Genomic DNA, 57,671 nt, shown 5'->3' on the forward strand with positions numbered 1-57,671 from the left:
CTCACTTGAAGACAACTCCAAGTGAGTAGTAAAAATACTTGACACAGTTCAGTTTACACTCCCATAGATTATTATCTATTGTTATTGGATTATTATTCCTTGTTAGTGGTTTTTCCAAAATTATTGACTCCAATGGATTTATAAAATTATTATTCCGGTATGGTTTGGGAAGCTTTAGCTATATTGGACCTCTTCTTTCGCCAATTGAAGTTTTACTTGGATTATGTTTGATAATAAACACCTATGTCAAAAAAACTGCATTTTTTGTATTTTTTTTAACTATTATCTCTAAGTACATGACAAAAGATTTACATATTTACAAACCGCTTTTAAATCAAACATTAAAGCTCTGTTAAGTTCGTCTAATCCATAGCGAAAAATACTAAAAGCCCTTCTTTTGTGTTTTAAGATAGGGATTGGTTTCACCTGATTTTGATATTGACCTACTCGATAAACCCATAGAAAAGCAATACAAACTATGGCAAATAGTTTTTCTAAACGTTTCTGGTCAGTTAATTGTGTACTTTCAATATTGAATCCAGCAGACTTGATAGCCTTAAAGAAACATTCAATCGTCCACCTTTGAGCGTACATTTGCATAGCTTGATGGTCAATTTGATAAGTTGCTACAATAACATATTCAATAACGTTCTTTGAATCTAATACTTTCATACCGGTTAGGTAAATCCATTGCCCATTGATTTGCAAGGGTTTGTCTAAGACACAGATTTGATTAAGAGGTAAATTGTTGAACAGCCAAAAGACCTTTAACGCTCGTCCACGTTGATTGACAGTAAGATTACTTTTAATTCTTAGATAGAATTTAATGGAGTGGCTGGATAGAAACTCAATCCAATCTTTTCCTATAAATTCACGGTCAGCTATTAAAGATTCAATAGAATCTAAACCAAACAAACGAATATATCTTATTATCAATATTTTACGCTCGTTGTGGTTAGAGTTTCCACGTTTATCAAGCATTGTCCAAAGTATTGTTAAGCTAACACCATCAGCCACAATTGTTAAACACAAAATATTGTAGTTTATACCCGAAAACTGCCAATTAGTTCGGTCTAAACTCAATTTATAAGGCCCTTTTATAGGATTTAGTGCCATTAAAACCTTGGCTATCAAGTCAAAATCAATCATGAAACTGTTCATAAAACGCTGGATGCGTCTTAGATTGCTACTGATTGCACGGTCGTTCAAACTAACAGCGTTTAAGCTATAAACTACTGACCGTGTTCGTATCAATGAAATGATGAGAAATTCTAAAAAATTTATTCGTGCTTTGTGCCAAGTAAAGTGGGATTGTAAATTTAAGTTTATCTCTGTACTTTTATCCTCCATGAGCCAATTTGGTTTGTTTGATGAGTCTTGGTAAACCCATTTTACAAATCTTTTGGCTCTTTTCAAAGTTTTGTCATATACTTAGAGTTTTTATACTAAAGAATAGTGAAATATCTAAAAGTATTGGGATAAGAGTGCCTAAATTACTAATTATTAAACATGATACTATTGTCAAAAATATTTGAAAATGATGAAATTCCATGTCCACAGCTAATTGAAAATTTTAAGCTATAATAATATATATTTTGTGAGGCTGTAATATGATTAGGGGAAATTATTTATAGCTATCAAGTGTCTTCAAGCAGACAATTATATCAACCGATTTTTAAATCATCCAAAAATGTTAAAAATGGTATCAAGGGTTCGATTGCAAGCCCATTTAGCCCGCTGAGCGGGGGAATTTTTCAATTTCCCCGTTTTTTTTGATAATCCAGCAAGCCTTTCTCCCTCATTATCAAGCAGTTATGCGATAGTAAATCAATCATTGTCGGGGTTCGATACATACCCTCCTGATAGTAGAGTTTTTGATCGAACACCATATTTATCAGCTCCTGTTTTTCCAACGCATTGGTCTTGTTAAAAACAAATTCCAGGTCAGTTAGCTTCTCTAAATTGTTTTCTAAAATTCTGTACGTCTTGCTTTGGTCACTGCTTAAGTGTTCAATGGATGCTTTTAAGGAGAGTCTATTGTTATTAAATGTGAATCAAGGGTTAATAATAAATAAAATCAAAGCCGATGCAACTCGACCCAAGCAGTGTGTCCAAAAAGCCTTTTCAGAACGAACTTTAGCAGCATTTTGAATATCAGTTTTATATATCAACCATTTATAGAAGGATTCGGTAGGCTGCCTGATTGCACTAATATATCTAGAAAACATATAATCTTGGGCTGATTTTGTTTTTTGACCCTTTTTCAATTTTACTTGTGTAAAAACCGATGAATTAATTGGTTTAATGACTCAGAAGCGTAAGCTCTATTGATTAGCTAGCTGAGTAATGATAGGTTTAGCTGCTGTTAAGTCATGTACGTTGGCTGGTGTAATACGAATCATACTTAATTTAGGGATTTTTTTAAACCGGTCTTTACCCAAACAATGTAACTTCACACCATGATAGTATTGCGATTTAGCATCACAATAACCCTTGCTTACTAGCATTGGCGCTACTTTAGCTCTATCAGGATATTTAGCTAACATAATTGGTAAGGAGTCTATTAAATATACATTCGTATAACAATCTGAATAGTCTATTAGACTTATTAAATCATTAATTATAACCTCAAAGTGCCAATACAGTTCATTTATTCGAAAATTGTAAGCTTGATAGAGGGTAAATCTGGAAACCAATCTAACCAATGATTAACAATATAATCATAGGATGAGCGATTAGTAAATTTGCCTTCTAAGATGCCAAAAAGATAAATCGTTATTGCCTCAGCATCTGTAAATCGAGGGTGATAATTATTACTTTGCCGTTGGTAGTGCAAACAAATTTTTGTAGTATAGCACTCACAAACAAGGCAGTATATTTGAATTAATTGTAATTGCGGCCGCCGCTGCGGTAGCATTTTGCAATTTAACAAAATGCGCCTTGTTTGCATTTTTATCTATTTAACTCTTGATTCACATTATATAACTGTCTATAAAGTTATTCCTGAATAATTACCCTTTTTACTAACCAGTCGGTTAGTAAATAAATTCCTGAATCTTTAAGCAGGTTTTGCCTGAACCTATTATATTGTTGAATGTGTGAAGTGGTTTTTCTCTCATAGCCGTTTTGGAAGGCTATGAGAGAAATTCAGATGATTATAGCGAAGCCAGAATTTTCATAGAGCTTCTTATTCTTTTTTACTTAAAGCCTTAAGTCGGCAATACTTGGTAGATTTAGCCTGGTTCAAACATCATTTGGAAAATAAACCAGAAATAGCTGGATGGTTTTATCTTTCTATAATCCCCGTCTTAATGATGGCACTTCTCCATCACTTCATGAAAACGATCATGTAAGGCGTAAATAGCTTTTTTTAATTCTTCGTCAGTTTTTTTCTTCTTGACCATTTTTGCCAGAGCAACTGATTCTTTTTCCAACATTTCTATGGATTCTTTTACACCCGGTTTTTGATATTTTGCCGGAATTACAGACTTCCTTAACACAGTAGCTTTAAGCGCTAACTCAAAAGCATTGGCATACAAAGGTTTTAGATTGCCTTCCTCGGCAGGGTGAAAGGTCTGCGACATTGTTGTGTGATAATCATCCAACTCAGGCCATTTCCCTTCATTTACCTGTTTTTCTCTTAAAGCTGCCTCTCTTTTTTGCTTTTCCTCCTTAAATAAAGATTGCATGCCCATGTCATACATTTCTAACATCATATCGGCTACAATTTTATCAGTTTTACTCACCGAGCCGGCATCATAGGGTGGCTTTGGGTCATATTCCAGATCAAGCATTACTCCTTTGGTATATTTTTCTCCCATCAGTTCATTCATCATACCTAAAGCCATGTCAATTCCGGCAGAGACTCCTGCTGAGGTCCAGTACTTGCCATCGCGCACATAGCGTTCAGGGCGGTAGGTGGCACCATACATTTTCATGATTTCATCAGCACGATACCAGTTACAGGAAACGATTTTACCTTCCAGCAGTCCGGTGGCTCCTAAAATCCATCCACCTGTGCAAACGCTTGCCGTATATACAGAGTTTTTATCGATTTTTCTTATCCAGTCTAAGACTTCGGTGTCCTGTGTCTGCAGAAAAGTTTCTTTAGCACCGCCCGGAATCACGAGTATATCTAATTGCTGTACATCGTTAATTGATTTTGTAACGTTTACTTCTAACCCTCGCTGATTTTTGACAAGTCCTTTGTTTTTAGCAACAAAAAAAATATCGACCTTCATAAGTTGAGATAATACCTGATAAGGGCCTACGGCATCTAAGGTGTTAAAGCCATCATATACATATACGCCAATTGTTTTGATGTTCTCCTTAGGCTTGGTCATCAGGATTTTCATCATTTCTATTTTCTGCTTCAATCTGGAAGCTTCTTTTTCTGTTTCAGGTTGTTCCTGAGCAAATGCGCTGATTGCTGCAATGAAACAAAAAAATAATATTGTTTTTAATCGGTTCTTTATCATAACAGCTTTTGTTTAATGAAAGAAAATAAGTAGTTTTTGAAAAATGCTGTAATATCTGCATTCATTTTATTGCTGAGATACATTGCGGGGGAAAGTTAAACCCGCCACCTTTTTGTTGCAATTAGCTCCATGCGCACCCTCCTTGTTTTCAGAGCCCTGATAGGCCGCAAATAATTTCATTCTACAAGTAGGGCAAGTGCCTGGTTCTGAAAAATGAACCGTATCACACTCGATATTACAGGGAGGATACTGGAAATAAATTTTCTTACTGCTGAATTCAGGCGTCTGCGCCTGCAAATTCTTTAATTGCAGCAATGAAAACAAAGCAATAAAATAGAGCATATACCTTTTCATGATTCCGGTTTATTCAGGGCAGAAAGGCCTTTTACCCCTTCTGCCCGGTTGAAATACTAGAACTTCCCGGTCAATGTAATTCCTGACATTCTCGGTGTGCCCATCATATAAGAGCCATAGCCATAAGCCATATAACGTACATCGTTTAGGTTACGAACCCAAAGAGCAATATCTATATGTTTGCTCGTAACACCTGCTCTGGCATTGAGCATTCCATAAGCATTCTGTTGAAACGCATTTACAAAATCTAATTGATATTCGCCAATGTATCGGTATTCGCCTCTGATGAATGCCTTTAAATTCTGAGCAGATTTTGAAAGCGGTATGCCATATTGAACCGCGAGCATCGACTGTAAAGCAGGATTATTAATTGCCTTATTGCCTTTATAATCTTTTACTGAGTTGGTTGCTGCATCAAATAATTCTAATCTTTTGTATTCGCTGTGCGAGGTGCTGGCTGTCCAGTCTATTTGCAGATTTTTGATTGGTAGTGCCGATGCCTCCAACTCCAATCCATAATTGTCCATATCACCCACATTCAGCGAGGCATAGTTTATACCGTCTTGAGAGGTTGAGACCTGTTGGTCTTTTTGTTGAAAATAGAAAGCCGTCAGATTTAATTTCAGACCGTTATTGAATAAACTATTTTTTAATCCAACCTCATAGTTATCCGATTTTTCGGGGTTGTAAGTTGGATTTTGTGTATTGCCGAAATTAAACCCTCCAACTCTAAAGCCTTTCGCATAAGAGGCATAAATCATAGCGTTATCGGTCAGTTTATAGCTCAAAATAACTTTTGGTGTAAATGCGTTGAAGGTTTTTTTCGCTGTGCTGTCAGCAGTTAATGGTGTGATTACACCACTTTTTTCAAATGCTGAATTTTGTGTTAGCTCACGGTGTTCAATATCATATCTTGCTCCAGCTACTACATCTAATTTTGAAGTAATGGCATAGGTAGCTTGCCCATAAAAAGCTACACCATAAGCATTTCTTCTTCCATTGCCAACCGAGCCATAGGGTGCGTTGGGGTCGAATAGTGCATAATCCTGGTCGAAATAGGTAGTACTACTGTTCTTTGATTTTTCACCAAATAAAAATGTACCAGCCGTCCATTTAAACTTATTGGCATTGGCAGGAGATGAAAAGCGTAATTCCTGTGTCCACTGTTTTTGTTTTGACCAGGTAGTAAAACTAATGAGTTGAGCAGGGCCAAAGTCAAAATCGAATCTTCCGGGAAGCCAGATATGATAATCGACCAATGAAGTGATAGAGGTAAAATTAAAGTGTCTGTTGTAATATTTTACCGCCAGCGAAGTATTGAAATTGGTTCTGCGTTCGGTATTATCCCAATTTCCGAAAACTGTAAATGGAGTAGCTCGGGCGGCACTGTCTGTGCCTGCCCATGGATAAGCACCCTGGTCTTTATTATTTTCGTACCTTGTGTTCCAGTCGATAGTAAGTTTTTCTGAAGCAATGTATTTTAGATTTATATTTCCGTTGTATGTATTGTGCTTGTCAATATATTTGGTTTCAGGTGTTGGGTTCGAGTAAATAGATCCACGGTTATTCGACTGAAAACCTGCATTCATAAACAACTTATCTTTAACAAGAGGTGTATTAAAACCTATACTATAACGTTGTTGTCCATAATTTCCTAAATCTACCTCAGCAAAGCCACTGGTTTTGTTTGTGGGTCTTTTGGTAATAATGTTAAGTACACCGCCAAAGGCATTTCTACCGTAGAGTGTGCCTTGTGGTCCACGCAAAATTTCAATTCTTTCGATATTATTGAAGTTGAGCGGTGCCGAAAAATAATCAAACTGGTAAACGCCATCTACGTAAGTTGCTACGGCTTGGTCGTTTGAAAAACCCATAGCACCACGAATATTCAAAAAATTTGACCCTACACTATTGCCATGTTCAACAGTAAATGTGCTTGGCGCTAATGCTGTGAGGTCTGTAATGTTCCAAATTCGGTATTCTTCTATTTTCTTGGCGTTTATAGAAGTGATTGCTAACGGCGTTTTTTGCAGATTAGTTTCGATTTTATCAGCTGTTACCACTACTTCACCCAAATCCTGCGAACTTTCTTTCAAAGTAATATCCAAAGTAATTATACCGCTCACTTCTACTGTTTGGATTCTGGATGCATATCCGATAGCACTGATAGATACACTATAAGTGCCTGTAGCCAAGCTGATTTCAAAAGATCCGGTTTTATCTGTAATAGACCCTTTTGGCGTATTTAGTACCGAAACTGTGGCACCAATAATGCCTTCACCAGCTTGGTTTCTGATTGTTCCTTTGATAGATTGAGCATATAGGCTGCCTACTATCAGTAAATTAAATATGAATGCTATTATTTTTTTCATTGGTTTTTGTTTTAGCAAAACAATCAGGTATGATACACTGAGTGCGTTTTTTCTATTTGAATTATAATAAGTAAATGATGATAGCAACGATTATAGGCACTAAACAAATAAGTGTAACTTGAATTGTTCGGATTGTATAAAATAGAATGCTTTTCAATTTATTTTGCTGTTCGGGTGGCAAATGTTCAAAGTGTTTCATAGGAATAGAATTAAAGAGATTTTAAACAATAGTTAAAGAATTAACAGTTTAAACCAAATGTGCATCTATGGGATTATACCTATGCAAATCGAGATTTTTGTTGCTCTTTTCTAAGCCACACCTTGTTTAGATCTAAATTTATCAATTATGAATATGAGTAATACGCTAAGGCCAAACAATGGTAATATTACGCCCAAGGCAACAATGGCTATTACTAATGCCATACTTGGGCTTAGATTTTTTGGAATTTTCGGTACACTTAATGAACCTGTTTTTTTTCTAAAGAAGTAAGTAGCAATTGCCGTAATGCTTAATAGCAAAAGACCTGTGGCAATAAATATCATTAACAACCAATTCCATAATCCAAACTCTCCCTGATGAAATGCCATCACCCACTGCCTGCTTTTCATCATTAAACCTATATCTGCCCAAGTATTTTTTTTCAAAACCTCTCCAGAATATTGATCAAGGTGAATTTTTTCCATGGCACTCAGATTGGTAGTTTCATTATATACACTATACACACTTGTTGGGCCTTCTGGTAATTCTATAATGGTAGTACCATCTAAGTTCATGGCTTTGGCTTTCATTACTATTTCATCTAATGTCAAAGGTTCGCCAACAGGAGTAGATTTTATCGCTTTACCTTCCCATGCTTTAGGATAACCACTATTTGTTACTTTCTGTACCCATTGATAACTTTTGCCAAAAACATCTGTCCAAGGCAATCCTCCTGCTAAAACAATCAGGAGTAAAAGCGAAAACCAAAAACCCAAAAGAGCGTGTAAGTCTCTGAATAATATGCGTTTTGATTGATTGATACGAACCCTAAAAAAAGCCTTTATACCACCGCTTCTTGGCCAAAAAAGATAAAGACCTGTGATGATTAACACTACCATCCAACTGGCTACTAACTCAACTACCTTGGTGCCATAACTACCCAGCAAAAGTTCTCCATGAAGTTTACGAACTTTGAACATATCAGTTTCATTGATATTTATAATGCCTTTAACTTTTTGAGAAAAAGGATCAATATACAAATGAGATTTATGAGAAAATTTACCTGATATAAATTCTGTTGCCTCGTTAGCCGATTGTGGAACAATCATGCCTGAAGGTACTTTTTTCCACTCTTTTTTTGCCAGTTGCCATTGTTGTTGAAAACTCATTTTGTTTTCGGTTTTTTGTTCTATATGAGCAAGAGCAGCCTTTTGAGGTGCTTCATACTTGTCTTTAAATAAGTATATCAAGCCAGTGAGCGCAAGCAGAATAACAATGGGAGCTGAAATTATACCACCGATAAAGTGCCATTTTACAATCCAAGGATAAATGTTTTTACTAGTTTTATTTTTCATATTAATTCTGTTTTCAATAACACGCCAGCCTTTCTTCCAAATCTAGCGTGTCTTTGTGGTGGCGATTATTTTTTACCTACAAAATTGTACTGTAAACCAACTACAAATGTACGCGGAGCTGCAGGCGTGAAAGTTGTACGGTCAGTTGCAGCATTACCACGAGTGGCATTGGTTGCATATAATGCATCAGTTAGGTTCATGATGTTTGTATAAACTTCAATACTTTTCCACTGATACCCGGCACGGAAGTTTATTAAGTCATACCCATCATAAGAAATGGTATTGATTTGGTTTTGATACCATTTACTTAGGTGCTGCCATTCAATCGATGTACGGAAACCTTTCAGCCAGGTTGGATAATAACTTAATTCAGCGTTCCACAGCCAACGTGGGGCAGAAGGCATATCTTTACCATTCACATCTTTTAAGGCGTCAGAGGCCCTTTGACTTAAAATGAATTCAACAAAACGATGTATTGAATATGCACCTCCTGCTCGGAACATTACTTGCTTGCTTGGTTTGAATGTTAGACCCAATTCAATTCCTTTATGAATTGTTTTACCGGCAGCTTGATAATCGGTTGAATTGTCAGGTTGACGGATGTTTAGCAGTTCGTTTGTGCCGCTCATTTGATAGAGTGAAGCATCTATATAAATCTTGTTTTTGAGCAATGATGCCCATCCACCGATTTCGGCATTATTGAATGTAGCAGGTATCAGATTGTAGTAGAACAAATCTCCATTGGCAGCCGGGGCTGGTCTTTTGCGGAAAATGGCAGTTAAACCCGATGGCGCAAAACCTTTCGAGAAATTGGCATATAAACCTTTACCTTTACCTAAATTATAGGTCAAGCCGAGTTTTGGCGTTGTTTTGGTATAAGTTTTAGAGCCTCCAATGGCTTCGCCGGTTGTTTTATCAACATCAAGGTTATTCACAAAATCGAACGACATATTATCGTAGCGCAATCCTGCCGATATTCTTAGATTTTTGATAGGCTCAAAATCATACTGCAAATAAATCGCTGTATTGCGTATGTCTGCTTTATAATCAGCTATCTTAATATCCGGACGTTCTTTTACAATAGTATATTTTTCAACTGATTTTTTATCTGCTCTTAACTGAGCGGCTAAGTCAATCTGGTATGACCAATAATCATTTGGCGAGAAATCAACGTTTGTACCGATAATTGCTTTAGAATTTAAAAACTTAAAGTTTTGCGTATGTTGTGCAATTACCCCCAGACTTTTAAAGTTATTTGAGTTAATTTCTCCACGAGCAGTTGTTGCTCCCGATGTCCAACGAATACCATAGCTTGGGTTTTGCCCATGCTTGTTATCTCTACCAAAAACAGTGATAAATGACTGAGAGCCATTGTTCCAGTCTTTTTCGAAAGTAAGGCGTGTACGAAGCGAGTAAGACTTGCGGTAGGTAAAATCAGTTGTGCTAATATACTGCCGATTATAAAAAGCAACACTATCTACACTACCACTCGTTTGTGAGTTATATTTTGCGTAAGAGAGTGTATAAATAAGCCGTGCTTTAGGCGAAATCTGATACTCCAATCGTGCATATTGAGCATTTTTTGTATAATCCGAACTGGTCATCCAGGCGTCTTTTTGCTCTGCTACTAATCCCCCCAAATAAATGCCAAATTTACCAATTGTTGCCCCTGCACCATATTGTATTCTACGATAGCCCCATTGGTCAAATTGTATACCTACACGTGCTGTTGGAACTGCCGTTGGGCGTTGTGAAACAAAATTAATTGCTCCTCCAACTGCCTCTGGCCCGTAGATAGAAGAAACAGGCCCTTTCACAACTTCTATTGAGCTTACCGTAAATTGATTCATTTCGAGCAATGAGTTGTGGTTGAAAACACCCATTGGGCGAATCGGTACCCCATCTTCTAAATACAAATAATATGCATTGGTAGTCATTGGTTGGCGAATCGACATTGAATGTTGCTCATTATTAAGGTTTACCATCATTACACCTGGTGTTTTATTGATAACCTCATACACAGATGTTGCTTTGGCTTCGTCAATTTGTTTAGGTGTAAGTTTCGAGATTGCAATAGGAGTTTCGGTACGCAAACTTGCTTCACGGTTTCCCGTTACAACAATAGTTTGTAAATCTTCTGAGGCTGTTTCGAGCGATATTGAAATGCTTTTACCAGCTACTACATCAATAGTTTTGGTTTCATAACCAATATTGGTAATGACTAATTTTGTAGCATTGGCATTCAATTCAAAAGCACCATTTATATCCGTTATTGCTCCAATCGAGGTGTTTTCAGCTTTTACAGTTGCTCCGACAACAGGTTCTTTTGTATTAGCATCGTAGATTTTTCCTTTAATCGACTTTTGCGCAAAACTTAAATTAATAGAGATAATGGATAGTATGATATATAATATTTTTTTCATTGTTGATTGACTTAGGTAAAACATAGATACACAGGTATTCTACCCAATTCTTAAGAACGGACAAATACGAATGTTAGAAATTTACTTATGTTGGATTCTTAAAACTGCGGAGGCTTTAAAATTGAAGTAATCGGAGATAAAAAATAATTGCTTAGGTAAGCGAAGTTGAAGGTTAGGGTTGAAATTACTGTAGCGATTTGTGAAATATAAAAATTTTGAAAACTGTGATATAACTCTAATAATTGCTTAAATGCGCTAACTTTAGATTGATGAGTATCACGTTCTTCGGCTGCTTTTAATTTTTTGGCTAAATAGCATTTTCCATCACAATGGAGTTGTGGTCGATTCTTATTAACACAATAGTTTTTTATAATGTAATCTTTATTGATTTCATATTGTAGATAGATAATAGGAGCTATCATGACTCGCATAAAAAGCAAGCCACAAACCAGCATAGTACCTATTTTTTTAGCTGAATTCAATTTATTAAAAAAAATGAATATAAAATAAAGATATATTGACACCATAAGACCCACAACTCAGATTGGCAAAACTACTCTGAGGCAGATCTTTACAAAGGCAAATCGAAATGAGATAGTTGAGCAAATAACATAGCTGCACACTAACCAGATGCCCAGGTTTACTAAAGGGCATAGGAATAGTATTGAGCATGGAATTCTCAAGAGAAGGAAACTAAAAACGATCTAGGCTAAGCAGGGTGGATGAAAAAAATGAGATATGTACTTTGTAGAATAAGATTCATTATATAAATCTACCGGATCGGGTTGAATTGCGTAGTGGCGGTCAAAATTGTGAGCGAATATTTCTTCACAAATAATTATGGGTAATTCAAATTTTTCAAAAGCCTGGTGATGGGCCTGCTTTTCTCTGTCTTCAGCGGCTTTGAGCCGTTTGGCGAGATAACATTTACCATTGCAATTAAGCTGAGGTTTGTTTTTATTTACACAGAGAACCTTGGCAATGTAGTCTTGACGCAGTTTGAAATCAATTAAATAGTAAACCTGAGTAAAGGGTCTGACCATTACTGAAAACAGAAGTAATATAGCGATTGCTTTTCTCAAGTGTAGAATATTTGGCACAAATATAAGCAAAATCGAGTGAAATTGTATAATCGGATACTTATATTTCTATTTACAGACCTGATGATTGATTTTATCGCATAGGCAAATTTAGCTATTATAGTATATATAAATTCGGAGAAAATAGGTGTCAGAGGCATTCGCCTGTCTGAGCTTTGAAGATACTTCTTGTGTCGGCTCTAAAACCCGGACTAAGTAAGACAAAACGGCCAACTACGTATAAACTCTTTTTTAGTCCGTGTTTTTATTTAAGAATTATTAGATGCAAGATAATAAAAAACGCCAAAAACAAGGCTTAATTTACAACAGAAAAACGAAGATTAAACTTAAAACCTGTGGGGTGATAAAATAATTTTAAATCAGGACCCATACTGTAAATATATTTAAAAAAGTACTTTGCCGGCCTATTTCTCTACCCATTCACGAAACGCTGCCGTTTGGCTCTGGCTGGTTTTTAAGTAGGTTTCGTAGCCTTTTAGTTTGATAGCCAACGTATTTTTATTGTAGCGTTCTATTTTTTCAATGTAAGGCTTGTGAATAAGTTCACTTCGGTTGACACGGAAAAAATCAGAAGGATTGAGAAACTCTTCAATTTCCTTTAAAGTGGGTTCTGTCAGCAAGTGTTTTTTTCCTTGACGATCATAAGCAAACACTAAGCCTTCGTTAGCTTCAAAGAACAAAATGCTTTCAGTTTCTAAAAAATATATTCCCTGATGGGTATTGATGGTGAAACGCTTCTTGTAAGACTTGTCAGAAAAATTTTGTTGAATAAGTCTGGTCAAATTGGCAATAGAGTCTTGCTCTTTTGTACCGGAATTTCTGAGCAAAAGAAATTTATCCCATGCCTTTTGGAAACGTTCTTTAGAAAAGGGTTTCAGCAGATAAGCAATACCGTTACCATCAAAAGCATCCATCCAGAACTGGTTATAAGCTGTGGTAAAAATAATAGGACAAGTAATTGAAACCTGGCGGTAAATCTCAAAGACATTACCGTCCAGAAGTTCGATGTCAGAAAGAATAAGGTCGGGTTTGTGAGTATTCAAAAAATCAATGGCAGATTGCACCGTGTCTAATTCGGCTATAATTTCAGCTGACAAATCCAATTCTTCAATGAAGCGTTTCAGTTTCTTTTGTGCCGGGATTTCGTCTTCTATGATGAGTATTTTTGTCATTTGCTTTGTTTATGAATGATAGGAACAACTACCGAAAACTTATCTTCTTTTTGTTGGATTTCTATCAGATTTTCAGAAAGTAATTTGTACTGCTCTTTTAGGTTTTTCAATGCCCTGCCTGATGTAGGCTTACTGTTTCTTTTCAGATTTATATTATTAACCACTGAAACATTTCGGTTAACATTTATGTGAATATAAATCGGTTTCTCTTTCGTTCCGAGGTTGTGCTGCACAGCATTTTCAATCAGTAGTTGTAAGGTAAGCGGAACGATAGAGCCGTTTTCATTGCTACTTTCGATACGCAACTGGTATGCGTTTCCGTATTTATGCTGAATGAGTTTGAAATATTGCCTGGCAAAATCAATTTCTTCTTCAGTTTTTACTAATTCTTTGTCAATCGAATGTAATACATAGCGATATATCTCTGCAAATTCATTGAGGAAATCGGAGGCTTTGTTTTTATCTTCTTCTATCAGTTGATCCAGTATATTCAGATTGTTGAACAGAAAATGTGGATTGAGCTGATTTTTAAGCTGATTGATTTTGCTTTCTGCCAGCGCTGTATTATATGTTGCCAGTTTCTGCTGGTGTTTTTTATTGCTTTTATAATAATAATAGGTAAGAAAAAAACTACCGTAAATGATTCCGTCTAGAAAGTGTGAAAACAGTGAAATGCTTAGGGTAGGTAAGTTGAAGTTTCTCTCTACGGTATCAAAAGCCATTGCTATCAACAGGCTGATTAATTGCATGGTTACCACAAACACAAGCAAAGATGTGCCGAATATTTTAAGTATAACTGGCGTATTGAATAGGTCTGATTTCTGCCATTTCCGGATAAAGAAAAGGATAATCAAAAACAAAATACCTGCTCCCACCAGTGTTGCCAGTGCTGCTTCGGGCGTAAAGGTGTAGATGTTGATTTTTTGTCTATTCACAGTGCGTATGTATATAGACTGTACATACGCAAATAGCAAAATAAACATCAGAAAGTGGCCGTTTTGGTTTATTTTAACGATGATGTTTTTCATTGAAATTTTGCTCGGGCAACTTACAAAGAAACAGCCCTAGAACTTTAAAGGACTGTTTCTGATAGTGTGTATTTTAATTTTTCTTTTCTGGAAATGACGCAATGGTGTTTCCTTTGTCATCAAAGAAGTCAAGTTTTGCATTGTTTTCCTTATCTACATAAAACATAGCTTTGGGCATTCCTTTGTCATCAAAAAGAAACAGCCCGTTGTTCTGGCTTCTTGATTTTCCCAGCATCACTCTCGGAACACCCCCTAATAAACCTTCTGCCTGGTATTGTTTATATTTTTCCTGCATCGCTTTGGGGTTGTTTTTGCGAAGTTCCTCCAACTCTTTCATGATTTCCATTGTTTTAAGCTGAGACTCTTTGCTTGGGCGGTCGTTGAAGGCCAACGTACTGCTCACAAACCGCTTGTCGCCCTCTCCAATGTCTTGGGTTAACAGTTGCATTACCTGATCACCATCATATTGGTCGTAAGTTAGCGAAAGGCCTGCCGAATGCCCATTTTCTTTTTTCTTACCATCATATATAAAGCCTCCTGCTTCTATACCATCTTCATTAAAGAATAGCATTCCCGAACGTTTTTTCCGATCAGCATTGGTGGGGCGATTATTGATTTTATCAGTTCCGTTCGGAAAGCGTTCTACATTAGTAATGACCATTTTTACCGTACCATCCTTTTCTATAATATTGATGCGTTCTACATCAATTTCGCTGAATCTTTGATTGCCTGATTCTTTGAAGGCAACTGAAGTAATAAAAGTTATTCCAATTGCGGTTGCTATTGCAAAGGTTCTTAAAAATACTAATTCTCTGTTCATCTTTTTTTGATTTTGATTATTTGATGAAACAAAACTAGAATAGTAATAAGCAGTATTCTACAACAAATCAATGATTGCAGGAGAAAAACAAATGAACTAAGGAACCGCAGGAATGAGTGACGCTAGTGGAATGATTAAAATTGAAAAACAAATTCAATCTTAAGGATATGTTCTAAAATTTTGCTAAAAAATAGACGTAAAGAAACTGTTTAAACTTTTATTGATTTTAAGTATGAAAGATAAGCTACTGCATCTCTATCATTCTTTGTATGAGTGCTAGTTCCATTCAATTCTGACCTCAGACCTTCTAAGATTTTACTGATTCATATCTGGGTTTTTGTTGATACTATTTTATATTCTAATCTATTTTAACTCCATTATTCATATTCTTATAAGTGATTTTGAGAGCTGACCTTAACGAAATTATGCCAGTAGATGACTACTTTTTTCTACGGAATACAGGCAAACATTTGTGCATCTGTAAGACAAGGCTTTCTGATGCATAACAACTCTATATAATACTGACAAAAAAGGCCACTAAGGGCAAAAAAGGCAGAATTGTGGCTATTAAGGCAGAAACAGTGATTGCTGAAATAGTATATTCTGCTACGTGTTTCCAATTTATTTTTCCATCATAATATAAGCAGGGTATGATTGACCGTCGGGTAGGTCAAATGTTTCATCGTAGGGCTGGGTACCTCCGCTATTATTGTAAGATGCTACACGTTTTACTCCGGTTGCAGTGCTTCCGCCCGTACCATTAATAACATGCTGAATTTGGCCCGGGCCAGCAAAACGGGTGATACACATTTTTTCGAGCTTTACATTTGGGCTGTTTGGTATTTCAAAACCATTTTTCTTGTTTACGTTACCGTCGGTCCCTGTGAAGACAGCGTAGGAACCCATCCCGATACTGTGGTGCTCTTTTACTGTATTAGCTACCTTAAAGGCGGCATAGCCATCAACTCTGCCTCCCTGGCTACTCCAGCTTGCCTGATTGGGCGCATCATAAGGTGGCTCGTTTTGTAAGAAATAGGTTCTGCCACGCTCTCCGAGCCATAGTACTTCGTATTCCTGATAGTGTTCGGCAAACAGACCATATAAAGTAACATCGTTACCTGTAACAATCAGGCCGTTTTTGCATCTGTCTCTTGTCCATCGTGCTTTACCACCAGGTTGCGAGCCGTGGTCGGCACGCCATAACCAGAAATGGTCGCCCACCACATGGCTACTGTTTATCTGCATAGAGGCATGTATCTGAATATTTTTAGCCTGAACTCCACCCACTCTGCAAGTAATATCTGTGAGCATAATAGGGTTGGCACTATGGTCAGCATTGGCTCCGTCGTTACCGATTCTTATCTGATAAGTCGTACTATTGAATGAGTCCATCAGAAGTCCGGCTACGATAATCCCGTCCTTGTCATCAACATAAATGCAGCCCCAAGTATTTTTTTCGGTTGGCTCCAGCGTTACCGAAGCTATACCCGCACCCAGCAATATGGCATCTTTTCTGTTTACCTGAATCGGCGCATTCAGTGCATAATGGCCAGGTGTAAAAAATATATTCTTACCTGTTTTCAGGGCATTGTTTATTTCTACCTCGGTGTCACCTTCTTTGGCTACATACCAATCGCTAAGCAAATCCTGAATTTTGCCTTTGCCCATGTCGGTTTCTGACCACGATAGGCCCACTCTGTCTTTTTGCCATGCCGGAACAAATACTTTATATTCATGGTCTTTATCAATAAAAAGGAAAGGTTTTTCTCTGACAACAGGCGTGGTGGCAATAGGGGAGTTGCTATCATTCGCCTCTGGAGCGTTGACACAACCCTGCCAGACCATGTTATAAGAACCACCCATTGCACCAGAACCTGCCGGGAATACAGTATTTCTGGTGTACCATTGTTGCTGTCCGGCCCAGTTTGGTCTGTTAGCGGTATAACGGGTGTCGGCAATAAAACCACCACTACCCCAGAAGTTGTTGCTGCCAACATCCGAAATATATTTTGAAGTGCTTTCAATCTGCATCCTTCTTGCACTGGTCGATTGAGAGACTGTCCAGGCAAAATCTCTCATTACTGTTACATTTTCCATCGAACGCCAGAATGTACAGGTAGCATTTGCACCACCAGAAAGGTGAGGCCTTGTAAACACAGCACCCAGTTTTACATCAGTAGGTAATTTACCTAAACCACCTATATGGGAATAAAAGCCGAGTTCTATTGAGTTGGCTTCTGCCGAAGAGGCTGAACCCGACCCACCCACATCGTAAGTCTGCCCACCCACATTTGCTTTGAAATAATACGCCTGCCGTTTGGTTGTCCACTCACCGTTTGCTCCGCTTCGCCCGGTGGTAGCAAAGTGTGCATTAATTTCGTTTCTTGCGGTTTCTGGTTTTTCAAACTTTCTATCGTAGAAATACATGTTGTCGCCAAAAATCTGGCTTTCCAGCGAGAGTAGCATTGTTACCGAATCACGTGTAATTTTATAGTAGTTTTCGTATTTATCGGCATTGGGCTTTTTATCGGTAAAAGTCAGCTTTGAAGTTGAACCTACCATTACAAAATCTGATGCCAGACGGCTACCGCCTCTTGTAATTACATAAGGCCCTGATGAACCGAAAGCCGGCCATGTTAGGGTAATGCTGTGTTTTTTCTTGTTGTAAACAATGCTGCTTCTGGTTTCAGCCAACTGTTTTTCTGCCTCTGAAAAACCAGAGTTTATAAAACTGCATAAAACCACAATAGATGCCAGTGCTGTAAGAAAAGAGCGTGTTTTTGTATGCATAAAAATATTCTTTTTAATCGGTGTTAGAACTGAAAAAACGCTGTCAAAACAAGAGAAAGGATAGCAAAGGGCGGTTTCTGCTTTAATTGAGTCAGGTAATTTACTTACAAAGATGCTTCAAATTTTCGAGTTCTGTCAAAGATTTTTCAAGGGTTTTTATGAATATAAAATGTAAGCTGAATTTGTGTGGGGTAAACTATTACCAGAGATTAAGCTCAAAGCCACGCCAGTGTTTTAGCTCACATAGTTTTAAGTTCTTTTTATCAAAAGCATTAAAGCGCATATTTAAAAATAAATTCTACTCACTTAAAATGAGAATTTACCAATTTATATGATTGGACTTTACCTGAATTAGATAAAACCTGTAGTGTTGCGTTATGTTTAAAGAATAAACATCTACGCGTATCCCCTGTAAAATTAAGCCCACTTTGTTCGAATGTCGTCGAGTTGAATCCTCCCTTTCCATTGCCTAACAAAATAACACCCCTTGAGGCGTCCTGTCTGCCTTGGTGAGCTTCGTTGGCAAAAAAATTACCCCCCAGCAATAAATCAGTATTGCCATCATGATTATAATCTTCTGGTATTATTGAGAAGACAGGGGATTGTTGTGCTTCCCAGGGAAGAGGTGTAATTTGAAAGCTACCTTTTCCATTGTTTATTGCAATACAACTCCGTAACTCATAAACTTCCTTTAGAGTGGCACCTTTTTTATCATTTTCAGAAAATAAGTCATTAAACAATGTGCCTGAATAATCTTTGAAATTAGTGAATCTTTTGCGGAAAGTATTGATTTGTAAATTCAGATTTTCTCTAGGGTGCACCGGAACTAACTCCCCATTGATATATTGGCCCATTATCGGGTCAATTCTGTTATTATTGTCAAAATCTTTTGCCAATAAAACTATAGGATATTGAGCGCTTGCTTGGTAAAAAGAATTTAGTCCTTCATTGCCAAGTATTAGGTCATCAAATCCATCTTTATTCAGGTCGGCTACTTCAACTGTATTCCACCAGCCTTCTGTTTTTTCTTTTTGATTAAGAGATAGTTGGCCTTTGTTATTTTTCAGGATAGTTAATGGCATCCATTCACCAACTATTACTAAATCTTTAAAGCCATCTTTGTCTAAATCAATTGCTTTAGCGTCACAAACCATTCCTATTTTATTCAGAAATGGAGCGATTTGAGATGTAGCGTCTGTAAACTTTCCACCGTCATTTCTCAAAATATAACTTTTGGGTTCGTTAGGATATTCATTCGGCATTATACGGCCACCTATAAAAATATCAAGATCCTTATCGTTATCAATATCGAGTGTTGTAATTACATGGCTACTTATATTAATAGAAGGGAAATTGGTTGTGATTTTAAAATTTCCTTTTCCATCATTGAGCCATAATTGCGGCTGAAAAGCCTCTGATATAGTTAATGCCCGCTCACAACTCCCTCCGGCAAAGATTAAATCCTGGTCACCATCTTTATCGGCATCAAAAAAATGGATAGCGCCTACTTCCATATTTTTACTTGTAGGAATCTCCAACACCTTTTTGAATTTTCCTGTTTTATCCTGAATGAAAATTTGGGTCTCATTACCTGATAACGACCCGCCAATAGCTAAGTCTTCTATGCCATCACCATTTATATCTGCTTTGGCAACGGCAGGCCCAAGCTTAGATAGCATTTTATGAAGCGTAGCTGTTTGATTAAAATCCACATAATTGAACTCCTCATGTTCAAAATCCAGTGATGATTCATTATTAACCTGAAAAAGTTTTTCACTAGGCTCGAAATGCTTACTATTTTGAGTAGCCTCAGCATATTTTACAGTTAAATTTCTGATTTTACCATCAATCGCATATTTTTTCTGAACTTTACCATCAGGCCAGCTAATAAGTAATGAATCAATTTTTTTGTTTTTACCTAGCCCTATTAAAATAGTATGAGGCATTGAAGAGAGATAGCCTCTAACCGGATTATTTTCAAATATGAGTAACTCATTTCCAATCCAGGCGCTTAGCTTAGCGCCTATACCTGACCTATTATTTTCACTTCCTTCAAAATTTACTTTTAAACTTAGATTTTGATTTTGTTGGACAGATGAATTTATAAAAATAGAAGCTTCGCTATCCACATTATTCACAATTAGGTCTAAATCACCATCATTATCAAGGTCTGTATATACAGCACCGTTAGCATAAGAAAGCTCATTTAAACCCCAACTTTCAGATAAGTCTTCAAAAGCCAGATTACCAATATTCCGATAAGCATAATTTCTAAGTGGTATTTCAGGTACTTTCTCAAGTAATTCTTTTCGATTTTCTGCTCGTGCTGCCTCAGTACCAAACATATCTTTGCTTCGGTAATAACTTATAAAATCAAGGTCTGTTACATTTTTTCTGTATCCGTTTGAAACAAAAATGTCTTTCCTTCCATCATTATCAAGGTCACAAAGTAAGGTAGACCAACTCCAGTCTGTCTTGGCGATGCCTGCTAGAAGGCCGTTTTCACTAAATTGAGGAATCTCGTTTTCATTGCCCAGATTTATTTGCAGCATATTTCTCATATACTGTAATTCGTAGTTATAAGGAGCGTTTATACTCATTTGTTTTTTGTCATAATCGGGCTTGCCTAGCATTTGTTTTTGTCTGGCGTTATCTTGTGGTAGCATATCCAATTGGAAAATATCTACCTTACCATCCTGATTAATATCTGCTGCATCTATACCCATACCAAACAGTGCGGTATGAGGCATAGCTCTTTTAATCACGTTTTCAAATGTACCATTGCCCTTATTTAGATAAAGCGCATCTGAACTAAGAAAGTCATTAGAGCAGTAAATATCTGGCCAGCCATCGTTATTATAGTCTGAAACAACTACTCCTAACCCTAAGCCCTCATAAATAATTCCTGCTTCTTTTGATACATCTTTATAAATCGGGTGTGCATCTACTGCGCCATAATTCTGAAGAAGTTTACTGGTAGATGGATGCGAGCCATCATTTATGGCTGGTCTTAAATAAGTAGGATTTTGGGTGTCAGGAGAGGTATTTAATAAAAATACATCAAGGTCGCCATCTATATCATAGTCAAAGAATACTGCCTGAGTTGAGTATCCTGCATAATCAAGGCCATAAGCCGCAGCCGCTTCTTTAAAGGTGGGTATTTGTGTTTTCTGATTAATGTATAGTAGATTGCGGGTGTTTGGCATTAACGGATGATGAGCAACCGAAATATAAATGTCATCCCAGCCATCATTGTTAATATCAACTATAGAAACGCCATTACACCACCTATCAGTAGTGAGCCCTGCTTGTTTGGTGATTTTTTCAAATTTTAGTTGCCCCTTGTTAAGATACAATTCACAACTTACTTGGTTGCCTGTGAAGAATATATCATCAAGCCCATCATTATTAAAATCGCCAATACCAACACCTCCACCGTTATAAAAGTTTGTAAAAGTAAAGGCGTTCAAATCTTCATTCGCTTCCAGGCTATTGACAAAATCAACTCCTGTTTTAGAGCTTGATAGTTTTTCAAAGAGTTTATTAGGCTTTGTGTTGCATCCTGATAAAAATAATAAGCAGCTTAGGGTAATTAGAATTGGTTTCATAGATGAATAATAGAAATTGATTGTGATTTTAATGAAATATTTTGAGATGAATTCATGCTGTTGTTAAAATAGTACTAGTTAATAAAAAAAAAATCATATTAACTTTTTTTTTACATTATTATGTGTACATTTGACACATATTTATTTGTGTTAATTTGACACATATCAAAATTACACAAAAAAATATAATTAAGTTTCTATTCTTACAATTTATTTTAACTTTTTAAAAATGAAGGTAAACAATTACAAACCGACCATCCAGCGAGGTTTATCACGGAAGTCGATAAGGCTGCTGCTGTTTTTTTCATTGTCTTTATTTTCAGTAGGAACACTTATGGCGCAGGTCAGAGGTGTTGTTAAAAATGAAAATGGTGAGGCATTTCAAGGAGTAAATGTTGTAATTAAAGGTGAGACCAAAGGCACAATAACTGATGCCAACGGGCGCTATGAAGTAGCGGCTACTGGTGGGTCAACCTTAGTATTTAGTTTTTTGGGATATAAGTCTCTTGAAATGCCGGTAGGCAATCAAAAAGAGATTAATGTTTCATTAGAAGTTGACGATGCCCTTATGGAAGAGGTGATTGTAGTTGGGTATGGTACCCAAAAGAAATCATCACTTACAGGAGCAGTATCATCTATAGGCAATAAGGAGTTGTCTACACAACCGGTTATAAGTGCTACGCAAGCCATGCAAGGGCGTGTAGCAGGGGTATCTATTGTAAATAATAGTAGCCCTGGTGCAGAGCCAACCGTTCGTATAAGGGGGGTAGGTTCTATTAGTTTAAATCCTAATCCTTTATACGTAATTGATGGAGTGCCGGCAGGTGGGCTAAATACCATTGCTCCGAACGATATTGAATCTATTGAAGTGCTCAAAGACGCAAGTGCGTCTGCTATTTATGGCTCAAGAGCTGCCAATGGGGTAGTGTTGATTACTACCAAAAAAGGGAAGTCCGGAAAATTAAGCATTAGTCTTGATTCTTATGTAGGTACACAATCGGCCTGGAAAACATTGGATTTGTTAAATAGCGATGAATATATTAAATATGGCACAGCTTTGTTGACTGCTTCCGGACAACCGGTGCCGGGCCGTTTTTCAGCAATGAACACACCTATTTATGAGGGCGCTTCTACCACCTTTGCTGACACAAAAACAGACTGGCAGGATGTAATGTTCAAGAATGGACCTATTCATAACAATCAGCTTTCATTAGCGGGTGGAACAGATAAATCAAAATTTTATCTTTCTTTAGGTAATTTCAAACAAGAAGGAATTTTGCCATTTACAGAGTATGGTCGTCAAAGTATTCGTCTTAATTCTGACCATAGTATTTCAAAGTTTATTTCGCTTGGCCAAACAATGATGGTGTCAACCGATAAACGTATTGCCGAAAGAGACGCCGGTGGCAGAAGCATGATTATGAATATTATGCGAATGACACCCTACTGGCCTGTAAGCGACCCTACCAAATTAGGAGGATACAGTACAACGGCTCAAGGTCTTGACGCTACTGACCCCGAAAACCCTATGCGTATTGCCGTACAAGAGCAAAAAGACCAGATTGACCGCTCATTCAAGATGTTGGGCACGGTATATGCCGAAGTTAAATTCTTCAACTGGTTGAAATATAAATTTACGATGGGGGGCGATTATTCAAGCTCAATTTTCACAGGATTTGTTCCTATTTACAATGATGGTAACCGTAGTCGTCAAACAGCCGAGTTGTCTCAAAACAGAGGCCAGTATTTCTCAACTATCTTTACTAATCAGTTGACCTTCGATAAAACAATCGGGAAGCATTATATCAATGTGTTGGGTGTTATTGAACGACAAGATGCTACTTTTAAATCAATTAATCTGACTGGGCAACGACCTGACAACAATATAAAAGAGATTCAAGGTGCTTCTAATATTAATGGTAATACATCGGTTTCAGAAAATACTTTGCTTTCTTATGTTGCTCGTTTAAACTACGAATACAGCAGTAAGTATCTCTTAAGTGCCTCTGTACGTCGCGATGGGTCATCAAAATTTGCTCCTGGTAATAAATGGGGTACTTTCCCATCGGTATCACTAGGCTGGAGAATAAGCGAAGAAGCCTTCATGAAAGATGTGGTAGCCATTAATGAACTAAAACTGAGAGGTAGTATTGGGGTAACTGGTTACAATTCTATTGGCGATTATGACTGGCAACCGCTAATCTCGGCAAACAATACCAATTACTCGTTTGGAAATGCTTCTCAATTAGGTTCTTATTTTAATAGCCTTGGTAACACCGGCTTAAGTTGGGAAGAAACAACCATGAAAAACATTGGTTTGGATCTATCTTTATTCGGTAATAAAGTAAGTGTTTCAACAGAGTTTTATTCTCGTAAAACCGATGGACTATTACTTAGAGTTCCTCTACCAGATTCAGAAGGTTATTCTAATAGCCCACTGGCTAACGTAGGTAGTATGCAGAATAATGGGTTTGAGTTATCGTTAGGATACCACATCGATAAAAAAGATTTCAAATCAACTATAACAGGTACATTTGATTTAGTCAGAAATAAAGTTTTAAGTTTAGATACGCCAAATGCAACAATAAATGCAGGTAATAGTGCAGATTTTGGCGGTTTTGATATAACTCGTACAGAGGCTGGGCATCCGTTACAATCTTTCTTTGGTTGGCAAGTTGAAAAAATATTCCAGAATGAGGGCGAAGTAGCAGCAGCTAACGCAGCAGATGGAGATGCAAAAACACCATATCAGAATGAATTGACAAAACCCGGAGATATTAAATTCAGAGATTTGAATAACGACGGTAAGATTGATGGCAATGACAGAACGTACCTTGGTAGTTATCTTCCTAAGTTTTCGTATGGCCTGAACTATTCAGGAACCTATAAAAACTTTGATTTTGCTATCTTCTTCCAAGGAGTTTATGGTAATAAAATCTATAACGGAACAAAAGTTATTGGCCAGGGAATGTTGCGATTATTCAATGCCACTACAGATGTACTCAATGCCTGGACGCCAAGCAATACAGACACTGACGTACCAAGAGCGGTAAGTGGCGACCCCAACCAAAACTCAAGAACATCAGATCGGTTTATTGAGGATGGCTCATACCTAAGATTAAAAAATCTTACAATAGGTTACACTTTGCCCTCTGAAAAAATTGCTAAGCTGACAAATAATGTATTGACCAGAGCGAGAATTTATTTTACGAGCCAAAATCTCTTAACCTTTACAAAGTATAGTGGCTACGACCCTGAGATTGCCTCAAGAAATAATAACTTACTTACCAATGGTGTAGACTACGGAATGTATCCACAGGCACGCACGCTTACTATTGGTTTGAACCTTGGGTTTAATTAAAAAATTGCCAAAAAAGATTAACAATACTTCGAGATGAAAAAAATAATATTTATTACAAGTTTCTTCGGCCTGGCTACCGTTATGAGTTGTAATGACTCTGTATTGGATAAGGTAAATCCGAACGGTGTGACTTTTGAAACATACTTTACAAATGATAATGAGCTTATAGCAGGAGTAAATGGAGCTTATGCCATTTTACAGGGCTTTAGCCTTGGAGCCAGAGAGTGGTTCTTTTTACATGACTTAAGAGGAGACGAGATGGCTACCGGTGGCGGCCAACTTGAGGCACCTCGTAATCAATTACTTATTGGTGTAAATGATCCGGCAAACTCTGTTGCCAATTCGGTTTTCACAGGTTGGTTCAGAACCATACATAGAGCCAATGTGGTGCTCGAAAGTGCTAATAAAAAAGATGCTTCTTTCTCGGCAGACATAAAGAATCGTGTTACTGGTGAAGCAAAATTTTTGCGTGCATGGGCTTATTATGAGCTAGGTACTTTATGGGGTGGAGTGCCTCTTTATACAGAGTATGTTAAATCTGTTGAAGGTGCAAAACCAAGAGCAAGCCAGCAAGATGTTTATAAACAAGTAATTGACGATTTGAAAGCTGCCGAAAGTGTATTGCCAGCTACCTATCCGGCCAACCAATACGGGAGAGCCACCAAAGCCGCTGCACAGGTGCTTATGGCTCGTACTTACCTTCAGTTAGGAGATTATGGCAGTGCCAAAACCGAGTTGGAAAAAGTTGTTAATTCGGGCTTATACAAGCTTGTTGATAATTATCTTGACCTGACGAATGAAGAAGGAGAATTTAACGCTGAGTCAATTTTTGAAATCGCTTTTTCACCTTCTAACGGCGCCTTCAACTGGAGTGGCCCTGATGGCGACGGAGCTAGTGCACAAGAGGAAACAATCAGAACGCAAGAGTATTCGCCTATCGGATGGAGAAACCTGATTCCTTCTGATAAGATACTTGATAACTACGAAAGAGCATCGAAAGGAGATACTAAAAACGACCCACGTTTTGATATGTCTTTCTGGAAGGATGGAGATAAATTCAACAATGGTGCTGATGTTATCAAAGACGAAAATGTTCAGGGGAATTCATCAAAAATAGATGGCAAAACATTGAAAATCAGCTGGAGAAAATATTCGGTTCTTTATAAGTCTAATTCCGGATTTACGACAAGCGGTATTAATATGAGAGTGATGCGATATGCAGATGTACTATTGATGCTTGCAGAATGTGAAAATGAACTGGGTAACTCTGCTAAGGCAATTCAGTTAATGAATCAGGTGAGAGCCAGAGCTTCGGTAAATATGCCTGCGTATCCGACTAAAAATTATCCGTGCGATTCGAAAGCAAGTGTATTTGCGGCTCTTCAACATGAGCGTTATGTTGAACTAGCAGCAGAGCAAGTACGTAACTTTGATATTATCAGATGGAGAAAGAACAAAAAGGCAACATCAGAACCAATATCTTATTTTGTGGCAAGTAAACATGAATTACTGCCCCTTCCTCAAACAGAAATTGATAACAATCCGAGTATTGATCCTAAAGATCAAAATCCCGGCTATTGATGCCTACTCGAGAATAGACCGTTGCATGGCGGTCTATTCTTATCAAGTATTATTTATAAACAAAGGCATATTCTGCTTAAAACAAGCCTGTCGGCAAAAGCTTGATGGCTATAAATCTGTGTTTAAACGTTTATCAATGGGTAGCTTTAAAAAATTGAAATTATAAAATTATTTCTTTTTTTCTTACAATTAATTTGGCTGGCAGTGAATATTACATAAATTTGTGTATAGATGACACATATTTGAATCTGACAAAGGGCATTATGTAAAAATGCCATTAATTCTTTCAGTTTGCACCAACCACTAATGAAAAAAAAATTTCTATTTATTTTTTTTATTTTACTAACCAGACTGTCGCAAGGCCAGGCACCTCTAAAGCTTTGGTATAAACAGCCCTCTGGAAATACATGGGAAAATGCCTTGCCTATTGGCAATGGTCGTTTAGGTGCCATGATATATGGCAACGTAGAGAAAGAAATAATTCAGCTAAATGAGCACACTGTTTGGAGTGGTAGCCCCAATAGAAATGATAACCCTTTGGCACTTGAAAAACTAGCAGAAATCAGGAAATTGATTTTTGATGGCAAACATAAAGAAGCAGAGGAGCTGGCAAATAAAGCCATTATTTCAAAAAAATCGCATGGACAAAAATTTGAACCGGTAGGAAACCTTAATCTGGTTTTTGAAGGCCACGACACATACACAGACTATTATCGGGAATTGGATATTGAGCGAGCTATATCTAAAACAAGCTATAAGGTTGGGGATGTGATTTTCAACCGTGAGTCATTCGCTTCATTGCCTGATAGAGTAATTGTTATGCGAATTACAGCAAGTAAAGCAGGTAAGGTATCATTTACGGCAAAGTATTCATCTCCACAAAAACGTAAGACAATTGCCACAACAGCTTCAAAAGAATTGACTATTGCAGGAATTACAAATGACCACGAAACAGTTAAAGGCCTGGTAGAATTTAAAGGCATTACCCGTATTAAATTAGAAGGAGGACAATTATCTGCTACAGATAGTACCTTAATAGTAAAAGGAGCTAATGCTGCTGTTATTTTTATTTCAATTGCCAGCAGTTTTAATAACTATGAAGATATAAGTGGCGATGAAGAAGTTAGGGCTTCAGACTACCTGAATAAAGCATTCAAGAAACCTTATGCAACGCTTCTGAATACACATATAGCTGCGTATCAGAAGTTTTTTAAAAGGGTAAAGTTTGACTTAGGCACAACAGCTGCCGCCCAAGACCCAACAGATGTGCGCCTCAGAAATTTTAGAAATGCTAATGACCCGAATTTGGTGGCATTGTATTATCAATATGGAAGATATTTATTGATTTCGTCGTCGCAGCCCGGTGGGCAACCGGCTAATTTGCAAGGTATCTGGAATAACAGAATCAATCCTCCCTGGGACAGCAAGTATACCATTAATATAAATGCTGAAATGAATTACTGGCCTGCCGAAAAAACTAATCTTTCGGAGTTACACGAGCCTTTTTTAACGATGGTAAAAGAGCTAGCAGTAAGCGGACAGGAAACAGCTAAAAGTATGTATGGTGCAAGAGGGTGGATGGCGCATCATAATACCGACATCTGGCGAGCAACCGGAGCAATTGATGGTGCTTTCTGGGGGATGTGGACAGCCGGAGGTGGCTGGGTGAGCCAACATCTGTGGGAACATTATCTTTACACGGGCGATAAAGAATTTCTGGCTTCTGTGTATCCGGTTTTAAAAGGTGCTGCTTTGTTTTATGTAGATTTTCTGGTACAGCACCCAAAATACAAATGGTTGGTTGTGAATCCAGGAAATTCGCCGGAAAATGCTCCGGCAGCACATGGTGGATCATCGCTTGATGCAGGAACAACTATGGATAACCAGATAGTTTTTGATGTAATGAACAATGCTATCAGGGCCGCCGGATTACTGAAAAAAGACCAATCTTTTGTAGACACTCTTTTGCAAGTAAGAAGCAAACTTGCCCCTATGCATATAGGCAAGCACAATCAATTACAGGAGTGGCTCGATGATGTAGATGACCCTGACGACCACCACCGTCATGTTTCACATTTGTATGGATTATACCCTTCTAATCAGATTTCGGCTTATCAAACACCCGAATTATTTGCTGCTTCACGCAATACATTGATTCAGCGAGGTGATGTATCTACCGGATGGAGTATGGGCTGGAAAGTAAACTGGTGGGCTAAACTGCAAGATGGCAACCATGCTTACACTTTAATTCAGAATCAGCTTACACCTTTAGGCGTAAATCCAGATGGGGGCGGTACTTATAACAATCTTTTTGATGCCCACCCACCTTTTCAGATTGATGGTAATTTTGGCTGTACTTCGGGTATTACAGAAATGCTGATGCAAAGTTCAGATGGAGCTATTCATGTTTTACCAGCCTTACCAGATGTGTGGCAATCGGGTAGTATAGTAGGCTTGCGTGCCAGAGGCGGTTTTGAAATAGTAGAAATGAAATGGAAAGATTCAAAACTTATAAAACTGGTTGTAAAGTCTAATCTGGGAGGGAATTTACGTTTGCGCTTGCCTAATGAACTGAAGTTTAATACGGGTAGTAAATTAAAAACTGCGGCAGGTAAAAATACCAATCCTTTTTTTGATTTAGATGAAACTCCTGCGGCAATAATCTCAGAAAAATCAACAATAAACCCTCTTAGTTTAAAAGAAACCAAATTATTTGATGTGCCAACACAAAAAGGACAAATATTAAGTTTTGTTGGCATCTAACACCTAAATCTATAATAATTAGAAATGATAAAAATAGTAGCAAAGTTTTTCTCTGCGGCCCTTTTATGTTTGATATTTGGCGTTGCTCATTCACAAACTACTTTAGTGAACCCGATTCTTACCGGCTTTTACCCTGACCCAAGTATAGTAAAGGTTGGCACAGATTACTATATAGTTAATTCAACGTTTTCGTACTTCCCGGGTCTTCCGGTGATGCATAGCAAAGACCTCAAAAACTGGAAGCAAATCGGAAACGTAATAGACCGCCCTTCGCAGCTTGATTTCATGGGCGAACGCATGACTCGCGGCCTTTTTGCGCCAGCCATCAGCTACCATAAAGGAACCTACTATGTAACCTGTACTGATATTGATCATGATGGGAATTTTGTAGTAACTGCAAAAAATCCGGCAGGCCCCTGGAGCAACCCAGTAAAAATACCAGAAGTGAAGGGAATTGACCCATCTATTTACTTTGATGAAGAGACCGACAAAGCATACATCATCTATAATAGTGATGCACCTGATAGAAAGCCCTTATATTCTGGGCATCGGACCATCAGAATGTATGAATTTGATTACCAGAACCTGAAAGTTGTTGGTGAAGAACAGCAACTCGTAAATGGGGGCGTAGACCTTTCTAAAAAACCTGTATGGATAGAAGGCCCACATATACTAAAACGAAATGGATGGTATTACTTATATGCAGCCGAAGGGGGGACTTCTGTCAATCACTCTGAGGTAATTCTGCGTAGCAAGTCAGTTTGGGGGCCTTATGTACCCTATGAAGGGAACCCGATTTTAACCCAGAGAGAATTACCGGCAGATAGAAAATATCCGATAACATCGGCAGGTCATGCCCAATTTGTGGATGGCCCTGATGGCAATATGTATTGTATTTTCTTGGCAGTACGTCCGTACGAAGGTGATTACTACAATACAGGCCGCGAAACATTTATTGCGCCCGTAACATGGAAAGATGGCTGGCCAATGATTGAACACGGTGAAAAGCCTATTGAATACAGTTACCAGACCAACATTAAAGAAATTAAGTCAAAGGGAGCATTGCCACAGTCAGGCAATTTTCAATATACACTTACTTTTGACAAAGGACTTGACCTTTCTTTGCTATTCATGCGTACAGTTGATAGTAGTTCTTTCAAAACATCTAAAACCGATGGCTTAACATTAAAACTAAAACCTGAAACCATTTCAGAGTTTAAAAACCCATCATTTGTTGGTAAACGCCAGCAACACTTAAATAGTACAGCAGAAACAGAATTGAATTTCTCTCCAAAAGCTGCTAATGAAAAAGCAGGATTAGTGATTTTTCAGGATGAGCGACATTTCTACTTTATAGCCAAATCTAAAAACGAAAACAAAGAGGTAATACAGCTTTTTAAAAGCCAGCCAAAAGAAAAAACAATGGAGTTGCTTACAGAGGTACCTCTACCTTCAAATGTAAAAAAGCTTACTTTTCGAATCAAATCAGAAGGCGCTGACTATGGTTTTTATTATTCGACTGATGCTAAAAACTGGCACCTGCTGAAAGACAAAGTAGACGGTAAATTTTTAAGTACTAAAGAAGCCGGAAGTTTTATAGGCTGTGTTTATGGTATGTATGCTACATCAAGTGGTGAAAACTCAACTAATACAGCGTCATTTAAATTTTTGAAATACAGCGGTAACGACCCCATGTTGAAATGAAAAAACTAACGGCAATCATATTAGTATTTTTTAACGGATGCTTAGGGCAAGTGCTTCTGGCGCAAGAAAACAAAGCTAAGAATCCGGTCATTTTTGCCGACGTTCCCGATATGTCGATGGTGCGTGTAGGTAAAAACTATTACATGAGTAGTACTACTATGCACATGAGTCCTGGTGTACCTATTATGAAATCTACTGATTTAAGCAACTGGCAAATGCTTGGCTACGTGTACGATACACTTGCCAGCATTCCATCGCTGAATCTAACAGATGGCAAAGGTACTTATGGGCGAGGATCATGGGCAAGTTGTATTAAGTTTCATAATGGGCTTTATTATATAAGCACTTTTGCACAAACCACAGGCAAAACACATATCTATACCACAAAAAACATAGAAAAGGGGCCTTGGAAGTCGGTATCTTTTGCCCCAAGCCTACACGACCATACATTGTTTTTTGATGATGATGGCCGGGTATATATGATTTATGGCAATGGAAAACTAAAAATAATAGAACTGAATGCTGATGTATCGGGCATTAAGAAAGGAGGACTCGACGAAACTATTATTGAAAATGCCAGTGCTCCGGCAGGTGAAAACATTATGCTTGGAGCTGAGGGCTCACAGCTATATAAAGTAAATGGCAAATATTACCTGTTTAATATTGCTTGGCCACGTGGAGGAATGCGTACCGTAATAGTTCATAGAGCTGATAAAATTACAGGTCGATGGGAGGGCAAAGTTGCCTTACAGGATTTGGGTGTAGCTCAGGGTGGACTAATTGATACGCCGGACGGTAGCTGGTATGCTTATCTTTTTCGTGATTTTGGAGGGGTTGGGCGTATCCCTTACCTGGTGCCTGTAAAATGGGAAGATGGTTGGCCAGTGCTTGGTGAAAATGGCAAAGTACCAGAAAGTCTTGATTTACCTGCAAGTAAAGGATTGATTCCTGGTATTGTTCATTCTGATGAGTTTAGCCGTAAAAAAGGAGAAAATGCTTTGCCTTTAGTGTGGCAATGGAATCATAATCCTGATAATAAACTATGGTCAGTAACTGAGAGAAAAGGATTTTTACGATTAAAAACAGGCAGAATAGATACTTCATTTGTATTGGCACGTAATACACTTACCCAAAGAACCATTGGCCCCGAATCTTCGGGGTCAATATCCCTTGATGTTTCAAACATGAAAGAAGGAGATTTTGCCGGGCTGAGTTTACTTCAAAAAAACTATGGTTTGCTAGGTGTGAAGATAGATAAAGCAAGTAAGTCAATTGTAATGATTAGTACAAACACAGGTAAACCTATTGAGATTGAGAAGATTGCATTGGCACAGAATACAATCTATCTGAAAGCAGAATGTAATTTTCATAATAGAGCTGATGTAGCTAATTTCTTTTACAGCCTCGATGGGAAAACATGGAGTCGCATCGGAGAACCTTTAAAAATGCCATATACTATCCCGCACTTTATGGGTTATCGGTTTGGTCTTTTTAATTATGCCACTAAACAGGTTGGTGGATTCGCTGACTTTGATTATTTCAGAATTGAAGACACTATTTCATCAATTAAGTAAATATAGTTTACCTATTCTAACCCTATGAGAAAGAATTTTTTTTATCTGTTATCATTCATTCTTCTGTTACAGAAAACAGAGGCTTTGGCTCAGAATCCTAACTTTCACATTTATCTGTGCATAGGGCAGTCAAACATGGAAGGTGCAGGGCGCATCGAAGCACAAGATACCATTAATATAGATAGCCGTTTCAAAATACTGGAGGCTTTGGACTGCCCTGAACTGAATAGGGTAAAAGGGCAGTGGTACACAGCTAAACCACCATTGTGCCGTTGTAAAACAGGGCTTTCGCCTGCTGACTATTTTGGCCGCACAATGCTTGAGCATATGTCTAAAGAGCAGTCACTAGGCTTGGTGCATGTAGCTGTAGCCGGAAGTAAAATAGAAATTTTTGATAAAATAAAATACAAGGCATATCTGGACTCATCGGCCAAAGATAAACCTTGGATGATAAACATGGCTAAAGAGTATGGTGGAAACCCCTATGAAAGGCTTATTGAAATGGCTAGAATTGCGCAAAAATCAGGTGTGATAAAAGGGATTTTACTCCATCAGGGAGAATCAAACACGGGGGATAAAACCTGGCCTGCTCAAGTTAAAAAATTGTATGATGATATTCTGGCTGATTTGAATTTGCCTTCTAATTCTATTCCTTTATTGGCCGGAGAATTGGTGGGTGCCGACCAAGGCGGTAAATGTGCAAGTATGAACGAAATCATCGCTACTCTACCTCAGGTGTTGCCAAAAGCGTTGGTAGTGTCTTCAAAAGGCTTACCAGCTGTACCTGACAAGCTGCATTTCAGTAGTGCAGGTGTAAGGGTATTTGGTAAGAGATATGCCGCAGCTTTACTGGCTTTGCAAGGAAAAAAAATAACTATTGACGAAAGTAGTATTGTGCCTTCGGAGACAATGTTACTTTACCCTGATAAAGTACCTAATTCAAAGCCCTCTGAAATAAAAGAAATAGGTGCTGAGAATGGAGTTTATAAGGGAATCACAAAACCTACGTTAGAATATTATAAAGCCGACCCTAATCTTTCTACAGGTGCTGCTGTAGTTGTAGTTCCCGGTGGGGGCTATAGCGTAGTTGTTTATAATGGCGAAGGAATTAACACAGCCAAAGCGCTTGCCGAAAAAGGAATTGCCGCTTTTGTATTAAAATATCGCCTTCCGAGCGACGATATTATGGCTGATAAAAAAATAGGACCTCTGCAAGATGCACAACAAGCCATGAAAATGGTGAGAGAGAATGCCGATAAATGGGGCATTGACAAAAATAAAATCGGTATAATGGGCTTTTCGGCAGGAGGGCATCTAGCAAGTACAGCCGCTACCCATTTTGACAAAGTAGAGATAAATAATACTGAAAATACAAGTGTCAGACCAGACTTCCAGATTTTAGTTTATCCTGTAATCAGTATGCGTGATAGCCTGGCACATAAGGGATCAAGAGAGAATCTGTTGGGTAAGAACCCTTCAAAAGAGGATATAAGCTATTTTTCTAATGAGTTACAAATCAAACCAAATACCCCTCCAACCTGGATTACACACACTGCCGACGATAAAGTAGTGGATGTAGATAATAGCATAGCCTATTTTGAGAGCCTTCGCAAAAACAAGGTTGAAGTAGAAATGCACATTTTCCCCAAAGGCGACCACGGATTTATATTTAGGCACAAAGGGTGGATGGACCCTCTTTTTGACTGGTTAAAACGCAACGCCTGGATAAAATAAACAATACCACAATGAAGAAACAAACAATATTCTGGCTTAAACTATTAGTAGTAGCTTTACCATTTTCGGGTATTGCTCAATTAGCAGCACCTGTAAAAACACAAGAGGGTCTTGTGCAAGGTACAGTAGAAAATGGCTTGTCGGTATTTAAGGGGGTTCCCTTTGCTGCTCCTCCTGTAGGAGAACTTCGTTGGAAAGCCCCGCAAGCCCCTAAAAGTTGGGAGGGTGTTAAAACTGTTACTCAGTTTGCTCCGGCTCCATTTCAAGGTGGGAATCCGCCATCGGGCAAAAGTGAAGATTGTCTCTACCTGAATATCTGGTCGCCGGCTAAAACCCCTAAAGATAATCTGCCTGTAATGGTCTGGATTTATGGCGGCGGATTCAGTTTTGGCTCAACATCAGAACCTGTTTATTCAGGTGAAAATCTTGCAAAAAAAGGAGTTATACTGGTAAGCGTTGCTTACAGGGTAGGGCAGATGGGATTCTTAGCGCATCCTGAATTGAGTGCAGAAAGCCCTAACCATGTATCGGGCAACTATGGCTTGCTTGATTTGATAGCTGGTTTGCAATGGATTCAGAAAAACATTAAAGCATTTGGGGGTAATCCTGACAAAGTTACCATCTTTGGTGAGTCAGCAGGCGGTATAGCCGTTAGTATGCTATGTGCATCGCCTCTGGCAAAGGGCCTTTTTCATGGAGCTATTTCTCAAAGTGGGGGCTCATTTGGGCCGTATCGTAGCACCACATATCCGGGCGAAAACCTAAAACTTTTACCATTTGCCGAAAAACAAGGACTTGAGTTTATGGAAAAAGCGGGGGCACAAAACCTGGCTGATTTACGAAAAATGCCTGCCGATAAACTGCCAATGGGTTTTGGTATGCCTGGTGCATGGCCTATTATTGATGGCTATGTGATACCGGATGACCAACATATACTTTATCAAAAAGGACAATATAATCATACTCCTATATTAATCGGATATAATTCGGATGAAGGAGCGAGTTTTTCTCCGCCAAAAACACCTCAAAACTATATAGATGGTACAAAGAAACGCTATGGTAAGTTTGCCGATGATTTAATACAGGCTTATCCGGTAGGAGAAACCAATGTTCCCAAAACAGCTCGTGATTTGGCACGTGATGCAGCTTTTGGCTGGCATACCTGGAGCTGGGCAAGCTTACAAGCCCAGAATAGTAAAGCAAAAGTCTATTATTACTATTTTGACCAACATCCCGACTTCCCTGCTGATTCTCCTCGGTATGGATATGGTTCTCCGCACGGCCAAGATGTTGGCTTTGTATTTGGGCATCTTAATCCTTCGAGCACAGAAGCTACACCTACTGATGCGAATGTATCAGAAACAATAATGACCTATTGGACAAACTTTGCAAAGAATGGTAACCCTAATAGTAAGGGGCTGCCAACTTGGGAAACATTTACAAATGATAAGCCAAGAGTAATGTATTTTCAGCAAAAAGCAATGATGGGAGGAGTGCCGAGTGAAACAGCATTGAAAAGCCTGGATAAATATTTTGAATGGAGAAGAACTCCTGAAGGAAAAGAATGGGCAAAATAAGTTTGTAAACTGATATTATAAGTAAAATGAAGCATCTAACACTCAATATATTACTTTTAAATTTAATAATCTGGGCATCTTTTGGTCAGGTAACGCCACCTGAGTCTTTTGGCCCCATACCCAGCGCAAACCAGTTAAGGTGGCAGAAAATGGAATATTATGCTTTTATCCATTTTTCTATAAACACTTATACCGATATGGCCTGGGGTTTTGGTAATGAAGACCCTACTTTGTTTAATCCAACAAAACTAGACTGCAGACAGTGGGCCAGAATCTGTAAAGAGGCAGGAATGAAAGGCATTATATTCACAGCCAAGCATCACAGCGGGTTTTGCTTATGGCCTTCAAAGTACACCGATTACTCTATAAAAAATTCGCCTTGGAAAAATGGCAAGGGCGATATAGTAAAAGAGATGGCTGATGCCTGTAAAGAATATGGGCTTAAATTCGGAGTTTATCTATCGCCTTGGGACAGAAATCACCCAGACTATGGCAAGCCTGAATACATTACTTACTTCCGTAATCAGCTAGAGGAACTTTTGACAAACTATGGAGAAGTTTTTGAAATATGGTTTGATGGTGCCAATGGAGGCTCAGGCTATTATGGTGGCGCAAACGAAACACGTAAAATAGATGCCAAGACTTATTATGATTGGCCTAATACCTATAGCTTGGTGCGTAAACTTCAACCTAAAATTGTTATCTGGAATGATGGTGGTGATAGAGCAGACCTGCGATGGGTGGGTACAGAAGCAGGATATGTAGGAGAAACAAACTGGAGCTTATTGAATGCAACGGAAGATGTACCCGAAGAAATGTTACGCCATGGCTTGGAAAATGGAGATACATGGGTGCCTGGAGAAGTAAACACCTCTATTCGCCCCGAGTGGTTTTATCATGAGCGAGAAGATAGACTGGTAAAAACTTTACCACAATTAGTGGATACTTATTATAACTCAATAGGGCGTAATGCAACCTTACTTCTCAATTTTCCTATTATGCCTAATGGGTTAATTCATCAAAAAGATGAGAAAGCAGTACAGGCTTTTGCTAAGGCTATCAAAGAAGCGTTTGCTGTAAATCTTGCCAAAGGTGCGCGTATTACTGCATCAAATGTTCGGGGCAAAAGTCAGGCGTTTGGCGCACAGAAAGCTATTGATGCCGACAAAGAAAATTATTGGGCTACTGACGATTCGGTTAGAAAAGCCTCACTTACACTTTCTTTGGATAAACCTACTTCTTTTAACCGCTTTCTGGTACAGGAGCCTATCTATTTAGGGCAACGTGTTAAATCATTTAGTGTAGAAGCTATGGTAGATGGAAATTGGAAAGAAATTGCCAAAGAAACCACTATTGGCTATAAACGTATTCTTCGATTTCCATTAATTAAGGCTACTCAGGTAAGATTAAACATTCTTGATGCTAAAAGCAATCCTTTAATATCGAATCTTGAAATTTATAAAGCGCCGATAATACTTACTCCGCCTACCATCACACGTGACCAGTCAGGAGATATACACATTAAAGCAGGAGATTCCGAATCAGAGGTGTATTATACGCTTAATGAAATCATGCCGGGGCCACATACAGGTAAATATAAATCTCCAGTCAAAACCAGCGAAGGGAAAGTAACGGTAAAAGCGATTACTTATAATCCTTTTACAAAACAGACAAGTATAGCCAGTGAAGAAAAGTTTGATATTGCCCGCAAAAACTGGAAAATAATAAATACTGATAACCAAGCGGCCTATCAGGTTTTAGATGGAAATTCTTCTACCTCGTGGCATCAGAGTAAAAGCCAGGGGATACCCACAGAGTTGATAATAGACTTGGGTAAAGAGGAGAGTCTGGTGGGTTTCAGGTACCTGCCTGACCAGAATTGGTGGGCTGATGGCAGCATAATTACGCACTATCAGTTTGAGGTTTCAGCAGATAATAAAGTATGGAAAATAGTAAGCGAAGGAGAGTTTTCGAACATAAAGAATAATCCTTTCTGGCAAAACAAAACTTTTGAAACTGTGCAAGCAAGATTTATAAAGTTACGGGCTTTGAAAAACATAAAGGAGGGGTCAGCCCCGGGTTATGCAGAAGTAGACATTATTACTAAATAAAAATTCTGATGCTTACTATACACAAAAAACTTATCGTCGTTTTGTTATTATTCTCTGGTTTTGCAGGTAAGGCACAGCCTAACCCAAGGCCAGTAGTTGTTTCGCCGGAAGTGCATTCCGACAACACAGTTACTTTTCGTTTATATGCTCCTTTAGCTAAAGAAGTAAAACTGAATACCCAGTTTGAGAAAAAACCTTTGGTTATGAGTAAAGACGAACAAGGAGTATGGAGCGTTACCTCAGCACCCGCAAAACCTGATATGTACCCTTATGCTTTCAATGTAGATGGTTTACAAGTAGCTGACCCTAGTAATTCGGCTGTTTTTCCGAATGAAGGATTTCAGAACAGCCTTGTAGAAATCACAGGTAGTTCGCCTCTGATTCATACAATTCAGAATGTAGCACATGGTACTGTCTCTTATCGTTACTATCAGTCTCCCGAGCTAGGTATGAGAGCGGTTGTGGTATATACGCCTCCTGGCTATGAGGCAAACACCAAGAGCAATTATCCTGTGCTTTATTTGTTGCATGGCACTACAGATACCGAAGAGACCTGGACCAAAGTAGGGCGTGCAAATATTATTCTCGATAACCTGATTGCAGAAGGAAAGGCTAAACCAATGATTATAGTAATGCCCTACGGTAGAGCCTATCCCGTAATTAGTAAATCGTCGGGAAGTTTGAGAAACTGGGATAACTTGCAGGAGTTTAAAAAAGATTTTTTCAATAATCTGATGCCTTTTATTGAGAAGAACTACCGAACGATAAAAGACAAAAACGGACGGGCTATTGCGGGTTTTTCGGGCGGTGGTGGCACTACTTTGTATTTTGGATTAAACAATACAGATAAGTTTGGATATGTATGTGGCTTTGCGCCTGGAATGCTGAAAAATGAGTTTGACAGAAACAACGAGGTAGCGTTTAAAAATCCTGAACTTGTAAATAAAAACCTCAAGTTGTTCTGGATAGGTGTGGGTAAAGAAGATGGGCTATATGGTGTAAATCAAGAGTTTATGCAGGTGCTTGACCAGAAGAAAATAAAGTATGAAAGCCTTATATCAGAAGGCGGCCATACCTGGATGAACTGCAAGCTATACCTATCTACCATTGCACAAAAATTATTCAAATAAGTAAACTATTCTTGCATTTAACCAAAACCACAAATATGAAAACTAAAACAAATTTTTGCCGTTTTGTGCGCTATATAATGCTGGTGCTGCCAGTTATGGCAATAGCTAATATTGCCTGGAGCCAGCCGCCAAGAGGCCCTTTAGTTATTTCTCCACAAATAAATGCCGATAAGTCGGTAACGTTTCGGTATCTGGCACCAATAGCAAATGAGGTAAAATTGAGTGGGCAGTTTTTAAAAGCACCTGTTGCCATGACAAAAGATGCTCAGGGTATCTGGAGTGTAACTACTGAGCCTATTAAACCTGATATTTATCCATATAACTTTCAGGTAGATGGTATCGGGGTAATGGATCCGGCTAATGTAGCTTTTTTCCCGAACGAGCGTTTTAAAGCTAGCCTTGTTGAAATCCCTGCCGATGTTCCTTCGGTATACTCATTAAGAGATGTGCCTCATGGTACAATCAGTTACGAGTATTACCCTTCTGTAGAAGGCTCAACCGGAACCTTAGTTGTGTATACTCCCCCTGGCTATACTAAAGAAAAAGCAAAAAAGTATCCTGTTTTTTATCTGATCAGCGGTACAACCGATACAGAAGAAACATTTTACAAAGTAGGTAAAACCAATTTTATACTGGATAACCTTATTGCTGATGGTAAAGCCAAACCCATGATCGTTGTGATGCCTTATGGAAATCCGGCTGCCCGTATTGCTGAACAAAAGGGTTTATCTAAACCTGCCGACATCATGAATCGCGACAGCGAAGATGCAGTAAAAAGAGCCAAGTTTTTTGAGATAGATTTAATTACAAATATTATCCCTTATATCGAAAAAAACTATCGTACGCTTAATACCCGTGAGAATAGAGCTATTGCTGGCTTTTCGAGGGGTGGAGGACAAACTCTGAGAGCTGCTTTTAACAACATGGATAAATTTGCCTGGGTATGTAGTTATGCTTCATATATATCGCCTGCCGAAATGGATAGAATATTCAGTCATATTACAACTAATGCAGAGCAAACTAATAAACAACTAAAGCTGCTATGGTCGGGTATTGGCACTGAAGATTTCTTATACAAAGGTACTGTTGAGTTTGAAGAGTACCTTAAAGCTAAAAAGGTAAACTTTAAAAGCTATGTAACTGACGGCGGCCACACCTGGATGAACGTGAAGAAATACATGAGCGAAACCTTGCCCTTATTGTTTCAATAAACCTCTAATAATCAATGAAAAGCTATGCTGTGTTTAAGTTAATTATCTTTTTTAGTACTTGGCTTGTAGAAAATACTTCAGCGCAAAGCAGTGCCAGAAAGAATTAAGGCTTTAATTATAGATGGCTTTAGTAATCATGATTGGAAACATTTTAACCAATAAACTATGAAAACAATTACCAATGGTTTCCTGATATTGTTTCTTTTTAGCACATGTCTTTTTGCTCAGCAAAGGCCACCTGCTATTAGCTCACCAGACGTCAATGCCGACAATAGTGTAACTTTTAGATATTTTTCTAAAAAAGCGCAAAAAGTAACACTATCAGGCGAGTTTCTGAAAGCACCTGTATCAATGACAAAAGATACATCAGGGATTTGGTCTGTCACTATCCCGAACATCACACCAGATATTTATCCTTATAGTTTTTATGTAGATAGTGTTCAGATAGCGGACCCCAACAATACATTCATTTTTGCGAATGAACGTTTCAAACGCAGTATTGTAGATGTACAAGGCAAAACCCCTCTGGTACATTCATTACAAAATGTGCCTCATGGCAAAATTCATTATCAGTATTACAATTCTAAAACTTTAGGGCGCACACGTGACCTGCTGGTATATACCCCCCCAAATTTTGATGCCAGCGGTAAAACAAAATATCCGGTACTTTATCTGATTCATGGAGGTTCTGATACGCAGGAAACCTGGACAAAGGTAGGTCGGGCAAATCTGATTGCTGATAACCTTATTGCACAAGGTAAAGCTACACCTATGATTATTGTAATGCCTTATGGCAATGTTCGCCCAAGTCCGATGCCTGATTTTACCAAAGAAGTTATAAACGATATTATTCCGTTTATAGAAGCAAATTATCCGGTAAAAACAGATAGTAAAAATCGTGCAGTAGCTGGTTTTTCGGTTGGCGGTGGCCAGACACTTAATATAGGTTTTACCAATACCGATAAGTTTGGCTATATATGTTCTTATGCACCATATACAGCTACCGAAGAATTTAAGAAGAATTTTACTGATTGGAATCCCGATGCCAATCTGATAAATAAGCAGGTTAAGTTATTTACTATCAGTGTAGGTACTGACGATTTTCTTTATGAAAGTGTAAAACAAAACATTGCTATGTTTCAGGAAAAGAAAATTAAAGTTGAGCCTCTCATTGTATCGGGTGGCCACACTTGGATGAACTGCAAGTTATTTCTGGCAAATTCGCTTCAAAAAATTTTCAAGTAAAATAAAAATAAATTATGATGAAAAATAAACTTTTTAAAATCACACTTTTTACTGCAATGTTGGGTGGTGCTTGCGTGGGTCAGGCACAGCAAACCAATGTAACTGAAGATTTTAAGCCTTCTTCGTTGAACCAGCCCGGACAAGAGTATCCGATGGTAAATTCGCAAGGTTATGCTCGGTTTAAAATAGTAGCACCCGCTGCCGATAGTGTAAGGGTAAGTTTGGGCCTTGGCGGTAAAGGCGGCACAAAATTGAGTAAGGCAGAAGACGGCACTTGGATGGGTACTACCGAAGGACCAATGGACGAAGGGTTCCATTATTACAATGTAAGAATTGACGGTGGTAAATTTAATGACCCCGGCACATTGAACTACTATGGCTCGGTACGTTGGGAGAGTGGTATCGAAATTCCTGCCCATGACCAAGACTTCTATGCATTAAAGAATGTGCCTCATGGACATGTACAACAAGTGCTTTTCCCTTCGCCAAGCACCAACACCTCAAGAAGAGCATTTGTATATACGCCTCCGGGGTACGAGAAAGATTCAAAAACAAAGTATCCGGTTTTGTATTTACAACATGGCTGGGGCGAAGATGAAACAGCATGGAGTAACCAAGGTCGTGCTAACCTTATTATGGACAACTTAATTGCTGATGGTAAAATTAAGCCATTTATTATTGTAATGACCTACGGTATGACCAACGAGGTAAAATTTGGAGGTTTACGTAATTTTAAAATTGAGCCTTTTCAGACTGTACTTATTAATGAGTTGATTCCGTATGTTGATACCAATTTCCGTACACTAGCTAATCGGGAGAATCGTGCAATGGCAGGTCTATCGATGGGAGGGATGGAAACAAAAACAATCACGCTTAATAATCCGGATGTGTTTGCTTATTATGGTTTGTTGAGTGGTGGTATCTATGAACCTGCTGACATCAAAGATAAATCTAAAGTAAAGCTTGTGTTTCTGAGCTGTGGTAGCAAAGAGCGCCCTGATGCTGTGAAAAAAGCAGCAGAAGCATTGAAAAACGCTGGTTTCAATGCGGTATCTTATATTTCGGAAGGCACTGCACACGAATTTCAAACCTGGCGACGTAGCCTTTATCAATTAGCGCCACTACTCTTTAAAAAGTAAATAAGTGTTCAGAAACACTTACAAGTAGGTAACTTTGGAAATAAAACTGGATTGAGCTAAATTATTATTAAGTATGAAAAAAATATTATCAATCATAGGATTTTTGGGTATTATGATTTCTTCATTTGCTCAGAATTTCGAAAAAGAAGCACCAAAAGGGTTTGACAAAGAGCGTGCAGGAATTGCCAAAGGCAAGCTAGATACGATTAAATACGAATCTAAAACCGTTGGTGCAAACCGCAAAGCATTAGTTTATACCCCACCAGGTTTTGATAAAAAGAAAAAGTATCCGGTACTTTATCTGTTGCATGGCATAGGTGGTGACGAAAAAGAATGGTTAAACGGAGGCAATCCTCCTGTGATTCTGGATAACCTCTATGCCGAAGGCAAACTACAACCTATGATTGTAGTAATGCCTAACGGAAGAGCTATGAAAAACGACCGCGCAGTAGGTAATATATTCGACAAGGAAAAAGTAGAGGCTTTTGCAACTTTTGAAAAAGATTTATTAAATGATCTTATTCCGTTTATAGAAAAAAAATACCCTACACTTACTGACCGTGAAAACCGTGCCATTGCAGGGCTTTCGATGGGAGGGGGGCAGTCGCTCAATTTTGGTTTGGGGAATCTGGATAAATTTGCTTGGGTAGGTGGTTTTTCGTCAGCTCCTAACACAAAACGCCCCGAGGAACTAGTTCCTAATGCTGAGGAAGCTAAGAAAAAACTTAAGCTTCTCTGGATTTCATGCGGCGACGCCGACGGCCTTATTACTTTCAGCAAACGTACTCACGATTACCTGTACGAAAAAGAGGTACCACATATTTACTATATTGAGCCGGGTGTGCATGATTTTAAAGTCTGGAAAAATGGGCTTTATATGTTTTCACAGTTTTTGTTTAAGCCAATAAGTACTAAAGACTTTACAAAGTATTCTGTGTTAGGAACACCCGCCGCAACTAATATCAGAAATGCCAAGTACCCACAGATTTTACCTGATAACCGTGTGGTATTCAGAGTAAAAGCCCCAGAAGCGCAAAAGGTACAGATTGATTTGGGTAAAAAGTATGATATGGTAAAAGACACAAGTGGTTTCTGGATGGTTACCACCGATTCTATCAGCCGTGGCTTTCATTATTATTCTTTATTAATAGATGGCGTGGCAGTTGCCGACCCTTCAAGTGAAAGTTTCTATGGTATGGGGCGAATGGCAAGTGGAATTGAAATTCCGTACAAAGAGGGTGGATTTTATGCTTTGAAAGATGTGCCACATGGCGATATTCGTATAAAAAAATACTTTTCGAAGGCTTCAAATTCATGGCGTGAAATGTATATTTACACCCCACCAGGATATGATGCCAGTGCCGATAAATACCCTGTATTGTATTTATTGCATGGAGGCGGCGAAGACCATAGGGGCTGGGCTACACAAGGTAAAACAGATTTGATTTTAGATAACCTGATTGCTGATAATAAGGCTAAACCAATGCTGATTGTAATGATGGATGGCAATATAGGCATGGGTGGAGGTATAGCAGGTTTTGGAGAAAATGCACTGAAAGCTTTTGAAAACGAGTTAAAAAATGCAGTAATCCCTTTTGTAGAATCAAATTATCGGGTTTTAACTGATGGTAAAAATCGTGCTTTAGCAGGGCTCTCTATGGGAGGTTTACAAACACTTCATGCCGGTGTGCGTAATACCGATATGTTTAATTATCTCGGAGTTTTCAGTTCAGGCTGGTGGGCTAATAATACGAAACTGTCAGACCCACAATATGAATTTATGAAAACTAATAGCGATAAAATAAACTCTAATCTTAAAGAGTTCTGGATTTCGCAAGGAGGTAAAGAAGATATTGCCCATGCTAATGGTCAGATTATGATGAAAAAATTTGATGAAATGGGCGTCAAGTATAAATACAGCGAATATGCAGGAGGGCATACCTGGCCTGTCTGGCGACATGATTTGATGATGTTTGCGCAGTTATTATTTAAATAGAAAATGTTGAATGCTATATGCCAATCAGCATGAAATGTTTCTAAAATTTAGTATTAATGAAAATTAAGTATCTTTTTGTGTTTCTTATCTGGTCTGCATCTGTCACTGCACAGATGCAGGCTTTTTCGCTGAAGGAAGTGAGATTAGAGGAGGGCATATTCAAAAATGCTCAGGATGTCGATTTGAAGTACATATTGGCGTTAGAACCAGATAAATTACTTGCTCCCTATCTGATTGATGCGGGCTTACCATTAAAAGCCGAGCGATATGGGAATTGGGAAAGTTCTGGCCTTGATGGGCATATAGGTGGGCATTATCTTTCGGCCTTAGCCATGATGTATGCAAGTACAGGCAATGTCGAAGTAAAGAAACGGCTGGACTATATGGTTTCAGAATTGGCTCGGTGCCAAACCCAAAATGCTAATGGCTATGTAGGAGGGATTCCGCAGGGCAAAGTCTTTTGGGATAGAATTCACAAAGGTGATATTGATGGTAGCGGATTCGGTCTTAATAATACATGGGTGCCGTTTTATAACATTCATAAACTTTATGCAGGTTTGCGAGATGCTTATGAATATGCACATAACGAGCAGGCCAAAGAAGTTTTAATAAAACTCGGAGATTGGTTAATTGAGCTACTAAAGCCTCTTTCTGATGCACAGGTTCAGCAGATACTTCGTACCGAGCATGGGGGCATCAACGAGTCTTTTGCCGATATTTTTATTATTACAAAAGAACCAAAGTATCTCGATATGGCACAAAGGCTTTCGCATCGTGCAATTTTAGAGCCATTAATCAACAGGCAGGATAAACTCACAGGGCTACATGCCAATACGCAGATTCCTAAAGTAATCGGTTTTGAAAAAATTGGTCTTTTAAGCAGTAAGCAAGATTGGTCGGCAGCAGCACAATATTTTTGGCAGAATGTTTCGCAAACCAGAAGTGTAGCATTTGGCGGTAATAGTGTGCGTGAGCATTTTAATCCGGTAAACGATTTTAGCAAAATGCTGCGTTCGAATCAGGGCCCTGAAACCTGCAATTCATATAATATGCTACGTTTAAGTAAAGCATTGTTTCTTGATAAAAATGATGTGAGCTACCTGGATTTTTATGAACGAACGCTATATAACCATATCCTTTCAAGCCAGCACCCCCAAAAAGGCGGCTTTGTTTATTTTACGCCTATTCGGCCTAATCATTACAGGGTTTATTCTCAACCCGAAACTAGTATGTGGTGCTGTGTAGGCTCAGGAATCGAGAATCATGCAAAGTATAATGAACTGATTTACAGTTATTCGGCAAACGATATTTTTGTTAACCTTTTTATTCCTTCTAAGCTAGATTGGAAAGCAAAAGGTATACAATTGATTCAGCATACAGCGTTTCCGTATGAAAACCAGACTGAATTGATTCTCAATCTGAATCAAGCACGCTCATTTGCATTAAATATCCGTTATCCAGAGTGGGCAGAGCAGTTTCAGATTTTTATTAATGGTAAAAAATATAGCTTTGAGGCTAAACCCAAAAAATACGTGTCTATCAACAAAAAATGGAAGCCGGGTGATAAAATTATTGTACGTTTTAAAACATCTCCACGGCTCGAGAAACTTCCTGATGGCTCAGATTGGGTAGCGTTTTTAAATGGCCCTATTGTATTGGCAGCTAAAACTTCGGCTAAAGATATGACTGGTTTATTTGCAGATGGAAGTAGAATGGGGCACGAAACAAAGGGGTCGCTGTATCCGATAGATAAGGCTTTTCCATTGATTAACGATACAGGTAATTTTATTTCTCAGCTAAAACCACTTGGTAATCTTCGGTTTGGTTTAGATTCACTTTTGCTACAGCCTTTTTTTGAAATCCATGAGGCACGCTATCAGATGTACTTTCCTAGATTTACGCAGGAGTCTTATGATGCGCAACAAATGAAATTGAAGCAAAAAGAAAAGGAATTTCTGGCAATAGAAGCCCGTACAATAGATAAAGTAAATTGCGGTGAGCAACAATCAGAAGTTGACCATAATTTTAAGGGAGAAAAAAGCAATGCGGGTTATGATGACGAAAATTTCTGGCGGTCGACACGTGGGTATTTTTCTTACCAACTTCAAAATAAAAATCTTGTGGCAAAATACCTTGAAATAGATTTTATAGATGATTTTGATGTAGAAAATATTAAGATTCTGATTAATGGCAAGCCTGTAGAAATCATCAAAAAAGAAAAAAAACTAGTTGTAATTAACAATGCTGATACTGAATTGATAGAAGTAAAAGTTGAAGTTAATAATAATAAAGCATCGCCTCGTTTTGTTCAGTATCGGCTAATGCAAGAGTAAACCTAAACAATTTTTTAAAAACCTATAATATTGAAATTAATTTCTAGTAACGTGAAAAAAACTATTCTATCATTGCTTATAGCCTGTTGTACATTAGTAACAACCTTGGCTCAAACTAAAATTACCCTCAATACTGACCTGGCAAAGACGCAAATCAGTAAACATATCTATGGGCACTTTGCCGAACACCTGGGCCGATGTATATATGGAGGTATATATGTAGGTGAAGGTAATACCAAAATTCCGAATACGGCAGGAGTGCGCAACGATGTGATACAAGCGCTAAAAGAACTCAAGGTTCCTAACCTTCGCTGGCCGGGTGGTTGTTTTGCTGATGCTTATCAGTGGAAAGACGGTATTGGTCCCAAGGCTAACCGCCCTAAAATGGTGAACGTTTGGTGGGGTGGCGTAACAGAAGATAATAGCTTTGGTACGCACGATTTCCTAGACCTTTGCGAACGCATTGGTGCGGAGCCATATCTGGCAGGTAATGTTGGTAGCGGCACAGTAAAAGACCTTTCTGACTGGGTTTCGTATGTGAATCATCCGGGAGGAAGTCCAATGGCTGAAGCTCGTAAACAAAATGGACGAGCAACTCCTTGGAACGTAAAACTTTGGGGAGTTGGTAATGAAGCCTGGGGTTGTGGTGGAAACATGACTGCTGAATATTATTCAAATATTTATCGCCAGTATGCCACTTTTATGTCTGATTCAAAAGATGCAGTTCTTTATAAAATAGCATCTGGGGCGAGCGATGGTGATTATGCATGGACAGAAACCTTGATGAAGAATATTCCTCATAAAATGATGCAGGCTGTAGCATTACACCATTATTCGGTATTAGGCTGGACGGTTGATAAAGGACCTTCTGTTGACTTTAATGAAGCGCAATATTTCAAGATTATGGAAGAGGCATGGCAAATGGATGAATTTATTAAAGGCCATAGCACAATTATGGACAAATATGACCCACAGAAAAAAATAGATTTGATTGTTGATGAGTGGGGCGGATGGTATAGTGTTGAGCCGGGAACAAATCCAGGTTTCTTGTATCAGCAAAACACCATGCGTGATGCCATGATTGCCGGTTTGACCCTTAATATTTTTAACAATCATGCAGACCGTGTACGTGGTGCAAACCTTGCGCAGATTGTAAATGTATTACAATCAGTAATATTGACTAACGAAGAAAAAATGCTCTTAACGCCTACCTATCATGTAATGAAAATGTATAATGTGCATCAGGATGCGCTTCTTGTGCCCATCAGTATAGAGTCGCCATCGTATAATTTTCAGGGTAAAGAGCTAACAGCAGTTTCTGCTTCGGCTTCAAAAGATGCCTCAGGTGCGTTAAATATATCGTTGACCAACATTGACTATAGTAAGCCACACGAGGTTACTATTAACCTGCGAGGAGAAGATTTCTCGAAAATGTCAGGAAAGATTTTGAGCTCAGCAAAAATCAATGACCATAATACTTTTGAGCAACCTAATAAGGTATCTGTGAAAGATTTTAGTGGAGCAAAACTCGAAAAGGGTGTATTAAAACTTACTATACCAGCCTATTCTGTAATTGTTTTAAATGTGAAAAAATAAATTTTTAAATACTTTAATGCAGTTTTCGGAATGAAAAAAAATTGTGTTATATTTACACAATTCGATTAGTGTTTTAATATTTATATATATTAGGTTAAGATTTGATTTGATTCGTGAAAATCTTTGATTTTCACGAATTTTATTGATTTTAAGCATTGTATTACTAAAATTTGTGCAAATTTTATGCAGCACATTAAATAATGAATAGATACCCGCATTCGACCAGAATATTGGTTGCCCTTGATTGTATAGTCTTTGGTTTTGATGGCGAAGCACTTAAATTACTTTTAATTAAAAGGGATTTTGAACCCGAAAAGGGAAAGTGGTCTTTGATGGGTGGTTTTTTAGAAGCGGAAGAAGATCTTGAAGTGGCAGCAAACCGTATTTTGTATGATTTAACGGGGCTAAAAGATATATATTTTGAAGAAATTAAAACTTTTGGTAAAGTAGGGCGAGATCCTGTGGAACGAACAATATCGATTTGTTTTTTTGCTTTAATAAACATTCATGATCATAATCAGGATCAGGCAAAAGCACAAAATGCTTATTGGATAGACCTTAAAAACAGGCCAAGCCTGATTTTTGACCACAATCAGATGGTGGATATGGCTTTAGAGCAATTGCGTTACAAAGCGGCTTTACATCCCATTGGCTTTGAGCTTTTGCCAGAAAAATTTACAATTCCACAGCTTCAAAAACTTTATGAAGCTATTTATGACACACCACTTGATAGACGCAATTTTAGCCGTAAGATTCTTTCAACAAAACTCTTGATTGATACCGGCGAAAAAAATCAGAACTCAACTACTAAAAAGGCCATTCTTTATCAGCTTGATAAAGAAAAATACCAGAGCCAGTTTAACGCATTTCATAATTTTATGTCTGATGCGATGATATAAAATAAGGATTTATAAAATTCAAGAAAAGGATATAGCTTATCGTAAAACAAAATGTGTCATTTTAACACTTTTTGTTTTAGCGCAACCTCGACACAAAACCACAATTATATAATAAAAGTGTATCTAGCAAACACTATAACATTTTACCAAATAAAATGTGTCATTATAACACATAGCAAATGAAGCAGCAATTTACTTTAGGAGTTGATTTTGGAACTGATTCTGTTAGAGCCTTATTAGTCGATACTTCCAATGGGCAATGTTTAGGTACTTCTGTGGCATATTATAGCCGCTGGATGAATGGAATGTATTGCGATTCGTCCATTTCGCAATTCAGACAACATCCGCTTGATTACCTCGAGGGAATCGAAAGTTGTATTAAAGGAGCATTAGCCAGTGTTTCAGAAGAAATCAAAAAAAATATTGTAGGTATTTCTATCGATACAACAGGCTCTACACCAGTAGCGGTTAATGAAGAAGGAACACCACTAGCTTTATTACCTGAATTTGCCGACAACCCTAATGGCATGTTTATTCTCTGGAAAGACCATACTGCTAATGAAGAGGCAGAGGAAATTAATTATTTGGCACACAGATGGGATACTGATTATACGAAATATGTTGGGGGTATATATTCATCTGAATGGTTTTGGGCCAAGATACTTCATACACTTAGAGTAGATGAAAAAGTTCGTGAAAAAGCATTTTCGTGGGTAGAACACTGCGACTGGATTTCTGCTGTACTAACAGGTAATACTAATCCGCTGACAATCAAGCGTTCTCGTTGTGCCGCAGGCCACAAAGCAATGTGGCATGAAGAGTTTGAAGGTTTACCTTCAGAAGAATTCCTCATTAAACTCGATCCCCTATTAAGTGGCTTACGTGCAAGACTTTTTAGAAATACCTATACTTCTGACGAATCTATGGGGAAAATTTCTGTTGAGTGGGCTAAGAAATTAGGCCTTTCAGAAAATGTAGTTGTTGGCGTAGGCGCTTTTGATTGCCATATGGGAGCCGTAGGGGCCGAAATTGAACCATATGACTTTGTGCGTGTGATGGGTACATCTACCTGTGATATGCTAATGGCACCTAACGAAGAAATTGGTCACCTGCTTATTAAGGGTATTTGTGGACAAGTTGATGGCTCAATAATTCCGGGTATGCTTGGTATGGAAGCTGGCCAATCAGCCTATGGTGACTATTATGCTTGGTTTCAAAAAGTAATTACTGAACCTGTGCGTGAGTTATTAGGAGAAAAAGCAGCAGATGAGCTGGCACAGAAACTCATTCCTCACTTATCAGAGAAAGCATCTCAGTTACCTATTACTGAAAATGACCCCGTAGCAACAGACTGGATTAATGGTCGACGTACGCCAGATGCCAATCATTTATTGAAAGCTGCTTTTATAGGTCTGAATTTAGGAACAGATGCCGTAAAATTTTTCAAAATGATAGTAGAAGCAACTGCTTTTGGTTCAAAGGCTATTGTAGACAGATTTATAGAAGAAGGTGTACCAATTAAGCAAGTGATTGCAATAGGCGGAGTTGCCAAAAAGTCAACTTTTGTCATGCAAACCCTGTCTGACATACTTAATATGCCAATTAAAGTAGCCAGTTCAGATCAGGCTTGTGCCTTGGGTGCTGCCATGAATGCTTCAGTAGCGGCAGGTGTACATAAAAACTTATTTGAAGCACAAAAAGCAATGGGTTCAGGATTTGACGCCCGCTATGAACCACGTAGCGAGTATGTAGAAGTGTATCAGAAGTTATATAAAAAATATCAGCGTTTAGGAAAATTCATAGAAAACAATGCTTAATCTAAAATCCTTTGAAGTTTGGTTCATAACAGGTAGTCAGCATTTATACGGAGAAGAAACGCTTCGTCAGGTTGATGAACACTCACAAATCATAGCTGACTCGTTCGATAAATCACCGACGATTCCTGTAAAAGTCATTTTTAAGCCTGTTGTAAAAACACCGGATGAGATACTATCAATCTGTAAAGAGGCTAATAATACCTCCAATTGCGTAGGAATCATAACCTGGATGCATACTTTTTCGCCTGCCAAAATGTGGATTCGCGGGTTGAATGCCTTACAGTTGCCTATTTTACACCTCCATACACAATTCAATCGGGATATTCCTTTTGATAGTATAGACATGGATTTTATGAATCTTAATCAGTCGGCACATGGCGACCGGGAGTTTGGACATATTATGTCAAAAATGCGTCTGAATCGTAAAGTAGTGGTGGGGCATTGGCAGGATAATTCAGTACTTGAAAAAATTAATATCTGGACTCGTGTAGCAGTTGGTAAATACCAGATGCAGCACATGAAAGTAGTAAGGTTTGGTGATAATATGCGCCAGGTAGCCGTAACAGATGGAGATAAAGTAGCGGCTGAAATGAAGTTTGGGTTTTCGGTAAATACACATGCAGTAGGAGATTTGGTAGAGGTAATCAACCAGGTTTCTGATGCTGAAATTGCACAACTTATACAAGAATATGAAGATACTTATGAGTTGATGCCATCATTGCTCAAAAATGGAGATAGGCGAAGCTCATTAGTTGAAGCAGCCCGAATAGAGTCAGGCTTAAAAGCATTTTTAAAAGAGGGGGGATATTCGGCTTATACTAATACGTTTGAAGATTTACATGGTATGCGCCAGTTGCCGGGAATCGGTTCGCAAAGAATGATGGCTGCCGGATATGGTTATGGAGGTGAAGGAGACTGGAAAACCTCTGCTATGGTGCACGTAATGAAGCTAATGGCAAGCGGCATGAAGGGCGGAAATACTTTTATGGAGGATTATACCTACCATTTCAATCCTGACAATGCATTAGTGTTAGGTTCGCACATGCTCGAAATATGCCCATCAATTGCTGCTGATAAGGTAAAATGCGAGGTGCATCCTTTAGGAATCGGAGGTAAAGAGGACCCGGTTCGGTTGGTATTCAATGCTGCCGCAGGCCCTGCTTTAAATGTTTCGTTAATTGACTTGGGGAATCGTTTCCGTCTGATTGTAAATGAAGTAGAAGCCGTAGAGGTTACAGAAGCTTTTCCTAAACTACCAACGGCACGTGCTTTATGGAAGCCGCAACCAAGTATGCAAGTGGGGCTAGAAGCATGGATTCTTGCAGGTGGTGCACACCATACTGTTTATAGCCAGAATCTTACAACTGAATATATTGAAGACCTGGCAGATATGCTTGATACAGAATTGGTGGTAATTGATAAAGATACAAGCATCAGAAGTTTAAAAAATGAAATTAAAGTTAATGAAGTATTCTACAGATGAGCGCATATAAATCATTAAAAGAAGAATGCTTCGAAGCTAATATGATGCTTCCGAAGCTAGGCTTGGTTTTGTTTACTTTTGGTAATGTAAGTGCTGTTGACAGAGCAAAAGCAGTTTTTGCTATAAAACCAAGTGGGGTGCCTTATGAAATACTAAAGGCAGACGATATTGTTATTGTAGATTATGAAGCAAAGCTTGTAGAAGGCAAGCTTCGCCCTTCGTCTGATACTAAAACCCATGCCCAACTTTACAAAAACTGGACCGATATAGGCGGTATAACCCACACGCACAGCACCCATGCGGTAGCGTGGGCGCAGGCCGGTTTAGATATTCCGATTTTTGGAACTACTCATGCCGACCATACCCATCAAGATATTCCATGTGCGCCTGTGTTGACAGATGAAATGATTCGGGGAGATTATGAATTCGAGACAGGTAACCAGATATTCGATGTTTTTAAAGCCAAAGGTCTATCGCATCATGAGGTCGAAATGGTTTTGCTTCAGAATCATGGCCCTTTTACCTGGGGGAAAAACGCCGAAAAATCGGTTTATAATGCCGCGGTGCTCGAAGAAGTGGCGCGAATGGCTATACTCACCTTACAGATTAATCCTGATACACCTCGCATAAAAGATACCTTGCGCATGAAACACTATGAGCGTAAACATGGTAAAAATGCTTATTATGGGCAAGGGTGCTAATCATAAAATTTACTTTCTAATTAAACTAACTTAAGTAATGAAATTTTTTATTGATACTGCAAATTTAGCTGAAATTAAGGAAGCTTACGATTTAGGTGTGCTTGATGGTGTAACCACTAATCCATCGCTGATGGCAAAAGAAGGTATTGCCGGATACGATAATATTATGAACCACTACAAGGCTATTTGTGATATTGTAGATGGCCCTATATCGGCAGAAGTAATTGCTACTGACTTTAATGGAATCATCAGAGAGGGAGAAGAATTGGCCGAAATTCACCCTAATATTGTGGTAAAGGTACCTATGGTAAAAGATGGTATAAAGGCAATTAAGTATTTTAGTGAAAAGGGTATCAGAACCAACTGTACACTTATATTTTCGGCAGGGCAAGCATTGTTGGCCGCTAAAGCAGGAGCAACTTATGTGTCGCCATTTATTGGCAGGCTAGATGATATTTCGGTAGATGGCTTAGAATTGATTGCGCAAATTCGCCTGATTTTTGATAATTATGGGTATGAAACCGAAATTCTGGCAGCTTCTGTTCGCCACCCGATGCATATCATCAAATGTGCCGAGATTGGCTCCGATGTAATGACAGGCCCGTTGAGTGCTATTACTGCCCTATTAAAGCACCCACTAACCGATATTGGTTTAGAGAAATTTCTGGCCGATTATAAAAAAGTGAATAGTTAATAATATATTCACTTACTTATTCAACCTTAATATACTTAACTAAATGACACTTGGACTCGAAACCCTCGATTATATCATATTCTTGATATATTTTATTATTGTTTCTTCTTACGGATATTGGATTTACAAAAACAAAGGCAAACAATCGGCCGATAGTAAAGACTTTTTTTTGGCTGAAGGTTCACTAACCTGGTGGGCAATAGGGGCTTCAATTATCGCTTCTAATATCTCAGCTGAACAATTTATCGGGATGAGCGGGCAGGCGTTTCAGTTAGGAATTGCTATTTCGGTTTATGAACTTCTTGGAGGGGTATCTTTATTGATTGTGGCAGTTTATTTCTTACCGATGTATCTAAACAATAAGATTTTTACAATGCCGCAATTTCTTGCCAAACGGTATAACACTCGTTTGTCAACAATTATGGCAGTTTTTTGGCTGTTCCTTTACATTTTCGTAAATCTTACTTCTATTATTTATCTGGGTGGACTTAGTTTAGAGAAAATGACAGGCTTTAGTTTTATGAACTGCGCCATTTTCCTAACCATTTTCGCAGTAATAATAACGCTGGGAGGTATGAAAGTAATTGGTTATACCGATGTTATTCAAGTGGTTTGTCTGATTTTTGGCGGTTTGGCTACTACTTATCTGGCACTTGAGTTACTTTCTAACAAGGTAGGTACTGGTGCAGGCGTATTTGAAGGAATGAACCTGATTGCACAAAAGGCCAATGGGCATTTGCACATGATTTTCAAGCCAGACGAGTATCAGGTACATGATGGCAAAGGAGGCTTTATTGATGCTTATCGTCAAGTACCGGGTATTATGATGTTTATTATCGGAGGCCAGTGGGTAAATAACCTGAATTATTTTGGCTGTAATCAGTATATTACACAGCGTGCTTTGGGAGCTGATATTTCAACAGCCCGGAAGGGTGTTTTATTCGCTGCATTCATGAAAATGCTAATGCCAATTATTGTAGTTCTTCCAGGTCTGGCTGCGTATGTAATCTTTCAGGAAAATGCCGACTCCTCAATTGTCAATGGTATTACGCAAAACGGAATAGTAAAACCTGATAATGCTTATCCGGTACTTTTGAATTTACTACCTATTGGTTTAAAAGGCTTGGCTTTTGCAGCACTTACGGCAGCCATTGTGGCTTCTCTAGCCGGAAAAGCCAACAGTATTTCAACAATATACGTGTTGGATATTCATAAAAAATTCTTCAATAAAAACCTTACAGAAAAACAAACTGTATGGACAGGCCGTGTAGTAATTATAATCGCTTTTATTATTGCTCTTATTGTGAGCCCGCTTTTAGCCAATTTCGGACAAGCTTTTGAGTATATTCAGGTGTATACTGGGTATGTTTCACCGGGTATTCTGAGTATTTTCCTGCTTGGGTTTTTCTGGAAGAAGGCCACAGCCAATGGCGCTTTATCTGCCGCTGTACTAAGCATTGTGTTATCGGCTATTATAGAAAGCTTGTATCCCGAATTTCCATTTATGAATCGTATGGGTGTTGTGTTCTGGATTTGTTCACTGGTGCATATTACAATCAGCCTTATTGAAGGAAAAGGCAAAAATCAGCCAAATGCTTTTGAAGTAAAAAAAGAATGGTTCAAAGTCGAAACGCCTTTTGCTATTGGTGCGTTGCTGGTAATAGGCATATTTGTAGTAATTTATACAGTTTTCTGGTAAACTTATTTGATTTGAACAATCCTTTAACGCATGTTTATTCGTTATGATCTGATTTTAAGAATCTATTATTCACTTAACACTTAAAACTATGTTTACTCGACGTGATGCCATTAAGTCTTTAGCGGTCGGAAGTGCTGCTACCTTATTTTCGCCAAATACTTTATTGGCAGGTTTAACTAAAAAGAAAGATAAACTGGGTATTGCACTGGTTGGTCTGGGCTACTATAGCACCGACTTATTGGCACCTGCCTTGCAAATGACAGATAAATGCTATCTGGCAGGGATTGTAACTGGTACACCTGCTAAAGCCGAACAATGGAAAAAGAAATATAACATACCTGACAAAAATATCTATAATTATCAGAACTTCGATTCAATTGCTAATAACCCTGACATAGACGTAGTATATGTGGTGCTACCGCCTAGCATGCACCGTGAATACGTGGTAAGGGCAGCTAAAGCAGGTAAACATGTTTTCTGTGAAAAACCAATGGCTACAAGCGTAGAAGATTGTAAGGCAATGATTAAAGCTTGTGAAGATAACAAAGTAAAACTAGCCATTGGCTACCGATGCCAGCATGACCCTAATACCCAGGAATATATGCGTATCGGGAGAGAAAAAACCTATGGTAAACCCATGATGATTGCCTGCGGTGCAGGGTATGTAGACGGAAGAACCAACCATTGGAAACAGAAAAAAGCGCTAGGAGGTGGCTGTATGCCTGATATGGGCGTATATGCTTTGCAAGGAGCGAGGCTAGCCGTTGGCGAAGAACCCATAAGTGTAACAGCACAGGCGCACGTAATAAGGCCTGAGATATATAAAGAGGTAGAAGAAACTATGTTATTTCAATTGCAGTTTCCGAGTGGGGCTGTGGCGGCTTGTCATACAAGTTTTGGTATTAACATGAATTACCTGCAGGTTAATTATGAGAAAGGCTGGTTAAAAATGGAGCCTTTTTCTGCCTATGGTGGTAATAAAGGAAGCCATTCGGGTGGGCTAATTGACTTTCCGATTAAAAATCAGCAAGCCAAACAATTAGACGAAGATTGCCTTGCATTAATAAATGGCACGCAACTGATAGCACCTGGTGAAGAAGGATTGAGAGATATCAGAGTAGTAGAAGCTATCTATCAGGCAGCTAAGACCGGAGGAACAGTAAAAATTTCTTCGTAAATTAATACCACTCTAATTGCAGAAGGCATCTTCTTTATTGGAAACACGCTTGGCGTGTTTCCAATAAAGAAGATGCCTTCTTGAGTTTGCATGATACTATTCCTTAACTCTGGTTAGTTTCATTTCACCTCTGTCGTTTTTAATCACAATTTCGTTGTCATTGATAAGTTCACCGGTGCTATTAATTGTCATGTCATTGAACGAAATGCTGTACGAAAATTTTTTGCCCTCAACTTTACCATTTTCAATTTTTGCTTCTCCGAATTGCGTTTTCCAGGTTCCTTTTAGTTCATTGCCGTCTACTTTAAAAGTATAGTTTATTTCAAAGGTCCCATTAGGGGTTTCACGGCTACCTTTCCAGTTGCCATCAATTGGGCTTTGAGCGAAGGCAGAGAATGTGCCTATTAGCAGAAATACTATTAAAAAATGTTTCATGATATAAGAGTT

38 protein-coding genes and 2 pseudogenes are annotated in these 57,671 nt (G+C 38.4%); 24 read left to right on the top strand and 16 right to left on the bottom strand.

Going from position 1 to position 57,671, the window contains the following annotated elements; translation table 11 throughout:
• The first annotated feature begins 38 nt into the window (after positions 1-38).
• Entirely contained in the window at positions 39-356 is a 318-nt protein-coding gene (locus tag WAE64_RS24795; protein WP_379976783.1) for a MauE/DoxX family redox-associated membrane protein, read from the top strand.
• On the opposite strand, the gene WAE64_RS20510 is transcribed toward WAE64_RS24795, so the two are convergent.
• The 15 genes and pseudogenes from WAE64_RS20510 to WAE64_RS20575 form a co-directional block, all read right to left on the bottom strand.
• The gene (locus WAE64_RS20510) at positions 289-1,416 is read right to left on the bottom strand and encodes an IS4 family transposase (protein ID WP_340239645.1); all 1,128 of its coding nucleotides are present in this window, start codon (positions 1,414-1,416) and stop codon (positions 289-291) included. The two genes, WAE64_RS24795 and WAE64_RS20510, sit on opposite strands and share 68 nt — an antisense overlap.
• Positions 1,417-2,324: 908 nt before the next feature.
• Positions 2,325-2,546 (bottom strand): hypothetical protein, encoded by a 222-nt coding sequence (locus tag WAE64_RS20515; protein ID WP_340239646.1) that lies wholly within the window; start codon positions 2,544-2,546, stop codon positions 2,325-2,327.
• Positions 2,547-3,308: 762 nt separating this feature from the next.
• Entirely contained in the window at positions 3,309-4,478 is a 1,170-nt protein-coding gene (locus WAE64_RS20520; RefSeq protein ID WP_340239647.1) for a DJ-1/PfpI family protein, read from the bottom strand.
• A 66-nt stretch (positions 4,479-4,544) separates the two neighbouring features.
• Complete coding sequence (locus WAE64_RS20525) at positions 4,545-4,832, bottom strand: hypothetical protein (protein WP_340239648.1); 288 nt, start codon at positions 4,830-4,832, stop codon at positions 4,545-4,547.
• A 56-nt stretch (positions 4,833-4,888) separates the two neighbouring features.
• Positions 4,889-7,204 carry a TonB-dependent receptor gene (locus tag WAE64_RS20530; RefSeq protein WP_340239649.1) on the bottom strand — a complete coding sequence of 772 codons (2,316 nt, stop codon included), beginning with the start codon at positions 7,202-7,204 and terminating at the stop codon, positions 4,889-4,891.
• 309 nt (positions 7,205-7,513) lie between these two features.
• A complete protein-coding gene (locus tag WAE64_RS20535) occupies positions 7,514-8,758 on the bottom strand; it encodes a PepSY-associated TM helix domain-containing protein (protein WP_340239650.1) in 1,245 nt (414 codons plus the stop codon).
• A 65-nt stretch (positions 8,759-8,823) separates the two neighbouring features.
• Entirely contained in the window at positions 8,824-11,181 is a 2,358-nt protein-coding gene (locus WAE64_RS20540; protein ID WP_340239651.1) for a TonB-dependent receptor, read from the bottom strand.
• A 98-nt stretch (positions 11,182-11,279) separates the two neighbouring features.
• Positions 11,280-11,663 (bottom strand): hypothetical protein, encoded by a 384-nt coding sequence (locus WAE64_RS20545; RefSeq protein WP_340239652.1) that lies wholly within the window; start codon positions 11,661-11,663, stop codon positions 11,280-11,282.
• Positions 11,664-11,885: 222 nt separating this feature from the next.
• Positions 11,886-12,263 carry a hypothetical protein gene (locus WAE64_RS20550; protein ID WP_340239654.1) on the bottom strand — a complete coding sequence of 126 codons (378 nt, stop codon included), beginning with the start codon at positions 12,261-12,263 and terminating at the stop codon, positions 11,886-11,888.
• Between the two features lie 148 nt (positions 12,264-12,411).
• Positions 12,412-12,483: pseudogene (locus WAE64_RS24800) on the bottom strand (3-coathanger stack domain-containing protein); the annotation flags it as partial.
• 202 nt (positions 12,484-12,685) lie between these two features.
• On the bottom strand, positions 12,686-13,453 hold the full coding sequence (locus WAE64_RS20555) for a LytR/AlgR family response regulator transcription factor (protein WP_340239655.1): 768 nt from the start codon (positions 13,451-13,453) through the stop codon (positions 12,686-12,688).
• Positions 13,450-14,481 carry a sensor histidine kinase gene (locus WAE64_RS20560; protein WP_340239656.1) on the bottom strand — a complete coding sequence of 344 codons (1,032 nt, stop codon included), beginning with the start codon at positions 14,479-14,481 and terminating at the stop codon, positions 13,450-13,452. The genes WAE64_RS20555 and WAE64_RS20560 overlap by 4 nt, the downstream gene beginning before the upstream one ends.
• 73 nt (positions 14,482-14,554) lie before the next feature.
• A complete protein-coding gene (locus WAE64_RS20565) occupies positions 14,555-15,301 on the bottom strand; it encodes a hypothetical protein (RefSeq protein ID WP_340239658.1) in 747 nt (248 codons plus the stop codon).
• 621 nt (positions 15,302-15,922) lie between these two features.
• Positions 15,923-18,091, bottom strand: a complete 2,169-nt coding sequence (locus tag WAE64_RS20570; RefSeq protein ID WP_340239659.1) for a hypothetical protein — start codon at positions 18,089-18,091, stop codon at positions 15,923-15,925.
• A gap of 302 nt (positions 18,092-18,393) precedes the next feature.
• Entirely contained in the window at positions 18,394-21,699 is a 3,306-nt protein-coding gene (locus tag WAE64_RS20575; protein ID WP_340239660.1) for a VCBS repeat-containing protein, read from the bottom strand.
• A 334-nt stretch (positions 21,700-22,033) separates the two neighbouring features.
• On the opposite strand from WAE64_RS20575, the gene WAE64_RS20580 reads away from it, so the two are divergent.
• The 23 genes and pseudogenes from WAE64_RS20580 to WAE64_RS20690 all read left to right on the top strand — a co-directional run bounded on the left by WAE64_RS20580 (position 22,034) and on the right by WAE64_RS20690 (position 57,224).
• Positions 22,034-25,060 carry a SusC/RagA family TonB-linked outer membrane protein gene (locus WAE64_RS20580; protein WP_340239661.1) on the top strand — a complete coding sequence of 1,009 codons (3,027 nt, stop codon included), beginning with the start codon at positions 22,034-22,036 and terminating at the stop codon, positions 25,058-25,060.
• A 33-nt stretch (positions 25,061-25,093) separates the two neighbouring features.
• Positions 25,094-26,641 (top strand): RagB/SusD family nutrient uptake outer membrane protein, encoded by a 1,548-nt coding sequence (locus WAE64_RS20585; RefSeq protein ID WP_340239662.1) that lies wholly within the window; start codon positions 25,094-25,096, stop codon positions 26,639-26,641.
• 306 nt (positions 26,642-26,947) lie between these two features.
• Positions 26,948-29,404, top strand: a complete 2,457-nt coding sequence (locus WAE64_RS20590; RefSeq protein ID WP_340239664.1) for a glycoside hydrolase family 95 protein — start codon at positions 26,948-26,950, stop codon at positions 29,402-29,404.
• Between the two features lie 24 nt (positions 29,405-29,428).
• A complete protein-coding gene (locus WAE64_RS20595; protein ID WP_340239665.1) occupies positions 29,429-31,108 on the top strand; it encodes a glycoside hydrolase family 43 protein in 1,680 nt (559 codons plus the stop codon).
• The gene (locus WAE64_RS20600) at positions 31,105-32,682 is read left to right on the top strand and encodes a glycoside hydrolase family 43 protein (RefSeq protein ID WP_340239666.1); all 1,578 of its coding nucleotides are present in this window, start codon (positions 31,105-31,107) and stop codon (positions 32,680-32,682) included. The genes WAE64_RS20595 and WAE64_RS20600 overlap by 4 nt, the downstream gene beginning before the upstream one ends.
• 24 nt (positions 32,683-32,706) lie before the next feature.
• Positions 32,707-33,522 (top strand): annotated as a pseudogene (locus WAE64_RS20605) (sialate O-acetylesterase); the annotation flags it as partial.
• Between the two features lie 69 nt (positions 33,523-33,591).
• Complete coding sequence (locus tag WAE64_RS20610; RefSeq protein ID WP_340239766.1) at positions 33,592-34,416, top strand: alpha/beta hydrolase; 825 nt, start codon at positions 33,592-33,594, stop codon at positions 34,414-34,416.
• 11 nt (positions 34,417-34,427) lie between these two features.
• The gene (locus WAE64_RS20615) at positions 34,428-35,993 is read left to right on the top strand and encodes a carboxylesterase/lipase family protein (protein ID WP_340239667.1); all 1,566 of its coding nucleotides are present in this window, start codon (positions 34,428-34,430) and stop codon (positions 35,991-35,993) included.
• A gap of 149 nt (positions 35,994-36,142) precedes the next feature.
• Entirely contained in the window at positions 36,143-38,104 is a 1,962-nt protein-coding gene (locus WAE64_RS20620; RefSeq protein WP_340239767.1) for an alpha-L-fucosidase, read from the top strand.
• 8 nt (positions 38,105-38,112) lie between these two features.
• A complete protein-coding gene (locus WAE64_RS20625; RefSeq protein ID WP_340239668.1) occupies positions 38,113-39,234 on the top strand; it encodes an alpha/beta hydrolase-fold protein in 1,122 nt (373 codons plus the stop codon).
• Between the two features lie 35 nt (positions 39,235-39,269).
• Entirely contained in the window at positions 39,270-40,445 is a 1,176-nt protein-coding gene (locus WAE64_RS20630) for an alpha/beta hydrolase (RefSeq protein ID WP_340239669.1), read from the top strand.
• A 165-nt stretch (positions 40,446-40,610) separates the two neighbouring features.
• Positions 40,611-41,690: an alpha/beta hydrolase-fold protein gene (locus WAE64_RS20635; RefSeq protein ID WP_340239670.1), complete on the top strand. Its 1,080-nt coding sequence runs from the start codon at positions 40,611-40,613 to the stop codon at positions 41,688-41,690.
• Between the two features lie 56 nt (positions 41,691-41,746).
• Entirely contained in the window at positions 41,747-42,829 is a 1,083-nt protein-coding gene (locus WAE64_RS20640; protein WP_340239768.1) for an alpha/beta hydrolase-fold protein, read from the top strand.
• A gap of 73 nt (positions 42,830-42,902) precedes the next feature.
• Complete coding sequence (locus WAE64_RS20645) at positions 42,903-44,825, top strand: alpha/beta hydrolase-fold protein (protein ID WP_340239671.1); 1,923 nt, start codon at positions 42,903-42,905, stop codon at positions 44,823-44,825.
• 56 nt (positions 44,826-44,881) lie between these two features.
• Complete coding sequence (locus WAE64_RS20650) at positions 44,882-47,158, top strand: beta-L-arabinofuranosidase domain-containing protein (protein WP_340239672.1); 2,277 nt, start codon at positions 44,882-44,884, stop codon at positions 47,156-47,158.
• A gap of 51 nt (positions 47,159-47,209) precedes the next feature.
• A complete protein-coding gene (locus tag WAE64_RS20655) occupies positions 47,210-48,754 on the top strand; it encodes an alpha-N-arabinofuranosidase (protein WP_340239673.1) in 1,545 nt (514 codons plus the stop codon).
• Between the two features lie 200 nt (positions 48,755-48,954).
• Positions 48,955-49,653 (top strand): NUDIX hydrolase, encoded by a 699-nt coding sequence (locus WAE64_RS20660; protein WP_340239674.1) that lies wholly within the window; start codon positions 48,955-48,957, stop codon positions 49,651-49,653.
• Positions 49,654-49,832: 179 nt separating this feature from the next.
• Positions 49,833-51,470: a ribulokinase gene (locus WAE64_RS20665; RefSeq protein ID WP_340239675.1), complete on the top strand. Its 1,638-nt coding sequence runs from the start codon at positions 49,833-49,835 to the stop codon at positions 51,468-51,470.
• A complete protein-coding gene (gene araA / locus WAE64_RS20670; protein WP_340239676.1) occupies positions 51,463-52,953 on the top strand; it encodes an L-arabinose isomerase in 1,491 nt (496 codons plus the stop codon). The genes WAE64_RS20665 and araA overlap by 8 nt, the downstream gene beginning before the upstream one ends.
• The gene (locus WAE64_RS20675; RefSeq protein ID WP_340239678.1) at positions 52,950-53,654 is read left to right on the top strand and encodes an L-ribulose-5-phosphate 4-epimerase; all 705 of its coding nucleotides are present in this window, start codon (positions 52,950-52,952) and stop codon (positions 53,652-53,654) included. Before araA ends, WAE64_RS20675 begins: the two co-directional genes overlap by 4 nt.
• A gap of 37 nt (positions 53,655-53,691) precedes the next feature.
• On the top strand, positions 53,692-54,348 hold the full coding sequence (gene fsa, locus WAE64_RS20680) for a fructose-6-phosphate aldolase (RefSeq protein WP_340239680.1): 657 nt from the start codon (positions 53,692-53,694) through the stop codon (positions 54,346-54,348).
• 43 nt (positions 54,349-54,391) lie between these two features.
• The gene (locus WAE64_RS20685) at positions 54,392-56,047 is read left to right on the top strand and encodes a sodium/sugar symporter (protein ID WP_340239681.1); all 1,656 of its coding nucleotides are present in this window, start codon (positions 54,392-54,394) and stop codon (positions 56,045-56,047) included.
• A gap of 88 nt (positions 56,048-56,135) precedes the next feature.
• Complete coding sequence (locus WAE64_RS20690) at positions 56,136-57,224, top strand: Gfo/Idh/MocA family protein (protein WP_340239682.1); 1,089 nt, start codon at positions 56,136-56,138, stop codon at positions 57,222-57,224.
• 96 nt (positions 57,225-57,320) lie between these two features.
• On the opposite strand, the gene WAE64_RS20695 is transcribed toward WAE64_RS20690, so the two are convergent.
• The gene (locus tag WAE64_RS20695; RefSeq protein ID WP_340239684.1) at positions 57,321-57,659 is read right to left on the bottom strand and encodes a hypothetical protein; all 339 of its coding nucleotides are present in this window, start codon (positions 57,657-57,659) and stop codon (positions 57,321-57,323) included.
• Positions 57,660-57,671: the final 12 nt, after the last annotated feature.

Origin of the sequence: Emticicia soli, assembly GCF_037860775.1 — a bacterium.
Taxonomy (GTDB): Bacteria; Bacteroidota; Bacteroidia; order Cytophagales; family Spirosomataceae; genus Emticicia; species Emticicia soli.

What these genes read in the sequence shown, in the direction of transcription:
- WAE64_RS20695 (WP_340239684.1), bottom strand. Translation starts at nt 57,659, where the DNA reads ATGAAACATTTTTTAATAGTATTTCTGCTAATAGGCACATTCTCTGCC.
- WAE64_RS20515 (WP_340239646.1), bottom strand. Translation starts at nt 2,546, where the DNA reads ATGTTAGCTAAATATCCTGATAGAGCTAAAGTAGCGCCAATGCTAGTA.
- WAE64_RS20630 (WP_340239669.1), top strand. Translation starts at nt 39,270, where the DNA reads ATGAAAACTAAAACAAATTTTTGCCGTTTTGTGCGCTATATAATGCTG.
- WAE64_RS20520 (WP_340239647.1), bottom strand. Translation starts at nt 4,478, where the DNA reads ATGATAAAGAACCGATTAAAAACAATATTATTTTTTTGTTTCATTGCA.
- WAE64_RS20690 (WP_340239682.1), top strand. Translation starts at nt 56,136, where the DNA reads ATGTTTACTCGACGTGATGCCATTAAGTCTTTAGCGGTCGGAAGTGCT.
- WAE64_RS20675 (WP_340239678.1), top strand. Translation starts at nt 52,950, where the DNA reads ATGAGCGCATATAAATCATTAAAAGAAGAATGCTTCGAAGCTAATATG.
- fsa (WP_340239680.1), top strand. Translation starts at nt 53,692, where the DNA reads ATGAAATTTTTTATTGATACTGCAAATTTAGCTGAAATTAAGGAAGCT.
- WAE64_RS20650 (WP_340239672.1), top strand. Translation starts at nt 44,882, where the DNA reads ATGAAAATTAAGTATCTTTTTGTGTTTCTTATCTGGTCTGCATCTGTC.
- WAE64_RS20640 (WP_340239768.1), top strand. Translation starts at nt 41,747, where the DNA reads ATGTTGGGTGGTGCTTGCGTGGGTCAGGCACAGCAAACCAATGTAACT.
- WAE64_RS20585 (WP_340239662.1), top strand. Translation starts at nt 25,094, where the DNA reads ATGAAAAAAATAATATTTATTACAAGTTTCTTCGGCCTGGCTACCGTT.
- WAE64_RS20540 (WP_340239651.1), bottom strand. Translation starts at nt 11,181, where the DNA reads ATGAAAAAAATATTATATATCATACTATCCATTATCTCTATTAATTTA.
- WAE64_RS20610 (WP_340239766.1), top strand. Translation starts at nt 33,592, where the DNA reads ATGTTACTTTACCCTGATAAAGTACCTAATTCAAAGCCCTCTGAAATA.
- WAE64_RS20575 (WP_340239660.1), bottom strand. Translation starts at nt 21,699, where the DNA reads ATGAAACCAATTCTAATTACCCTAAGCTGCTTATTATTTTTATCAGGA.
- WAE64_RS20535 (WP_340239650.1), bottom strand. Translation starts at nt 8,758, where the DNA reads ATGAAAAATAAAACTAGTAAAAACATTTATCCTTGGATTGTAAAATGG.
- WAE64_RS20615 (WP_340239667.1), top strand. Translation starts at nt 34,428, where the DNA reads ATGAAGAAACAAACAATATTCTGGCTTAAACTATTAGTAGTAGCTTTA.
- WAE64_RS20665 (WP_340239675.1), top strand. Translation starts at nt 49,833, where the DNA reads ATGAAGCAGCAATTTACTTTAGGAGTTGATTTTGGAACTGATTCTGTT.
- WAE64_RS20635 (WP_340239670.1), top strand. Translation starts at nt 40,611, where the DNA reads ATGAAAACAATTACCAATGGTTTCCTGATATTGTTTCTTTTTAGCACA.
- WAE64_RS20560 (WP_340239656.1), bottom strand. Translation starts at nt 14,481, where the DNA reads ATGAAAAACATCATCGTTAAAATAAACCAAAACGGCCACTTTCTGATG.
- WAE64_RS20595 (WP_340239665.1), top strand. Translation starts at nt 29,429, where the DNA reads ATGATAAAAATAGTAGCAAAGTTTTTCTCTGCGGCCCTTTTATGTTTG.
- WAE64_RS20525 (WP_340239648.1), bottom strand. Translation starts at nt 4,832, where the DNA reads ATGAAAAGGTATATGCTCTATTTTATTGCTTTGTTTTCATTGCTGCAA.
- WAE64_RS20580 (WP_340239661.1), top strand. Translation starts at nt 22,034, where the DNA reads ATGGCGCAGGTCAGAGGTGTTGTTAAAAATGAAAATGGTGAGGCATTT.
- WAE64_RS20555 (WP_340239655.1), bottom strand. Translation starts at nt 13,453, where the DNA reads ATGACAAAAATACTCATCATAGAAGACGAAATCCCGGCACAAAAGAAA.
- WAE64_RS20625 (WP_340239668.1), top strand. Translation starts at nt 38,113, where the DNA reads ATGCTTACTATACACAAAAAACTTATCGTCGTTTTGTTATTATTCTCT.
- WAE64_RS20620 (WP_340239767.1), top strand. Translation starts at nt 36,143, where the DNA reads ATGGAATATTATGCTTTTATCCATTTTTCTATAAACACTTATACCGAT.
- WAE64_RS20645 (WP_340239671.1), top strand. Translation starts at nt 42,903, where the DNA reads ATGAAAAAAATATTATCAATCATAGGATTTTTGGGTATTATGATTTCT.
- WAE64_RS20565 (WP_340239658.1), bottom strand. Translation starts at nt 15,301, where the DNA reads ATGAACAGAGAATTAGTATTTTTAAGAACCTTTGCAATAGCAACCGCA.
- araA (WP_340239676.1), top strand. Translation starts at nt 51,463, where the DNA reads ATGCTTAATCTAAAATCCTTTGAAGTTTGGTTCATAACAGGTAGTCAG.
- WAE64_RS20600 (WP_340239666.1), top strand. Translation starts at nt 31,105, where the DNA reads ATGAAAAAACTAACGGCAATCATATTAGTATTTTTTAACGGATGCTTA.
- WAE64_RS20530 (WP_340239649.1), bottom strand. Translation starts at nt 7,204, where the DNA reads ATGAAAAAAATAATAGCATTCATATTTAATTTACTGATAGTAGGCAGC.
- WAE64_RS20590 (WP_340239664.1), top strand. Translation starts at nt 26,948, where the DNA reads ATGAAAAAAAAATTTCTATTTATTTTTTTTATTTTACTAACCAGACTG.
- WAE64_RS20570 (WP_340239659.1), bottom strand. Translation starts at nt 18,091, where the DNA reads ATGCATACAAAAACACGCTCTTTTCTTACAGCACTGGCATCTATTGTG.
- WAE64_RS20685 (WP_340239681.1), top strand. Translation starts at nt 54,392, where the DNA reads ATGACACTTGGACTCGAAACCCTCGATTATATCATATTCTTGATATAT.
- WAE64_RS20660 (WP_340239674.1), top strand. Translation starts at nt 48,955, where the DNA reads ATGAATAGATACCCGCATTCGACCAGAATATTGGTTGCCCTTGATTGT.